This window comes from Paenibacillus sp. AK121 (genome assembly GCF_019042715.1).
Classification (GTDB): Bacteria; Bacillota; Bacilli; order Paenibacillales; family Paenibacillaceae; genus Paenibacillus; species Paenibacillus polymyxa_C.
In genome coordinates this window covers 57,672-115,342 of record NZ_JAHPJM010000003.1, presented here as the reverse complement: position 1 = coordinate 115,342, position 57,671 = coordinate 57,672, and the positions used below count along the sequence as shown (strand labels likewise).

Genomic DNA, 57,671 nt, shown 5'->3' with positions numbered 1-57,671 from the left:
GGACGTCTTAGCAAAAATCATGGCTCCGCCTACAGGCCGATCCAGCCTGTGAACTAAACCTAAAAAGACGTTACCAGGCTTATTGTGTCTGATTTTCAAATCTTCCTTGAGTAAAGACAGCAGATCGGGATCACCGCTGGCATCCTCCTGTGTCGGAACATTGACAGGCTTTACAACCGCCAGGACATGGTTGTCCTCATATAGTACGGGAATATTCGGCTGTGCATGCTCTTGCCGAGTAAGTTCATCTTGATTCATAAGAGGAATTAAGCCTCCCAGCGTCCGAGAATACCACAAGGCAAATTCAATCCTGAGCGTGTGATCGGCAATCCGATTTCACCAGCGCTAATTTGGCCCCCATACTTTTGTTGCATCGTCATGCTCAGCATGTTACGCAATACAGTAGGTGAAATACCCGTCGTGTAGGAGTTGATCAGCATAAACAAGGGTTGATCTGAAATGATGCTCATGCAGGATTCAAGGAACGGATATAAGCTTTCTTCAAGCTTCCAGGTTTCTCCATTAGGTCCACGTCCGTAAGAAGGAGGGTCCATAATAATGGCATCATAACGGTTGCCTCGACGTTGTTCCCGTTGCACGAACTTGAACACGTCGTCTGTAATGAAGCGCACCGGACGGTCAGCCAGACCGGACAATTGAACGTTTTCCTTTGCCCACTGCACCATACCTTTGGCGGCATCCACGTGAACTACACTAGCTCCGGCATACGCTGCGGCAGTCGTGGCCCCTCCTGTGTATGCAAACAGGTTCAGTACGGAAATAGGTCTGCCCGCGCCTTTAATTTTATCCATCATCCAGCTCCAGTTGGCTGCTTGCTCTGGGAAAAGGCCAGTATGCTTGAAGCTGGTCGGTTTAATGTGGAATTTAAGCGGTCCATAGCTAATCGTCCAGCGCTCGGGAATAGGCTTTTTCATATCCCATTGGCCTCCCCCGGAAGAGCTGCGGTGATAATGCCCATGAACATTCCGCCATTCCGCTGTTTCCTGGGTCAAAGGCCATATAATTTGCGGATCGGGACGACGCAGGACAATATTGCCCCAACGTTCCAGCTTTTCACCACCGCCTGTATCCATTACTTCATAGTCTTTCCACTCTTGTGCTACATACATGTACAATCCATCCTTCAGCAGTCAATTCAGGATTTAGGCAGTAAGCTGCGTAAAATCCCCATATGGAGTCTATTGTACAACAAACCTTAGCAACAATCGAATGATTCCATGAATAAGTAAGTAGTTAGACAGAGCAAAAATATTTTTTTCGGATGTACTTGTAATTAGAGCGCTTCCATATTAAAATGAAATCAATCCCACTTGTACGTACAACTATCCGATTTTCATTCTATTTGTGAAGAGGGGATTCAGTTGTACGTACATAATATTTTTACATCTATCCATAGATTCTAATTGTGAAAAGTCGCATATAATGCGACTTTTTTGCGTATATGTTTACCAAAATACAGTTGATAATTGAAATTTGTATTTGACAATGAGAATCATTATCAAATATTATTTGAGTAATAGGGAATGAAAGCATCCCATATTTCAAATAAAGGTGAGGGATGAACTTGGGTAAAATCATGATTGCTTATGCTAGCATGACCGGTAATACAGAGGAAATCGCGGAATTGATCGCCGAGGGTGTTCGTCAGGCAGGGCATGAGGCGGAGTTGAAGGCTTCGTATGATTGCAGCGCGCAAGAATTACTTGCATATGATGGATTCCTTTTGGGTGTATATACATGGGGAGATGGTGAGCTTCCTGATGAATTTTTAGATTTTTATGAGGAACTAGACGAGCTTGATCTGTCTGGTAAAAAGACTGCTGTATTTGGCAGTGGAGATACATCTTATACACAATTCTGTGGCGCAGTGGACTTAGTAGAGGAAAAAGTCAAAGAACGCGGCGCATCGGTCATTCAGGAGAGTCTGAAGATTGAATTCAATCCACTCGATGATGAGAAGGAGAATTGCCGGGCTTACGGAAGACAATTTGCGCAGGCTGGTATTGGAGTGTCCTGAGAAGAGAGTGAGGGATAGGTATGCGCAATAGCGATAGCTTAAGCGGCTTTCCTCTTCTGCACGACTATCAGCTTGAGGAGATGTGGAGAACTCCGCAGCCAATCCGTCAATCACAGAGAAAACGAGGGCGTGAGCGTTGGAATTGGCGGCAACGGGTTCAATATGCGATAGGGCATGCGCTGAACGAATACTTTGGAATGGAAGTAGAGGTACGGCGAGAAGTCCCTGTCCAGTATGTGCTGGAGAAGTGGTGGCCTAAGCAGTCGAACAGTTTTGAATCCTTGTTCCATTACTGGGATGTCAAAAATAAAGTGTCAGGCGAGTTGTCAAAAATATGTGCCTTAAATAATGACTTATTGGTGCCTGTGATGTTGTATGAACAATTTTGTACAGCGGTGCCTGAGTTGGAGGTCGACATTTCGCTGATTATTCAGGCAGCCTGGCAACAATCAGAACAAGCAGATTCATTACTGATTCAAAAGTATATGGTGGACTACAACCCTAACGTTATTAGTACTTTTCAACATTTAACAAATGTATTTTGTTACTATGCATTTGGAGCTCTTCCTCAGCTTATCGAAGTATACTGTCTGCTAGAAGGCAAGAAGGTTCGTTTTCTTCCTGGCTCGGCTTCTTTACAGCAATCTTTGGATTACGTACGACTATTAAAAGACTCCAGAGAGGATATGCATGGGATGGCAGAACGCTGTCGTTGTAGGGGATGTATGGGGCAGCAAGGTTCTCAGCAGAACAGAGCGAATAAGGACAAAAAGGAAGAGCGAGAGGCGAAAAACTGTAGGGATCGGTCATTTGGACCTACGCTTTTCTCTTAGGTTTATTGTGTGAACCTTTAAATGTAAACTATCCCTTTTCATGAAAGAGCCTTGGAAACAAGGTTCTTTTTTGTGAAAAAAAATTCTGAAAAAACTGAAAATTTATATTGCCTGAATAGATAAATATATCTATAATATTTCAATGTACAATAGTTATATGAAAATATTTAAATATAATAAAGACGGTTTGTGGACTATGGATCAGCTTGTCCTACGTACATAAATAAGTCCTGTCTTGTGCATGGCTTGCTGCCATGTGTTTATTTATGCTCTAGATTTGGTTTAATGCCCTAATATTTCAATTTTAAAATATTAGCGTTGAATAATAAAAATTTTTTGGACAACAGGGGTGGAACAAGTGAGTAAGAAAACTGTATTGCCGATTCTCATCGTGCTGCTCATTCTGAGTGGTGGAGCTATTGGCTACTATTATTGGTATCAGGCAACACACTTTGTTAAAAGTGACGATGCGCGCATTCAAGCCGATCAGTATAAGGTGATGCCGCAAATTTCCGGTGAGATTAGCCACATTGATGTTGAAGAAGGCGATGTGCTGCAACGCAATGAACCGATTGCCGAACAGGATGTATCAGGACTGGATGCAAGCATGATTAGCAAGTCTGTGCTGCGTGCGCCGATTAACGGAACTGTTATTAAGATTTATTCGAAAGAACATGAAATTGGAACACCGGGTAGTGCTGTAGCGACTATGGTTGATATGAACAACCTGTATGTATCCACGAATATTGAAGAAACCGATATTAACCGTATTAAACCAGGACAGCTTGTTGACATTACGCTTGATGCAGCAGGCGATCAGGTCATTCAGGGTAAGGTTCGTAAAGTGGGCGAAGCTTCCAATGCAGTGTTTTCGCTCGTTCCTGCTGTGAACACAAGTGGTAACTTTAATAAGGTGACTCAACGTGTACCTGTAGAAATTGCTGTGAACAAGCCGAAGGACATGAAGCTTATCCCTGGAACGAACGTGGAAGTAAAAATTCATACATCTTAAAAAGGAGGGGTCCATGTGGCTGCCAATGAAACTGCTGCTGCTCCTTCGACAGATTCTTCCAAAGAACGCTGGCTTGCCTTTTTTGCTATCGTTTTAGGCGCCTTTGTCGCCATTCTGAACAACAGTCTGATCAATGTCGCCATTCCACGATTGACGACGGATTTAGGGTCAACGACGACACGTATTCAGTGGGTTATTACAGGTTACACGCTTGCATCCGGCGTAATCGTCCCGATTACCGGATATATGGAGCAGCGTATCGGATACAAAAAGTTTTTGATTCTTGCGCTCAGCGTGTTCTCGCTGGGGACAGGAATATGTATTTTTGCATGGAGTGATTCTTCCCTGATTGCAGCGCGTGTATTAGCTGGTCTGGGCGGCGGTGTCATTATGCCGCTGAGTATGACGATTATTTACAAAATTATGCCGCGTGAACAAATCGGGATGTCCCTTGGTATATGGGGGATCGCTGCAATGGCCGCACCAGCTGTAGGGCCTACGCTGAGTGGCTACTTAATTGAATGGTTTAACTGGCGTTTCTTGTTTATTGTCAGTCTGCCGGTTGCTTTATTTGCCATTTTAATGGTCATCCTTCTCATCAAGGAGCCGCCTAAGGTTACGCCGAAACCGTTTGATCTGCCAGGATTTTTACTGGCGGCAACCTGTGCAGGAACACTCTTGTACGCACTGACAAACGGCCAGCGTGATGGCTGGACTTCTTTTGGGATTGTATCTCTGCTGTTTATTTCTTTCTGGGCACTTGTCTTTCTCATCTATGTAGAAAGTGGCAAGGATAATGCTGTAATTGAAATTTCATTATTCAAGAATTCAAAATATACGATTAGTGTTATCGCCTCCAGTCTGGTCATGATGGGGATGTACGGAGGAACGTTCCTAACACCGTTGTTTTTGCAAAATATTCAGCGCGTGTCACCGATTGATACTGGTATTATCCTCATTCCACAGGCCATTGCCATGGCGGCGATGATGCCTATTGCCGGGAAGCTGTTCGATAAGTTCGGCATTGTGCCTTTGGGACTTGTGGGCCTGACGTTAACCAGCTTTATGACCTATCATCTTCATCAGCTTACGCCAGATACTTCGCATGCCTGGTTGGAAACCGTAATGGCATTACGGGGTCTGGGAATTGGTATTTGCATGATGCCATTGTCCACGGTCGGCATGAATGCTGTTCATCCGAGCAAGGTAGCCAATGCGTCTACAGCGTCCAATCTGGTACGTACCGTGGCTGCATCTATGGCGATTGCGGTACTGACCGCCATTATGCAAAGCCGTTCAGCTGCCCATGCCCAGCAAATTTCGGAGTCCATTACACAAGACTCGGCTCATACGCTACAAGCGACATTGGGTAGCTCATGGATGTCATCCATAAGTAGTTTAATCACACTGGATGCTACATCGAGAGGAATTGGGGATACGTTCCTCATTTCATCTATACCGCTGTTTTGCACGATTCCACTCATCTTTTTGTTTATTCAGAGGAAGAAAGCAAAGACACAGCCGGAAGCTTAAAAAAGAGAAATACAAAAATATCGACTGGATGGCTTACATTATTTCCACGGACAGAAAGAAAGGGAATTATCATGAAAATATTGAGAGTAGAAAGTACATTAGCGGCTTTAGTCCTCGGCGGCGCAGTGCTGGCAGGCTGCTCCAGTAATAGCGGAGCGGCTCAGGACATGGTCGTACCGGTTAAAATTAGTCAAGCACAGCAGGGGATTATCGGACAGGGCAATATTTATACAGGTACGGTAACTCCTTCGGAAACAGTCAATATTGTGCCTAAAGTAGGCGGTAAAGTGGTTGAGCTGCCTGTGGATATTGGTTCTGAGGTTAAAAAGGGTCAAGTACTATTCAAGCTTGACGATAAGGATATGCGTAACAATGTTGCAAAAGCCCGTGCCGCCGCAGCAGCAGCAGCAGCAGGCGTAAGCACCGCTCAAGCATCCCATGAATCAACGATGGTTCAAGCAACTTCGGGCTTAGTGCAGTCCAAAAGCGGTGTGATTCAATCCCAAAGTGCAATCAATCAGGCTCAGGGAGCTATTAATCAAGCAACTACAGCCGTAGAACAAGCGACACATAGTGTCTCCTCGGCAGCCAATACGGTGAAACAAACACAGCAAGCATTGGCAGATGCACAAAAGAATGTAACCCGTACACAAAGTCTGTTTGATGCTGGTGCGAGCACCCAAGCACAATTAGAACAAGCAAAAACCGCAGTTGTGAATGCGGAAGCGGCTTATAATAATGCACAAAATGCGCAGGCTAATGCAAAAGATCAATTGATAGCGGCTCAAAAGGCCCTAACTACAGCCCGCAACAGCTATGATACAGCAAAAAATAGCTACAGTAATGCTAACAGCGGCTACAGCAATGCGCAAAATCAACTTAAAGTATCTCAAAATACGGCTGGCATCGAGTCTAGCCAACAATCTCTTAAGCAGGCACAACTGAATGTAAACATTGCTCAGGATGCATTGGATGACACCGTTGTTACATCACCGATCAACGGTATTGTGGGTACGAAAAATGCAGAAGTGGGCGAAATGGTATCCGCTCAGTCTCCTGCGCTTGTCATTGCTAACCTGAGTACGGTCAATACATTGATCTATGTCCCTGCGGAACAGATCAACAATGTAAAAGCAGGTGACAAGGTACAGGTTCGTGTTGCAGCTTCCAACATTGTAACAACAGGTACAGTCAAAAATGTAAGCCCGTTGGATGCAAGCGGAAAAGGCTATCCTGTAAAAATCTCAGTAGCCAATCCAGATATGAAACTGAAATCCGGCATGTTGGCTGATATCAGCTTTGTCGCTGCCAATGCGCAAGAAGGTATTGTTGTTCCTACTGCGGCAGTGCAAAAGGATCAAGGTAAAGAATATGTATATGTGGTAAACGGCGACCATGCGAAACGCAAGGAAGTGAAGACTGTTCAAACGACAGGTTCACAAACACTCATTACCAGTGGCTTGAGCAAGGAAGAGAATGTGATCGTGAATAATCTGGCATTGCTGTCCGATAACTCACCGATTACAATTACCCAATAACTTGGTTCTAAACTTGCGTTCTTTATAATAGTAGAAATTTATTATGGATACATCCCAAGACAGCCCGTAAGTGGGCTGTCTTGTTTTTATTTCATTTGCACATTTTACATAGGATTAATGTCGATCTGGGACTTTTTTTGACGAACATTGGTAGAATAGGATAGACTAAATTGGAAATAGATAGTTTACGAGATCTCAGACAAGCGATCGGAGGAATTGTGAGATGGAAGTGAAATTGGTTGTAGATTATGAAGCTTATGAGAATGGCCAAACGATGGCTAAATCTATTGAGGAACTGGCAGCCAAGCCGGAGAGTGCCCAAGTTACGGATCTGATCATCGGAGATTGGGGAGGCGCCTATGAAAACTCACCAGATGATTTTATACCGGTGTTAGTGAAGCTGAAAGATCAATTTCCTAAGGTGCGCAAGCTGTTTATTGGTGATATGGAATATGATGAGTGTGAGGTATCATGGATTAACCAAACGAATCTGTCGCCGCTGTTAGAAGCGTTTCCAAAGCTTGAATCCTTACATATTAAAGGAAGCCAGGATCTGAGCTTGGAACCACTTCGCCATAATCATCTTCAAGAATTGGTTATTATTTGTGGCGGTCTGCCTGTGAGCGTCCTTCAGCAAATCCGTAATGCCGAACTGCCTGAACTGCGTAAGCTGGAGCTGTATTTGGGTGTCGAGGATTATGGTTTTGACGGTAAACTGGAAGATATTTTACCGTTTTTGGACAGCAATCCTTTTCCCAAACTTACATACTTGGGACTCAAAGACAGTGAGATACAGGATGAAATTGCCATTGCTGCTGCTAATGCCCCTGTGATTGGACAACTGGAAGTGCTAGATCTCTCACAAGGTACATTGTCTGATCAAGGTGCAGAAGCGCTGCTGGCTAGTGAAAGTATAAAAGGGCTAAAACATCTGGATTTGAGCTATCATTATATGTCTAGTGAAATGATGGAACGCTGGAAAAACTCAGGTTTATCTGTGAACGTAGAAGATCAACAAGAAGCAGATGAAGAAGATGATTGGCGCTATCCATCACTGACAGAGTAATTTGCTCCAATGGATTTCTAAAACGGATTGAATTTAAAATTAAAAAGAATAAAAGTGAGGCGGCTCTATGATGAAGATGTGGGATAGTAATGTCAACGAGCCGTTTATCTTGTTCGGTAATTCGGGGAATCGTCGAACTACGGGGCTGCAGAAAGCACGAAGCAGATTAATGCTTCCGCCAGCTCTGGAGGTTTCCTATACAGATGTGTTGGGGGCCATTCGAGAGAAGCACAGTCTGAGTGAACTGATGGTCAGGATAGCTGCACAAGCTGCGCAAGATAGCGTGAATGGCAGTGTCCATGTGCAAGAGAGCATTGATCAATTACTGGCAGGGCGGGTAGACAGTGGCCCGTTGCTACGTCTGGATGCACCGGGCGAAAACTTTGAGGTAGAGCGGGAATTGATTGCTCTGGGCGCCCCGGATGCCGAGGGAGACGATTCTTTGTTGCCATGGCCGGAATGGGCACATGGCACAGGTATACTGGCGGCAGAAGCGCGCCGTTTGCAGGAGCAGCATGGTCGCATTTGGCACCCGGCACAATGGTTCCGGGGCTATTGCCGTCTGCTGGCTTGGCTGCGGCATGAAGTAGATCGGCTCTGGCCCTCGTCGCGCTGGATGAACGATCCTGCGGAAGTAGCCGTCATGTTTGACAAACGGCGTTGTAGCGCCGTATTAGACCAGGCAGACATCAGGGTCCCGCCTGTGCTTACAGCTTCAGGCGGTGCTTTTCGTGATGCTGTCGATCTCCATACAGCTATGAAAAAGAGTGGGTTTCACCGCGTATTTGTGAAAATATTTTGCGGGTCAGGTGCTTCTGGTGTCATGGCATATCAGGTACATCCCCAGACACATGCAGAGCTGGCGGTAACTACGATTGGAACAGAGATCATACACGGACAGCGTGTGTATTATAATGCCGGACGATTGCGTCGTTATACAGACAAGCAGGACATTCATGCCATCCTTAACTGGCTATGTTTGGAAGGGGTACATGTGGAACGCTGGATTCCCAAAGCGACCCTGAACGGACGTGTTTATGATGTGCGTCAACTCGTGTGTGAATCAGAAGCTTGTCATGCGGTTTTACGTTTGAGTCACAGCCCCATTACAAATCTACATTTGCGTAATGAGCGACTCTCGCTAGAGGAAGCCGGACTACCACAGAATACGGTAGAATCGGTCCAGCATACTGCAAAAGCCGCCATGAGGGTTTTTCCGTCATCTATGGTTGCTGGACTGGATGTGCTCGTTCCAGCTCACGGTGGTCGTCCCTATGTATTGGATGTTAATCCGTTCGGTGATTTACTGTATCGGGTTGAGTATCAGGGTTGGAATCCATATGAATGGGAAATGCTGCACCTTGCTAATAGGAGCGTAGTTTTGGAAAGGAAAGACAGATAATGACTGATATGAATCAAATTGTCGGCTCTCATGATATTGTCATGATTACACTGGATACCCTGCGTTATGACGTAGCCAAGCTGGAGGAAGAAAACTGCCCGAATTTATGCGGCTCCGGGTCGTGGGAAAAGCGCCATACACCAGGGAGCTTTACATATGCTGCACACCATGCTTTTTTTGGCGGATTTTTACCGACTCCGGCCAATACAGATAAGGCTTCACATATCAGGCTGTTTCACACAAAGGATACGGGATTGCGAACGCATCCACATACCTGGCTGTTCGATGCTCCGGACATTGTGTCCGGGCTGGAGAACGAGGGCTATCGGACGATCTGTATCGGTGGCGTTATTTTTTTCACGAAGAAGAACAAGCTGGCCAAGGTGCTGCCCGGATATTTTCAAGAGAGCTACTGGCGCATGAACTTTGGCGTTACCAACCCTCGTTCAACAGAGCATCAGGTGAATCATGCCTTGAAGCTGTTGGAAAAGGCAGACCCTGCACAGCGCTTGTTTTTGTTTCTGAATGTATCAGCAATCCATGGGCCTAATCATTATTTTGTAAAGGGCTCTTCAAAAGATTCAGTAGAGTCTCAACGAGCAGCTTTGCGGTATGTGGATGGTGAACTTGGACGCTTGTTTGATGCTTTGCGTAAGCGTGGCAAGACGTTTTGCATGGCTTTTTCCGATCATGGTACAGCTTATGGCGAAGACGGCTACGAAGGGCATCGTCTGGCGCATGAGGTAGTGTGGAATGTGCCTTACCGCGATTTTATACTGTAGGACAAAAAGAAAAGTAGTTTGCACTGATAAATGATCAAGAATCCAATCCAGCGCGAGGAAGGAGCAGAAATGAAAGCCATGAATCTGAATCACCTACATCCGATGGGCACAGCAACCCAAACTTCTCCAGGAATGGACACAAAATTAGTAACGACTAGATTTCAGTGGCCGGATACTCCTGTAGAATGGGCACGTACGATCCGAGAAGCTCCCTATCGCTCCTATCTGTACTCTTACCCGCATAAAACGGCCTATCGTTCGTTCGATACACCGCTCTCATTGCAGGAATTGTGGGAGAAAGAAGAGTTGGAAAGCTATTTTTTGTATATGCATATACCGTTTTGCGCAGCTCGCTGTGGATTTTGTAACCTGTTCACTTTACCGGATAAGCGCCAGGATGTGCACAAGGAGTATGTGGATGCGCTAGAAAGACAAGCTCGGCAATGGGCCCCAATTATGGGCGGTCGGCCTTTTTCGCGTTTTGCGATTGGCGGTGGTACGCCGACCTTATTGGAGGCTCCTTTGGTGGAGCGTTTATTTGACATTGCAGAAAATATTATGGGATTGGATCCCAAGCGAGCTTCTATTTCAGTCGAAACCTCTCCCGATACTGTAACTGAGGATAGGCTGGAGGTGCTCAAGCGCCGCGGTACAGATCGTGTCAGCATGGGAATCCAGAGCTTTGTGGAATCAGAAAGTGCCGCCATATACCGACCTCAGAAGCCCAAGCTTGTTAGAGAAGCACTTGAGCGGCTGGTAGAATACAATTTTCCTATGCTCAACGTGGATCTGATCTATGGTCTGCCTGGTCAAACGGTGGAAACCTGGCTGTATTCTCTCGAGGAAGCCCTGTCCTATTCGCCAGGAGAGATTTTTCTTTACCCGTTATACATTCGTGAAAATACGATTTTAAAGCCTGGCTATACTGGGCTGGATCATGATATTCGCCTCAGCTTGTATGAAGTAGCGCGCGAACGACTCAAACAGGCAGGATATGTACAATATTCCATGCGCCGTTTTGCTAAAAATGAGGGTACATCTAGCAAAGAGCTTTTACCCTACAGTTGCCAGGAGGAGGGCATGGCTGGATTGGGGTGTGGTGCACGCTCTTATACACGCGATGTACACTATGCCAGCCGGTATGGTGTCAGTACAGCAGCTACACGTAGTATTATCGCGGATTATGTGGCGGCGGAGCGTCATGATCTGGCTGACTACGGCTTTATTTTAAATGCGGATGAGCGTAAGCGGCGCTTTATCCTGAAGGCGCTTCTTCATCGGGAAGGTTTGGAGCTATGTGCCTATGCAGAGCGCTTTGGTGTATCCCTGGAAGACGATTTTACAGGAATGTCGCTGCTACTGGAATCGGGTATGGCTGTGGTCGAGGAGGGCACGCTTCGACTTACGGAGGAAGGAATGGCCTATTCCGATGCGATTGGAGACTGGATGATCTCCACATCAGTACGCGAGCGTATGGAAGGATATGTAGGCGCATGAGAGCGACCTTATATTATCGTGGTTCGTTGACCTCGTGCAACTATGCTTGCCCGTACTGCCCATTCAGTAAAAACGTCGATAGTCGGGAAACGTTGAACAAGGATCGGGCGCAGTTGGAGCGTTTTGCTGATTGGGTACGGGAGCAGGGGGCTTTAGGGCACCAGCTCTCCATTTTTTTTAATCCGTACGGAGAAGCCTTGATTCATTCCTGGTATCGTAAGGCTATGATTGAGTTTTCTCACATGGCGCATGTGGAAAAAGTGGCGGTGCAGACGAATCTATCGGCTAAGCTGGATTGGACAAACGAATTAAATCCAGATACGGCTGCACTGTGGGCTACTTATCATCCTGGAGAAACCAAAGAGCAAGCTTTTATATCGCAGGCGATGAAGCTATATGAACTTGGCATTTCCTATAGTGTCGGTACAGTTGGATTGAGACAGGCGTTCCCGGCTATTCGTTCCTTGCGGGCGCAACTTCCAAAAGAAGTTTATATGTGGGTCAACGCCTACAAGGACCGACCACATTATTATACGGATGCGGAGGTTGCCGAATTAACTGCGATAGATCCCTATTTTCAATGGAATTTAAAGGATTATAGCAGCCAGGGACGAGCATGTCGCGCGGGAGCAGATGTATTCTACGTCCAAGGTGACGGGCGAGTAAAACACTGCTATCAGGATCGACGTGTGATTGGGCACCTGTACAGAGACGGTCTGGAGGGACTGAGCGCCCAGCGTCCGTGCCGGATGAAAGAATGCGGCTGTTATATCGGTTATATCCATATGGAAGAGCAGCCATTTCGGGAAATGTATGGTAGTGGTTTGCTTGAAAGGGTGCCGCGTACAACCATGACGATCTATTAGAGAGAAAAGAGCAGAAAAAGAACCGCCCTTGCCACCAGGCAAAGAGCGGTTCTTTTATTTTGAAACAAGTTTGTACGACGGTCCTATGCAATTTAATTAAGTTTGGACAATAGCGGTAATTTCTTCATCCAGATCCAATCTGACCTGCTCGCGATAGGCACGAATATTGTATTCGGAATGAAGATATCTCAGAATGGCTTCAATCATATTGGCTTCCACCAGATATTGACTGCGTCCCTGGACATGAACTTCGGCTGTATAGCCTGTATCCTCTTCCCAGCTTAGCTCCACAACCACATCGGTCGGTTGTACGCCCTTGCGTTCAGCCATATGCAGGCAAATGGCATTGACAATCTCATCCATGCTTAAAATCATAACTTAGTAACGTCCTCCACGCGAATCATCGGGTCTACGACGATTTTTGATAGCTCGGTAGATCCCTACACCAACCATAATCAGGACATAAATAGCTAGAACGTTAACGGCCAGGCCAAGTAAGCTGCCCAATGCACCCATGTTGCCGAACAATCCGCCGAAAAGCATACCTGCCAAGCCGCCCAGCATCATCCCTTTGAGGAACCCGCCACCGCCACCGAGGAACCCACCGGTTCTGCTTGTGTTGCCCGTAGCCGCACTAGATTTAGTTCCACTATCAGACTTATTGATGCCGCTGCTGTCATTCGCCTTGCTTGGTGTAGATTGGTATGATTTTGGTCCGGATTTAAATCCACCACCACGCCTTGCATCAGCTGTAGATGGTGCGATCATAGCAATGAGTAGGGTGAAAGCCATCATCAGCATCATCATATTTTTCAAAGTGAATGTCTTTTTCATGTAAATATAATCCCCCTAGTAATTTGTGTTATAGGTCAAACAACCGCTTACCCGTAATACGATATAGCATGGAAAAGGGTTTCAAAGAATTTTAAATTTTAAAAAATTAAACGATAACGTACATAAATCCCATGCATGGATTGATAAAAGCATTTTGCTTTAGGGTTTAAGTAAAAACGGATTAGTGTCCGCTCTGACATTACCGGCAAGCAGCATGCGCAGCACCATTTGGCACCATTCCAGGCCTGCTTTGGCATTCATAAGCCCTTTTTGTACTAGAATATAGTCACCGAAATTCTTACTGCCAAAGTGTAAATTTTCTGCGGGAATGTCGTTCAGTATATCCTCTAGATGACGGATTTTCTGAATAAAATAACGTTTGCGTTCCTCTAGCATACGATTGGCGCTAGTTTTGTCCGTCAACCAGAGACAGAATAGTCGAAGGCTTAATTCATCCCGTGTAACCGGAGCAGCTAACGTTTCCTGAGACCATTGCTGAAGCATATGGATTCCCTTGTCCGTAATGGTATACATCTTTTTATCAGGCTTGTCGGACTGCTGAATCCATCGGGAGGCTAGCAGTTCCTTGCTCTCCATACGGGCCAGTAGCGGATAGATCTGGCTGTGCTTGGCCTGCCAAAAAGGCTGAATACGCAGCATCAGATCATAGCCGGAGGATTCCTCTCTGGCGAGAAGTCCCAACAGACCATACGATAGTAAATTCATATATCTTATCTCCTTCATCCATCAAAGTAACGGTTGTAACAGCTGTGCGGCCGGTAATCTGCGGCTCCATAAAAAGTGTACACTGAAACTGTATGGTTTGACAACTTTCACACCAGTCGTTCACAGGTTAGCCAAAATTGGCTGGGGTCATTCGGTATGTATATGTGCTTTTTTTCATAGAAACAGGGTAGTTTAAGCACGTATATACGCGCCTGAACTACCCTGTTAACTTTTGAGGATAAGGATTCTGTTTACTGGTTATTCCCGTCAACAACAAGGGTTAACGCGCCTGTATCCGGATGTATTACCATACCATGAACGGGCGTATTGGGAGGGAGAAGGGGGTGGTTTTTAATAAGCTTCACTGTAGTCTGTACCCCTTCTTCAATGTTGTCAAAACCCTTCAACCATTTATTTAACTTAATACCTGAATTTTCTAATGTACTTAGCACTTCCTGCGAAATTCCACGTTCCAGCATCTCATTAACCATATGATCAGCGTTTAGTGCAGCCATGCCGCATTCATAATGACCTACAACGAGTACTTCGTCTGCTCCCAGCTCATATAAAGCGACTAGCACACTGCGCATTACACTTCCAAAAGGCTGTGAAATAATGGCACCCGCATTTTTAATAATTTTGACATCCCCGTTACGCAGGTTCATGGCTTTGGGGAGCAATTCCGTTAGCCGCGTATCCATACAGGTTATGATGACCATTTTTTTGTTAGGGAACTTGCCCGTTCTATAGGCCTCGTATTCTTTGTTTTCTACGAAAACACGATTGTACTCTAAAATTTCTTGGATGTGATCCACGATAGTTCCCTCCAGATTCTAATAAAGTGCAATATGTACTGCCCAACGTTGATCCAGGTATTAGGAGTTGGTCGTACATGTTGTGTGTTGATTATACTTTTTAATATAAGTATCATCAAGTATAGGTAGTTGTAAAGTTTTAACCATTTTAAGTTAAAGAGGTGACCCTAATTATGGAGCAACAGACGTTGGATCAATGGACGGCTTTAAAGGAAATCTCACACAAAATCAGCGGTTATGGCGAAGCAGTCGGCTTGCTGCACTGGGATTTACGGACAGGAGCTCCACGCAAGGGAGTTGACATTCGGTCCGAGACGTTGGGGATGCTGTCCACGGAAATGTTCAAGCTGATGATCTCAGATGAAATGGGGCAGTTGCTGCAATTTTTTGCCGCAAAAGACAAGCTGGAGCAACTGGAGGACAATGATCGCAGATTGGTAGAGGAATGTCGCAAAAATTATGACTTGAATCGTTCAGTCCCAGCAGACCGCTACCGGGAGTATAGCATTTTAGCGGCTCAGGCAGAAAGCAAGTGGGAGGAAGCAAAGGAACATAGCGACTTTGCCGGATTCGAACCGTACTTGTCTAAAATCGTAGACATGAAGCGTGAGTTTATCGGCTACTGGGGTGTTAAGGATACAGAGTACGACACACTTTTGGATCAATATGAGCCAGGGATGACGGTTGAAAAGCTGGATGCTGTCTTTGATCGACTCAAAAAGCGCCTTGTACCCCTTCTGTCTAAAATTCAGACTTCACCCAACCAGCCGGATAAGAGCTTTTTAGACGGTGTATTTGATGTGAAGCAGCAGGAAAAGTTCAGTCTGTTCATTTTAGGGCAGATGGGTTATGACTTTGATGCAGGTCGTTTGGATGAGAGTGTGCATCCTTTTGCGACAGGATTAAATCCAGGTGATGTGCGTATAACAACACACTACTTGCAAGATGATGTAACCAGTGCTATTTTCAGCTCACTGCATGAAGGAGGCCATGCACTGTACGAACAAAACATTGCTCCTGAGCTGGCAGGATCACTACTGTCCGGAGGAACCTCTATGGGGATTCATGAATCCCAGTCCCGCTTGTGGGAAAATAAAATCGGACGCAGTCGTGCTTTCTGGGATCGGTATTACGATGATCTGCAAAAGCATTTTCCTGATCGTTTGGCGAAGGTCACGGCAGAGCAATTTTACCGGGCAGTCAACCGCGTGGAAAATTCATTGATTCGTATTGAAGCGGATGAGCTGACATATAATTTACATATCATTGTCCGCTATGAAATTGAGAAAATGCTGTTTAATGAAAAGCTGGATGTAAAGCGTCTCCCCGAAGTGTGGAATGCAAAATATAAAGAATACCTGGGGCTTCTACCCCCGAACGACGGGCTGGGCGTACTTCAAGACGTTCACTGGTCCGGTGGTGATTTTGGCTATTTTGCTTCTTACTCACTTGGCAATATGTATGCAGCCCAAATTTTGGCGACTCTGCGTAAGGAGCTGCCGAACCTGGATGAGCTGATTGCTGCTGGTGAGCTGGAGCCGATCAAGCAATGGCTGACTGAACGGATTTACCGTTACGGCAAGAGCCGAACGCCGTCTGAGTTGATTGTAGCCATTACGGGTGAGGATCTGAATCCTGATTATCTCGCCGACTATCTGGAAGATAAATATACATCCATATACAAGCTCTGATTTAGAGTTCTTATACAATCGCACACAAAAACCTCGCATTCATAGGCAAATGCGGGGTTTTTGTATGCAGTTAACCATTATAATGTCAGCCGCATAACAATATATGAAGTCAACGATGTAAAGGTGGGGAGGGAACAAGGATGAAATACGGCGCTCGTTGCAAAGCAGTGGTGGCTGCGGCACTACTCGGATTACTGTTGCTCAGTGGGTGTGCCCCCAAGGGGGGGCAGACGATTGAGATCAGACTTGGCGAGGTAGCCCGTACGGTCTTTTATGCGCCGCAGTATGTAGCCTTGAGCCAGGGGATGTTTGCTCAGGAGGGACTGGATGTCCAACTGGCTACGATCCCTGGCGGAGACAAGGCGATGACGGCGTTGTTGTCCAATCAGGCAGATATCGCGCTGATCGGCGCGGAAACATCTATTTATGTGTATCAGCAAGGAGCAGAGGACCCTATCATTAATTTCGCTCAGCTGACACAGAAGGACGGAACCTTTTTGTTTGCTCGGCAAACAAAGGATAGCTTTGACTGGGAAAAGCTGAAACAACAAAATTTTTTGGGACAACGCAAGGGCGGAATGCCACAAATGTCACTTGAATTTACGCTTCGCAAACACGGCATTGATCCTCATAAGGATCTGAAGCTGATTCAAAATATTGATTTTGCCAATGTCGCCTCTGCTTTTGGTTCGGGTACAGGGGATTATGTGCAGCTGTTTGAGCCACAGGCGTCTATTTTTGAAAAGGAAGGTCGAGGTCGGGTAGTTGCCTCTATCGGCGTAGAGAGTGGCGAGTTGCCGTATACGGTATATATGGCGAAGCAAAGCTATCTAAACACCAATAGCGAAGCCGCTCAGAAATTTACAAATGCCATATATCGGGCACAGCAGTGGATTGCTGCGCATTCACCTGAACAGATCGCCGAAGCTATTACACCTTATTTTAAGGATACAGAATTAGCTGTTTTGACGAGTAGTATCAAGCGCTATAAGGAACAGGGTACCTATGCAATGAACCCGATGATTGAGGAAAATGAATGGAATAATTTACAGGATGTCATGGCTTCGGCAGGTGAGCTGAAAAGCCCGGTTGCACTAGATAAGCTGGTAAACCCAAGTTTTGCAAAACAGGCGATCTCCTCCAACTCTATCGGGAATACTGAAACAGATGTGAAAAAGAGCACAACCGAAGCTACGGATACAGCTGTGGATGCAGGAGGTTCACCATGACGGAGGAACAGAGTGGTCTCACTGCGGATGTGACGATCCCGATGGTGAGAATGGAGCAAGTGACCCATGTATACGTAACAGATCGGGAAGCTTCATTGGCGGTTGAGAATATCGATTTTTCCGTAAATACAGGGGAATTTGTCAGTTTAGTCGGTCCAAGCGGCTGCGGCAAAACGACGATCCTGTCTATGATCGCCGGGCTGCTGCGTCCAGCGGCAGGTCAAGTTATGTTGCAAGGTCAGCCGGTAAGTGGCCCGAGTCCTGAGGTCGGTTACATGTTGCAGCAGGATTATCTTTTCCCGTGGCGGACGATCATGGATAACGCATTGTTAGGTCTGGAACTAAGCAACAGAGTAGATGAAGCTGCGCGTGAGCGGACGCGATTATTGCTGGAAGGTATGGGTTTGGGAGGAAAGGAGCATTTGCATCCATCCCAGTTGTCTGGAGGAATGCGCCAGCGTGTGGCGCTGGTACGGACGCTGGCGACGAATCCGGGATTGCTGCTGCTGGATGAGCCGTTCTCCGCGCTGGATTATCAAACTAAGCTGCAACTGGAGGACCTCGTTGTGCAAACCTTGCGCGAACGAAAGAAAACGGCGATTTTAGTCACGCACGATTTGGCCGAGGCCATTGCAGTCAGTGATCGGGTTATAGTGATGGGGCGAAATCCTGGTCATATCCGGCGTACTTTCGAGATTCCGGATTCCATTCGGGAAGCGCAGCCTTTTTATGCGCGCGAACAGCCGGGCTTTAATGAGCTATTTCATGAAATATGGCGGGAACTGGAGGCTTCGGGAGCAAAGGAGTGAGTTAACGTATGAAGAACGAAGCTGATCAGCCTGAGCAACGTTGGATTCAAGGACTGCATCAGACGTATTTGCGTAACAGGCGTATGCAACAGTGGTTAGTAACAGGTGTGCAGATAGCTATTTTGCTGCTTTTATTTGTATTGTGGGAAATTGCAGGTCGTTTGAAGTGGATTGATGTATTGTTGTTTAGCTATCCTAGCAAAATTTTCACTCAGATTGGCAAGGATGCGGTCAGCGGGGAATTATGGGGACATGTAGGTGTCACTGTTGGAGAAACGATGGCAGGTTTTTTGCTCGGTACTCTGCTCGGCACATTGCTCGCGGTACTTATTTGGTGGTCGCCGTTTTTATCAAGGGTACTTGATCCATATATGGTTGTGTTTAACAGTATGCCCAAGGTAGCGCTAGGGCCAATATTTATCGTCATGTTTGGGGCTGGTTTTACCGCGATTCTGATGACAACCCTCTCCATTACGGTTATCATTACGACCCTTGTGGTATACAACAGTTTTCAGGAAGTCGATCCCAATTTGGTCAAAGTGGTTCGCACGTTTGGAGGAACACGCCGGGATACGTTTCAAAAGGTGATTTTGCCTGCCTCCTTTCCCGCAATTGTCTCTACGCTGAAAGTGAATGTCGGCATGGCATGGGTTGGCGTGATTGTTGGTGAATTTTTGGTTGCTAAAAATGGCTTAGGTTATTTGATCATTTATGGTTTTCAGGTGTTCAATTTCACACTGGTCATGTCCAGTCTGTTGATCATTGCTGTCGTAGCTACATTGATGTACCAGGCAGTTGTGTATGTGGAGCACCGCTTGCTTTCAGGTCGCCCTCATCGGTAATTATTAAATTTCTGAATATTTGTGCAAAACGTGAAAATAAAGTACCATGAAAATGAAATACTTAATATTTATGAAAATGAGAAAACAGATTTCATCTAGAGGGGACAGAATTTTTTCATGGGCTTTCGTACGATTAAAACGGCTATTGCCGCATTAATGGCCGTACTTATTGCGGAGGGAGTAGGCATTCACGGAGCCACCTCGGCAGGGCTTTTAGCAATTTTGGGGGTGGATGTCACACGCAAGAGAAGTCTCCGCACCATTTCGGCGAGATTTTTTGCATCCGTCGTGGGACTTCTTTTTGCTTGTGTTTTGTTTGTGGTATTCGGATTCCATGATTGGGTGCTTGCATTATATATTTTAACGGCGTTTCCGGTCATTGTACGGGTGGGCTTTAAGGAAGGCATTGTCACGGGTTCGGTCGTGGTTTTCCGAGTATTCAGCGGCGGTGTGATTGATATGGAGGTACTGCTGACCCAGCTGGCTCTGCTGGTGATTGGGCTGGGTTCTGCGATGGTTGTCAATCTAGCTTATATGCCGCGTTCTGATAATACAATGCAACAAATCCGGCAGGAGGTGGATCGGACATTTTCTGTTATATTCAGAAATATGGCCAACACGCTGCGTAGTCCGGCATACATATGGGATGGCAAGGAAGTTATTGAAGCGGACAGCGTGATCACCAAAGGGGTCACTGAGGCGGGTCGTTCATTGGAAAATCAAATGCTTCGTCCCCAAGAAGGCTGGAATGTGTATTTTTATATGCGCAAAGAACAGCTGGATTCGATTCAAAACATGATGCAGTTGATCGCACAAATGTATCAGCACATGCCGCAGGCCAAGCTTCTGGCCGAGCTGTTCGACCAGCTTAGCAACGACGTTTTGGCTGGACATTATACAGGACAGACCGAGAAGCTGTTGGAGCAGGTTCGTGAAGAATTTAAAGCCATGGAGCTTCCCGCAACTCGGGAGGAATTTGAGATTCGTTCAGCATTATTGCAGCTTACACATGAGCTTCACCAGTATTTGAAAATCGCTAAAAAGGACAAGGCCCCTACTCCGGTGAAAAATTAGAGTAAGGACCTTGAGCGGCTACTATCCATGACGGACAGTAGCCTTTTCTTGTTCAGTAACGGCAGAATTCGGATGAGTGAAAGTCCGTTTATGCCGAATTCGATCTGTGATCCACAAGACAACGGTGATCAGGCAAGGGTAAAGCATGGCCCACCCGACAAAGGGGAAAACAACTGCCGTGGAAATGAAGGAAATCCAACTAATGGAAACTCCCCAACGACTCCCACGTAGGAGCTTGATTCCTGCTGCACAACCCCCTAGATAGGTCAGAATGAAGGTAGCGTTCGGCAATTGGATCAGGTTGGTGAGTGAAACAGCACCGCTACTGTACAACACCATAATGATCACGAAGCAGACGCTAAGAAAAGCAATGCCCCCGATGGGGGTATGGAAGCGTTGGGATAACACGCCCATCCAGCGAAAGGCCTGTCCTTGTCGAGATAAAGCATAAGCGACTCGTGAAGCGGCACCCACGTAAGCAATAATAGTAGCGGTGCAAATAAAGATCCCCGTCAAGCCCGCAATGATCGCACCCCATGGCCCGATAGCCCGACTAATCACCCATATGAGCGAAGCATCCGAACCTCCTGCAAGGTAACTTTGTGTGCCTACCGTAGCAAGCGCAGTAAGGAAATAAAGCAAACCCACAATGATGGCTGCAATGGTCACACCTCTAACGGCAGACCGCTCGGGATTGGTAAATTCCTCTGACATATGGGACACAGCCTCCCAGCCGATAAAGCACCAGAACAGAATCGCAGCTGCTTGGCCGACAGAAAGCCAGCCATGTGGAACAAACGGCGTGAAGTGAACAGTTTTCATCTGAGGGAGTGCTGCGGCAATAGCGAATATCAGGACGGCAACGATGGCTATAACGACGGCAATCTGAATACGTCCGGCAACCTTCATACCAATCCAGTTGATGACCAGGCCCACCGCCAGCATGGCAGCGGCCAACATTATGCGGCTTTCCTCTCCCCAGCCCATAGCTGCGGTCATATAGCCGGCTCCGGTAAGTGCGGCAACAGGGGCCCCAATTGGAACCGACATGAGAAAAAACCATCCGATATAAGCACCAGCACGTGGGGAAAAGGCCAACGTCACAAAATGCGATACCCCTCCCGCATTTGGGAATTTCGCGGATAGAAGTCCCATGGAAAGCGCCATTGGCAGAATGAGCAGGGTCATGAATCCCCATGCCAGCAACGATGCTGGACCCGCCATTTGGGCGGCAAGACCAGGCACAATCAATACCCCCGAACCCAATACAGCTCCGATATAGAGCGCAATGGCCTGTGGAAGACCAATAGTGGATTGAAGCTTATTTTCATTCGTCATGCAGAAAGGCCTTCTTTCTCTTGTTATTTTCTCCAGCTTATCAGATAATCAATCTATCGGAAAAACGGAATATTACGATTGCTTGCATCGGAAAAATCGATTGAAGGAGCGGATTATGGAATCGCGGCATTTGTTTACCTTTATAAATGTAGTGGAGGCAGGCAGTTTTACGCGAGCAGCGCGTATACTGGATTATGCACAGTCAAGTATTACTGCTCAAATTCAAACACTGGAGACGGAATTGGGTACGCCGCTGTTTGATCGCATTGGCAAGAAAATTATGCTGACCGATGCCGGACGACGCCTGCTGCCCTATGCGCAGGAAATTTCCAAGATGCATGCTATGGCCAAGGATGCGCTTCGTTCAGAAACAGAATTAGCAGGAACGCTAAAAATAGGAGCACCAGAGTCTCTGGCTGCTTTTCGTTTGCCGAGTCTGATCCGTGAGTACAGGGAGCGGTACCCAAAGGTTAAAATTGTACTTAAACCCGGCGAATGCTGGGAATTACGTGATTTGATCCGTTCCGGTGAATTGGATTTGGCTTTTTTGCTTCAACCTGAGACGGAGGATAGGGAACTGAATATCACCACGCTTATTCATGAGCCGATGGCGCTGGTTGCTCCACTGAAGCATTCGCTGGTTGCCTATACTCAGGTAGAGCCTGCCGACTTGAAGGACGAAACCATTTTGCATACGGAGGCTGGATGTACGTACCGAATCCTTTTTGAGCAGTATTTGAACAAACACGGTATTTTTGCAGACCCTAGTCTGGAATTTTGGAGCATAGAAGCCATCAAACAATGCGTCATGGCTGGACTGGGTATTGCGCTGCTTCCGCTGGTTACGGTACAGAATGAGCTGCGAGAAGGGAAAATGGCACGTCTAGCCTGGGATGACAGTGAACAGCAGGTGGCTACTCAGGTCGCTTATCACACGAAAAAGTGGAAATCGCCAGCTCTCAGCGAATTTTTACAGATCGTTGAGCAGCATGTAACACATTGGCGTGCATGAGTTCAAGCCATGGCGGCATATGCTTATACAAATAATATTTTTTCCTTTTCGCCTATTCACTCAACATTCGCCCACAACCTGCATACATATGTATGGAATGATTGATTGTATGGAGGAGGTTCAAGAATGGCATTAAGTCATAAAAATCGTAGAGAGATTATTACCAAAGCGATCTGTGGTAAAGGTCGCAGATTCTCTACCGTAACCCATACCGTAACTCCGCCGAATAATCCGACCAGTATTTTGGGGGCATGGATTATTAACCACCAGTATGAAGCTGTGGCGGCTGGAGACGGCATTGAGGTCATCGGGACGTATGATATCAATATTTGGTACTCATACGATAAAAACTCGCAGACCGATGTGGCTAAGGAAACGGTGTCGTACGTAGAAAATGTGCCGCTCTCGTATCTTGATCCGAAGCACCGGGCGTCTACAGTGGAAGTATCCGCCGAAGCTACACAGGAGCCAAGTTGCGTCGAGGCCAGTGTGTCTTCTGGAGGTGGCAGCGTAATGATCCGGGTCGAGCGGGAATTTGCGGTGGAGCTGGTGGCGGAAACGAAGATTGTTGTAGAAGTATTCCCGTATGGCAGCAGTGACGATTTTGACAAGGACTTTGATTTTGGAGCGGAAGAGGGGGACTATGAGGAGCTCGACCCCGACCTCATTGACGACGAGCTCTGACAGGAGTGACCAAAAAGAGGGCCACTTTACTCTTTGCGCCGGCTGATATTGCGCAGGGGGCAAAGGCCCTCCTTTTTTGTCGTTTGGATTGTTTAAGTCCGTACGTAGATCGGTAAGGGGGAGTTATGATGCGGCAACCGGGACAGGCGCTCAGACGTTTCAGACAGATGACGGACGATGAAAAAATGCGCAGATTGGAGCGCTCAGGTATTTCGGTTCGTTGGCTGGATGAGAGTACAGCAGATTTTGCGATCGGCTACGCGGTGCAAATCCATCAACTACGGGTGCTGGAAATCCGTAGACGTGCCCTCGAAGGTTCTACTAAGGTTAGTGCATATGATCGGTCTGAACTAGATTATCAATCACCGCTCTATGTCCGGATGGAGCGGCTGGCTGTACGTGCGTTGTACACTCTCGGTTTGGACAGTGGTGAGGTAGTGCTGAGGCCGCTTGGAGAACGTAATTGTCAGGTTCGCCATGTCTTGGCACAGCCATGGCTGAACGATAGACGTTTGGCCACGCTATATGAAGCTGCTGCTCGTGAAGAGGATGCTCCGGGAGAGGAACTTTCAGCGGAACGGGGCAGAGCGCGACTATTAATCGGAATGGATCCCGAATTTGTGCTGGTTCGTATGCCAGAGGGGAGGGTTGTTCCGGCCTCTCGATATTTGGGCCGATTAGGCGTAGCCGGCTGCGATGCCGTTACCCGCCGAGGACGAACGCTATACCCAGTCGCTGAGCTTCGTCCTGCACCAAGTGAAGATCCGGCCCGTCTGCTGAGGCACCTGCGCCAAGCTTTTGCGATAGCAGCTCGGCAGATAGATGACCATACGCTCATCTGGCAGGCAGGCGGAATGCCGCAACCGGGTTTTCCCTTGGGCGGACATCTGCATTTCAGCGGGGTTCCGCTAAATGGTGCCCTGCTCAGGGCACTAGATAACTATTTGGCGTTGCCTCTGGCGCTGCTGGAAGACAAGCGCTCGGCTCGGCGCAGACCGCATTATGGCAATTTGGGCGATTTTCGCCGTCAGTCTTATGGAGGCTTTGAATATCGAACACTGCCCAGTTTTCTAATCTCGCCACAGCTGGCGAAAGGTGTGATTGGGATGGCGTTTCTGATTGCTTCCCAATACTCACGTTTGCAGCGTAGGCCGCTGGGAGAAGAAGAGGCTCACAGAGCTTTTTATGAAGGGAATCAGGTTGTACTTAGAGAGTATATGGAGCCACTTATTTTAGATATGATTTCACTAGATATCTTTTCTCAATATGAAGCTTATATAGCGCCACTTCTGGATAGCCTTCGCAAGGGAAAACAATGGGATGAAACACGGGATTTGCGCCCGTACTGGAAGCTTTCGTAAAATCAAGTGTCAACACCCGAGAGGGTTTCATGTTATCGACTGTCATTTTTGATATAATGAAAGGTAATTATGAGTTTAAACGGAACAAAGTGTGGGGGTTAGGTAACGGTATGTCTAAATATACACCGATGATCGAGCAATATTTATCTATAAAAGAGCAGGCTAAAGATGCGTTTTTGTTTTTCCGCCTAGGGGATTTTTACGAGATGTTTTTTGATGATGCGATTCTTGCATCCAAGGAGCTGGAAATTACACTGACTGGTCGTGAGGGTGGCGTCGCGGAGAAAATTCCGATGTGCGGCGTGCCTTATCATTCAGCAGAAAATTACATACAACGCCTCATTGAGAAGGGTTATAAGGTGGCCATCTGTGAACAAATGGAGGAAGCCTCAGCTACCAAGGGAATGGTACGGCGGGATATTGTCCGTGTTGTGACCCCGGGTACGGTCATGGAAGGCAAGGTGCTGGGTGATAAATCCAACAACTACATGGTATGTGTCACAGAGACGGACGGGATGCTGGCGCTGGCGGCATGCGACTTGTCGACAGGTGAACTCTATGTGACTTCCGTACCTGATTCGAAAGAATGGCTATTAGATGAAATTAACATTTATGAGCCGTCCGAAATGTTGGGAGATGGTCATTTGCTTGATTTTGTGACCTCCCGTATGTCTCCTGTTGGAAGGCGGGTTGTGTATACGGCTTGGGACAAATCCAAGGATGATCTGGTACGGGATCAATTTGGTGAAGCCACGTGGGCAAGGCTTACGGAGGAACGCAGACGGTGCGTATCGCGCCTGATTTCCTATTTAAATGAAACGCAAAAAAGATCGTTAGGTCAACTGACCCAAATCTCGGTCTATGAGCCTAATCATTTTATGATTCTGGATCCATTTACCCGCCGGAATCTGGAACTGGTGGAGACGGTGCGTGAACGCTCCAAGAAAGGCTCGTTGCTGTGGTTGCTGGATCGCACAGAGACATCCATGGGCGCACGTTTGTTGCGTCGTTGGATCGACAAGCCGCTGTTGAGTAGCAATTTAATTGAGGAACGGTTAGAAGCGGTAGACAAGCTATACCACCAGTTTATTTTCCGCGAGGATGTACGTGCTCAGCTTAAAGAGATTTACGACCTAGAGCGTTTGGTAGGACGGATCGCTTTTGGTAGTGCTAATGCACGAGATTTGATCGCCCTCAAGCTGTCTCTGGCCCAAATTCCGTCTTTACGCGAGCTGTGCGCTGAATCTCCGTCGAATACGCTGAGACGAATTGCACAAACATTGGACAGCTGTGCAGACCTGTGTACGCTGATTGAGGAAGCAGTGGCTGATGAACCCCCGATTTCCGTAAGAGATGGAGGGCTTATAAAGGAAGGCTACCATCAGCGTCTAGACGAACTGCGTGAGGCGAGTGTGAACGGTAAGCGTTGGATTGCTGAGCTGGAGGCCAAAGAACGAGTAGCAACCGGCATTCGGTCACTCAAAATCGGATACAACAAAGTATTTGGTTACTACATTGAGGTGACCAAATCCAATTTGGCTTCATTACCGGAAGGTCGATATGAACGCAAACAGACGTTGGCGAATGCTGAGCGGTATATCACACCAGAATTGAAGGAAAAGGAATCGCTAATTCTGGAAGCTGAGGATAAAATGGTGGATCTGGAGTACACGCTTTTCTCTGAGCTTCGCAGTAAACTGAACGCTGAAATTCCTCGCCTGCAAAAGCTGGCAGAGCAAGTTGCTGAAATTGACGTGTATCAGTCGCTGGCTACGGTTAGCGCGGAACGTGGATTCGTGAAACCTGAGCTGACAACAGGATATGATTTTGTAGTGGAACAGGGACGGCACCCCGTTGTGGAGGCCGTCATGAAAGATGGCGGCTTTATCGCCAACAACACAGTGTTGGAAGAAGCCGATGCGCATATTTTACTCATCACCGGTCCGAATATGGCAGGGAAAAGTACGTATATGCGTCAGGTTGCACTCATTGCGATTATGGCTCAAATTGGCTGCTTTGTCCCGGCTGCACGTGCTAAAGTGCCGATGCTGGATCGCATTTTCACACGGATCGGCGCAGCGGATGATCTCATTGGCGGACAGAGTACGTTTATGGTCGAAATGGCAGATATTCAAGTCATGACGGACAAGGCAACTCCACGAAGTCTGATTATAATTGATGAACTGGGACGAGGAACGTCCACCAGCGAAGGGATGGCAATTGCACAAGCGGTCATCGAATTTGTGCATGATACGATTGGTTGTAAGGCGCTGGTATCTACGCACTTCCATGAGCTGGCCCATTTGGAGCAAGGTCTGTCTTCGCTGCGAAATTATTCCATGGCCGTGCAGGAAAGCGGCGATAAGGTGAATTTTCTACGCAAGCTCATACCGGGCGCGGCTAGTAGTAGCTATGGTATTTATTGTGCACGGCTTGCAGGTTTGCCTAATAACATTATTGAGCGAGCAAATGGTCTGCTGTATGGTTTTGAACAGGCGGCAGCTCAAGTAACGGCAGGCACCGAGACAGCAAGAGGAACGAAGGAAGGGACTGATCTTCGTACAGTGCCAGGGACAGAAGAGATTTCTCCAATGTCCGCAAAATATGCAGACCAGACATTGCGAGCAAACGGAGAAACTGCACCACAAGTCCAGTCTGGATCACAGCAAGCTACCCTGGTAAAAGAAGATACTCTACAGATTGTGGAAGATTCAGGTGAGTTGGAGCATGCAGCTTCTGACGTGGTACAGCTGTCCATTTTCGGAGAGCAGGACCTTGCTCCTTCCAAGCCACACTCAGAGACGGTAGAAGCTAATCCGATCGTGCGCCAAATTTTGCGGAAGGTGAAAAATGCTGATGTCATGAATATGACACCCTTACAGGCGATGCAACTGTTAAATGAATTAAAGAATAAGGCCAATGGTCTGTAATTAAGAATATTAGACATTATTATTTTGCTTATTTTTCATCACACTTTGAAGTCAGGAGGAGGTTAAAAGGATGTCTAAAATTCGAGTGCTAGATGAGCATATTGCGAATCAGATTGCTGCCGGTGAGGTCGTGGAACGTCCAGCCTCCGTCGTGAAGGAGCTGGTGGAAAATGCGATTGATGCGGGCGGTACACGAGTGGACGTATGGGTAGAAGAGGGCGGCCTGCAAAGTATTCGGGTGACGGATAATGGCAGTGGGATAGAGCCTGAGGACGTGGAAACCGCATTTTATCGACATGCGACAAGCAAAATCGGACATGGCCGAGACTTGTTCCAGATCACAAGTCTCGGCTTCCGGGGAGAGGCATTGCCAAGTATAGCGGCTGTCTCAAAAGTAGAGCTACTCACAGCAGCAGGAGATGACGGCCGTGCCCGTAAATTGGTGATTGAGGGCGGTAAACTGATGCTTCACGAGGATGCTGCTGGAAGGCAGGGGACGGATTTTACCGTACGCGATCTGTTTTATAATACACCTGCACGGCTAAAATATATGAAAACGATCCAGACGGAATTGGGACACATTTCGGATGTATTGTATCGAATGGCGCTTTCGCACCCAGAAGTGGCCTTTACATTGCGGCATAATGGTAATACATTGTTGCAAACGCTGGGCAATGGTGATTTGCTCCAAGTGATTGCTGCTATTTACGGAACTTCTGCGGCGAAATCAATGTTGATGGTGGAAGGAGAGAGCCTTGATTACCGAATTAGCGGCTATGTCAGTCGCCCAGAGTGGACCAGATCGAATCGAAATGCAATCTCGACAGTAGTGAATGGACGATTTGTGCGGAGCTATGGGCTCAATCAGGCACTGCTCAAGGCGTATCATACTTTGTTGCCGATTAATCGTTATCCGCTGGCTGTGATCCAACTGGACATGCATCCTTCTTTGGTGGATGTTAATGTCCATCCAGCCAAGCTGGAGGTGAGGTTCAGTAAAGAAGCTGAACTGTTTCAGCTGGTTGAAGATTCGGTAAAAGCTGTTTTAGGGCAGCAAGTGCTGATTCCAAAGGCAGTCAAACGCGAAATTGGCGGCAAGGATAGCGGCTCATTTGTGCAGGAGCAGTTTCATTTCTCGAAAGGAAATAGTGCAAAAGTAGATACTTCTGCAGATAATATAAGCAGTAATGAAAGTAATGAAGAGAGTAAGAAGTTTAGCCATGAACATGAGCAACTTCCGAATAGGGGGAGCCATTCCGTCATTGGACAGGCCAACACTCTCGCTCGTCAAAGTATCAGTGATGATGAGCTGGATGCAGATTTTGTGGAAGAAAACAACGAGGGTGATGTTAGAGGAGGCGTGTCGCTTCCTGATGGGACGACTACACCGATATCCACAGGAGACCATGCCGAAACAGATGTCTCTTCCTCGTACAGCGAAGGTATACAGGAAACGGCTGCTTCTACTGCTTACCGTTCTGCTGTTTCACCAATTGCAGACAACACTACTAAATTTACGGATCAGAAGCCGCGCCAGGAGCATCTAAATACAGAGCAATTGACAGCGTTGTCGGGGGCAGCCTCTGAGGTGCCTACTTTTCCTGAGCTGAATTTAATCGGTCAGCACCATGGGACCTATCTGATTGCGCAGAATGACCAGGGCTTGTATTTAATTGATCAGCATGCCGCCCATGAGCGGGTCAATTACGAATTTTATTACGAAAAATTTGGCAACCCTGAATCAGTATCACAGGAGTTGTTACTGCCAATTACATTGGAATTTACGCCTTCCGAGACGGAAAAATTGAAAACGAGGTTGCACTGGTTTGAACAGGCGGGGGTGTATTTGGAGCATTTTGGCGGGCAAACCTTCCGTGTCAGCTCATATCCGTACTGGCTCCCTAAAGGAGAAGAAGCGGATGTCATTGAGGAAATGGCCGGATGGGTACTGGAGGAAAAAGCCATTGATCTTGCTAAACTGCGGGAAGCTGCCTCAATCATGTGCTCCTGCCGGGCTTCGATTAAAGCAAATCAGAAGCTGACTGACCGACAGGCTGCCGTGCTGCTAGAGCGTTTGGCAGCCTGCAAACAACCCTATACCTGCCCCCATGGGCGCCCCATCGTTGTTTCCTTTTCCACATATGATCTGGAGAAGCTGTTTAAAAGAGTAATGTAAGGGAGTATAAATATGTTGCAGGATTGGGAAAACCGTGAAGAAGAAAAGCAGATGATGCTTCGTGAGAAGCAAGCTGAATTACTGGTCACGACAGGAGATTCTCCCTCGGACGAGGTTGTGGAGCGCGCGAAGTTGCTTGCAGCCGAGCTTGGGGTGCTGTACGCTCCACGTCGCGGCATATCAGTAGCTAAGCTAATCGCTGCTCACAGAGTCCGTCAGGCTCTGGTGCTGGTGCAGGGCGGGGTGAGGCTGATTGGCCCGGAACAATCACCGATGATTTTTCATCCAAGCATGGGATTCATTCGAGCTAAAAGGGTATTAAAGGGCGAGGTTGATCCGATGTTGACGGCTGCCCGACTTGCCCCGGGTGATACCGTGCTTGATTGCACGGCAGGGCTCGGTACGGATTCTCTTCTATTCTCGATTGGAACGGGAAGCTCTGGACAAGTTACAGCTGTGGAGAGTTCCTTCCCTGTCTATGCATTAATCAAGGATGGGATGAGGCATTACCGTTCCGGTAACGCTGCAGTGGATAGAGCTTTTTCCGACATTGACGTTCGTTATGGTCATCATCTGGACTATTTGCGTAGCTTGCCGAATCGAAGTGTAGATATTATTTATTTTGACCCGATGTTCCGTGATCCGTTGCTTGATTCCAGTGCAATCGGTCCATTGAGAGGATTGGCTAATCCAGATGCATTGAATGAAGAAAGTATTGCTCATGCGAAAAGGGTTGCACGAAAAACAATTGTATTGAAAGAAAAAAGGGGTAGCGGAGAGTTTGCCCGCCTCGGCTTCCGTGTGGAGCAACGGGGCACAACGAAAACAGTGTACGGAGTGATTGATATTGACAGTGGCATCTAAGCCTAAACTACTTGTTCTTGTTGGCCCGACTGCGGTTGGCAAGACGAAACTAAGCATCGAAATGGCTCGACAATTTGACGCGGAAATTATTTCCGGGGATTCCATGCAGGTATACCGTCATATGGACATTGGAACTGCCAAAATTTCCGAACAGGAAATGAAAGGAATCAAGCACCATTTAATCGATATTCATGAGCCTGAATACCCATATTCAGTAGCCCAATTTCAGGAAGACTGTCGTCGTCTCATACCTGATATTCAATCTAGGGGAAAGCTACCTTTCATCGTAGGCGGAACGGGTTTGTATGTAGAATCGGTTTGCTATGAATACCAGTTTTCTGAGGTAGGGGCTGATGAAGCTTTTCGCCAGGAACAGCTTGACTATGCCGATCAGTTTGGGGCCGAAGCGCTTCATGCGCGACTAAAGGCAGTTGATCCCGAAAGTGCACTTCGTCTGCATCCTAATGATCGTCGTCGAGTCGTGAGAGCGCTGGAAATTTACCATGTTAGCGGAACAACACTGAGCTCTCAACTTGCCAGTCAAAAAAAGGAATCTCCCTACCAACTCTGCATCGTAGGTTTGACAATGGATAGGCAAATGCTATATAAACGTATTGAAGACCGAATTGACGGGATGCTCGATCAAGGGCTTGTTGCTGAGGTAACCTCCTTAATGGAACGGGGAGTGCGAAGCGATGCCATCTCCATGCAAGGTCTAGGCTATAAAGAGATATCCTCCTACCTGCGGGGAGAGGTGTCTTTGGAGGAGGCGGTGACTTGGCTAAAACGGGATACGCGTCATTTTGCGAAGCGACAGCTCTCGTGGTTTCGCCATATGAAGGATATCCAGTGGGTAGATGTCACTGATTTCGAAAATTTTTCTGCTCATGTAGCCCTAATACACGAAATTATAGCAGGAAAGTTCCGGACAGACCTTGAATATACTTCAAAACAATCCAAATGATTATTGGGGGTACGGCTAAAATGAACAAGTCTATTAATATCCAAGATACGTTTCTGAACCAATTGCGCAAGGATTCTATACCTGTAACGGTATACCTCATCAATGGATTCCAGGTGCGAGGAACGATTAAAGCATTTGACAATTTTACAATTGTTATCGATTCGGATGGAAAGCAACAGCTGATCTACAAGCATGCCATCTCCACCTTTACACCGCAACGCAACGTATCGCTTGTACAACAAGATAACGCTAGCGATAACTGATTACGGCTGGACGGCCGCCCGGATAATGAAACTTTTCAGGCGTCCGTCTCGTCTAACTGTATAGGAATGTGACCGGGAGCAACCTGATCAGGGTTGTTCTTTTCATTCCGTTTACTTTCATGCTGCCGACAGCTAGCTCTAAGCTTACGCTCGGTGACATAATGATTATTCGCGAAAGGGAGTCAGGGGAATGCCAAACGATTCATTGTCCAGATCCGGCAATCGCAATAGAAACACATCTAAAGAGAAGCCGAAGGGCAAGAAAAAGAAAATAACAGGTAAGCGAGTTGGGTGGACGCTGTTTATTACAGCAGCATTAGCCATATTTTGCGCACTTGGTGGTTATTTATTTGTCATGGTTAATGGCGAAAAAATCTACAAAGCCAACAAGGACAAAATTACAGTGAACGAGACATCAAAGGTTTATGACCGCAACGGTGTGCTCATGGGTGAGCTGTCTGTGCAAAAAAGTGACCCAGTGAAGAGTGAAGAAATTCCACCGTTGCTCAAAAAAGCTTTTATCGCAACTGAGGATAAGCGTTTTATGGAGCATCAAGGAGTTGATATTTGGTCTATCGGTCGGGCGGCAGTGAAGGATATCGTTGCTCGTTCTGCGGTGGAGGGCGGCAGTACGCTGACTCAGCAGTTGGCCAAAAACTTGTTTTTGACACGTGACAAAACCTTTTTCCGTAAAGCGACAGAGGTATCCATCGCAATGGCGCTAGAGCGGAATTTGACTAAAGATGAAATTATTACGCTATACCTGAATCGGATTTGGTTTGGACGCTCGTATTCCGGTATTAAAGCAGCCTCGGAAGGCTATTTTGGGCAATCGAACTTAAAAGAACTAAAATTGTGGCAGATTGCTACACTGGCAGCTATTCCAAAAGGGCCTTCCAAGTATAACCCGATCAGTAACCCGGAAAACTCAAAGGCCCGGCGTGCTGTGGTTCTCCAGCTGATGTTTGAGCAGGGAATGATTGGCAAGCAGGAAATGGAAGAAGCCAAGGCTATAAATTACGATTACAAACAACCGGAAAAAGTGCAAAAGTATCAAAATTTTATGGAATATGTCATGGATGAGGCAGAGGATGCCTTGCCAGGAGTCAGCGGCAATGATCTGATTATTGGTGGTTATAAAATTCATACGACAATGGATGCTCAGGCTCAAAATGCGCTGGACCAAGCGATGGCAGATGATGATATGTTCGAAAAGAGTCCAGACGATCAGCCTGTTCAAGCCTCTATGGTTATTATTAACAACCAAACAGGTGGTATTGCCGCGATGGCACCCGGACGGGATTATAAAAAGGGAACCTTCAATCGTGCGACACAGAGCCGCAGACAGCCAGGATCGGCCTTTAAGCCGATTGTAGCCTATGCGCCAGCTCTTGAATCCGGTAAATTTACGATAGATACTCCTTTGAGTAACGAACGGCAGAGCTTTAACGGATACAGTCCGAAAAACTTGCATGGTTACTCTTCGACCATCAGCATGATCGATGCCATTACGAAGTCTGAAAATATACCACCTGTATGGTTGTTGAACCAAATCGGTGTGGAAAAAGGGGTTCAATTCGCCGAGAGCGTAGGCATACCGATGGACAAAAATGATCACTCGCTTGCTATCGCATTAGGGGGATTAAGCAAAGGAACAAATACCCTCGAAATGGCGCAGGCCTATAGCGCTTTTGCCAATAAGGGACAATTCCAAAAAGCTTACTCCATTAAGCAAATTAACAATAGTGATGATCAAGTGGTTTATACTCATAATGAGGAATCCAAATCTGTTATGAGTGAGAAAACGGCTTATGAAATGACAAAAATGATGCAAAATGTGGTCAATAGCGGTACAGGTCGCAAAGCACGTATTGACTGGCCTGTAGCTGGTAAAACGGGTACGACCCAAAGTGGTATTAGCGGCAACAGTGGTAACCGGGACATTTGGTTTGTCGGTTATACGCCGGAATATACCGGAGCGGTATGGATGGGGTATGACAAGCCGGACAGTAAGCATATGTTGAGAAACTACAGTGGACAGTCGGCTGCCTTTTTCGGAAGGGTCATGGGTGAAGCTCTCAAGGGGCATCCAGTTACGCAATTTAGCGAGCCGAAGGGATATGAACCACCGGTTGAAGAGAAGCCAGAAGAGCCGGTTCAGGCCACCGCTCCTAGCGGACTGAACGGGTCTTATAGTCAGGATACCCAAATTGTATCGTTGTCTTGGAATGCGGCAGAGGGAGACAATGTACAATACCGTGTTTATCGTAAAGAGTCTTCCGAAGGAAGCTTCCGGACGATTATGGAGGCGATGAGAGGCACGAGTGGTGAAGATACGTCTCCTGTAGCTGGAAAAACGTATCAATACTATGTCGTAGCTTATGGAGCGGATGGTAAAGAATCCGCAGCTTCCAATACGATTAGTGTAGAAATTCCGGCAGAGACTACTCCGATAGATCCGCAGCCAGGAAACGATCCTAATCAGGATGGAACCGTACCGGATAATGGCGAGAATATAGACGGTCAGAACGGCACAGACCAGGGGAATACGATTCCTGGAGGTACTGATAACGGTACTGGTACTGACCAAGTTCCAACGTCTCCTGGAGGTAACAATGGAAATGGTACTGGAGGCACAGGCAACAGTAACGACAATTTTGGGAACGGAAACGATACAAATACGGGGAATGGTCAGACGACTACACCGGATTCAGGTATAACTGATGAAAATACTATGACCAATCCAGAAAATACAGATGCATCTACCACAGGTGCTATTATGGATGGAAGTCATGAAAACACATCCAACGGTCATTCAAACTCCAATCGTGGACGTCACAACCGGGATTAGCAAATATGTTTTATGTAAGATGATAGTGGCTTCAAATCAAAGGTATTTTCGGACTGTTTTGACAGTCTGAAAATACCTTTTTTGCTGTAATACAGGGGTTATTTTTGAGTGTACAGTTTAAATATGGTAAGCTGGTTTTACCAATGTTGGAGAGGAACATCATTTATGAAGCGCAAATTCGGAGACCGGGCCAACTGGCGCAGAATCACCAATCGCAAGTTTGCTTGCCGGTATGTAGAAAGTGATGCGTTTACAGGATATGTGACCCTGTATACTATTTTGAGTCTCAAGGAGCCATTATGGAAAAGTTATGGTGGTCATACGTTTTGCATAGCCGATAAAGGTTATTCCTGGTTACAATATTATCCCAAAGGTAAGCATTATGTGGTGACTGCTATGTTTGACAATCGAGAGCAAATCGTTGAATGGTACATTGACACCTGCCGAAATCAAGGAGTAACCGATCAAGGAGTTCCTTGGTTTGATGATTTGTATTTGGATGTGGTCGTGCTTAAAAACGGTGAAATCTTTCTGGTGGATGAGGATGAACTGGAGGAGGCGCTACAACGGGGACATATTTCTACGCAAGAAGCAGAATTGGCTAACCGAACGGCGGCTGACTTGTTACATCAGATCGATGCTCATATGTTCCCCTATTTTAAAATGTCGCTGAAACACCGGGCTGAATGGTTTCACAACGGTGATTTTAAGAGAGAACGGTGAAATTTTTGCAGTGGATTAAAAGCACTGGGCCCCAACGCCATGAGCCAAAAAGCAGGCAAAGTCGCAATGGGAAAATATTTATGGTATCGAAGCGTTTCATACTTGGTTTGATGATTTTTATTTTGGTCGGATTCGTATGGGCAGGTATCCTAGTATGGAATATGAATACAGCTGCCTCTACCAATCCACTCCAGCATGCACAAATTGGTATCGTACTAGGTGCCTCAATGTGGGGAGCTGAACCCAGTCCTGGTTTAAAAGAAAGGTTAGAAGAAGCCTTGCGGTTATATCGCAACGGGACGGTGCAGCGGCTAATTGTAAGTGGAGGACTGGATCAACCTGATTTTCCGTACACGGAGGCCGAGGGGATGCAACACTACTTGGTAGATAGGGGAGTCCCTGTACAGCATATTCTATTAGAAAACCAGGCGACCAGTACTTACGAAAATCTGCTCTACAGCCAGCGTATCATGAAGGAATATGACTGGAACTCCACCGTAATCATCACACATAGCTATCATGGACCTCGGGCGATGGAGATTGCTCAATTTTTGAATTTTGATCATCCTCAGATGGCTCTGACCGAATCCAAAGTGCTGAATATGCCAATCCATCAATCAAGAGAAGTGTTGGCTTACGCTAAATGGACGCTGCAACGGTGGTGGATCAGTGCTCAAACTTGGATTGCCTGAATTGAGGGAAGGCTTAGTGCACGTTCTCGTTGCTTTTATGCTAATAAGGACATGCTGGACCGAATACATTAATAGGGTAAGCTGTGCCTGAAGAAATGTTGAGGTGATGGATGCATGAACGGACGGGGAATCGCCGCGGGCAAGCGGTCGGAGGAGAGACCTTCCAGACAAATCAATGTCGTGCTGCGTAGCCCGGAGCCGATCGCTTCGGTGACTGTGGACGAGACGGAAGCAGTGGCTTCGACCAAGTCGCAGGCGCTACCGCAGTATCTCAGTCTTTATCAGGAAATTCAGAAAGAACTCGATCATCTCGTCGGCTTGGATAACATCAAAGAGCTGGTATTTGAGGTATATGCCTTTTTACAAATCGCCCACATGCGCACTGATGCAGGTCTGTTGAGCAACGCACACGTATATCACATGATTTTCAAAGGAAATCCAGGTACGGGGAAAACGACAGTAGCCCGCATTATCGCTAAAATGCTGCAAAAAATGGGGGTGCTGAGTAAGGGCCATCTGATTGAGGTGGAAAGGGCTGATTTGGTAGGTGAGTATATCGGCCACACCGCACAAAAAACGCGGGACCTGGTAAAGAAATCTCTTGGCGGCGTGCTGTTCATTGATGAGGCTTACAGTTTAGCACGCGGAGGGGAAAAGGATTTTGGAAAAGAAGCGATTGATACCCTGGTAAAGGCCATGGAAGACCAAAAAAATCAATTTATTTTGATCCTCGCAGGGTATTCGGGAGAAATGGACTTTTTTTTACGGACAAATCCTGGTCTTCCTTCTCGTTTTCCAATCCAGTTGGATTTTCCTGACTACACTGTGGATCAGCTCATTCAAATTTCGGAGATGATGGCTAAGGAAAGGGATTATATTCTCATGCCTCAGTCTATACTCAAAATGAAGGAGCATTTGCTAAATGAGCGAAATGACAGTCTCCATGCATTTAGTAATGCACGTTATGTTCGTAATGTGATTGAAAAAGCGATTCGACACCAAGCTGTCAGGCTGCTTAATCAGTACAGGAGCGGGCAACCCGGTAAGCAGGAGTTGATGACGTTGCGACCAGAGGATTTGAAAATGGACAAAAGATAGGCGATAATAGGAATCTGAATCATATCGAATTGTATGACATCGAACGAGGGCCGGCCTGACATCAGGTCGGTTTCTGTTCGAGAGTTGACATGAAAATAAAGGAGCAAACAATATGGCGAACTCCACTCATGATACACAAACCGAAATGCAGGATAAGGCGGTACTGGTCAGTTTAATTACGGATGAAGTCAAACGATCTGGCATCAATACGGAATATTCGCTGGAAGAACTGGTGAAGCTGGCTGAAACAGCGGGAGTTGAAGTCCTGAGCGTCCTCACACAAAATAGGGAATCCAAAGACTCGAAATGGTTTATTGGCAAAGGAAAAGTAGATGAATTGCGTGCAGTTGCTGAAGAATTGGGAGCGAATACAGCTATTTTTGATCAGGAGCTCTCGGGAGCTCAAGTACGAAATCTGGAAGAGAGCCTGGATCTCAAAATAATTGACCGAACACAGTTAATTCTGGACATATTTGCTCAGCGTGCAAAAACACGGGAAGGTATTATCCAGGTTGAACTGGCGCAGTTGTCATACTTACTGCCTCGACTGTCTGGACACGGTAAAAACCTTTCACGGCTCGGTGGCGGAATCGGAACACGTGGTCCTGGTGAAAGCAAGCTCGAGACGGACCGTCGTCACATTCGTGACCGAATTAGTGATCTGAAACGCCAACTTGAGGAAGTGACGCGTCATCGGTATTTACACAGGGAGCGCAGACAAAAGGCTGGCATCGTTCAGGTGGCACTTGTTGGCTATACGAATGCCGGGAAATCAACACTGTTGAAGCAACTGACAGCTGCCGATGTATATATTGAGAACCAACTGTTTGCAACGCTCGATCCTACCTCCAGAACAATGGAATTGCCGAGTGGCAAAGAAGTTATTCTCACAGATACAGTAGGATTTATTCAAAATCTGCCTCATGATTTGGTAGCCTCTTTCCGGGCCACTTTGGAAGAGGCCAATGAGGCCCATCTCATTTTACATGTCGTGGACGCCTCTTCAGACATGCGTGACGAACAAATGAAAGTTGTAGAGTCAATTCTGCAACAGCTTGGGGCTGCGGACAAGCCTCAGATTGTATTGTTTAACAAAAAAGATGCTTGCACCCCTGAACAATTGGAAATGCTTCCTTCCGGGGAAGGCTATTTGAAAATCAGTGCATTTGATGAAGCGGATTTGCTACGCATTCGCGAACTGGTTCAGGAGCATCTGAGCGGTGACACACTGAGATTCCGTATTCCTGCGGAACGTGGGGATTTAACATCTGTGCTTTATCGAATTGGAGATGTACTGCTGACAGAGTATGATGGCAATGATGTCATTTATGAGGTAGAAATTCAAAGAGGCGAATACGAAAAGTATGGTCATGCTCTCAGTGAGTTCACAGAAAGTTAACATCTAATGACGTTTTTGGGTCAATAAGATGATAATGCTTATCGTTCAAAATTGAACAACAATATAACATGATTAGCCTAAGGCTGCGGAAGAGAGAGGGTCAAGAAGGTAAATGGTAGTTTTTAGTCCGGAAATTCAGCAAATTCAGGAAACGGTAGAACATAAAATACAAGAACGTATACAGCACATAGATCATATTGTAGATGCAAATCAGTGGAAGGTCATTCAGGCCTTCCAGCGCAAGCAAGTGAGCGATTTTCATTTTGCAGGTTCAACGGGATATGCTTACAATGACCGGGGGCGTGAAGTGCTGGAAGAAGTCTATGCAGATGTGTTCGGTGCGGAGGCAGCGTTGGTGCGTCCGCATTTTGCCTCGGGAACGCATACCATCGCCACGGCTTTATTTGGTGTGCTGCGACCAGGGGATGAGTTGTTATACATTACAGGGCGACCATATGATACCTTGCACAAAGTGATTGGTAAGCCCGGCGACGGAACAGGATCATTGCAGGACTTTGGTGTTACTTATGAAGAGACAGCGCTGACAGCAGAAGGTAAAGTGGACTGGAAAGCGGTGGAGTCCGCAATCCATGACAATACCAAAGTGATTGGTATCCAGCGCTCACGCGGCTATGATTGGAGAGCTTCCTTTAGTGTGGCAGATATTGAAGAAATGACGGCACGAGTGAAAAAGATAAAGCCTGACGTTATTGTCTTTGTAGACAATTGCTACGGGGAATTTACTGAGAAGCTGGAACCTACTCAGGTCGGTGTTGATTTGATGGCAGGTTCGTTGATTAAAAATCCCGGTGGTGGCATTGCAGAAACGGGTGGATATATCTGCGGCAAACATCAATATGTAGAGCTGGCATCCTACCGATTAACAGCACCCGGTATCGGGGGAGAAGTAGGAGCGATGCTAGGTACTACACGGGGCATATACCAGGGACTATTCCTTGCTCCTACATTGGTGGGGCAAGCGGTTAAAGGAAGTATATTCGCAGCTGCAGTCTTTGAGGAAATGGGTTTTGAGACCAAACCGGCCTGGCATGAAGAGCGTACGGATTTGATTCAGGCCATTTCTTTTAGCGGAGCAGAACATCTAATTGCTTTTGTACAGGGCATTCAGCGCGCAGCCGCCGTGGATAGCCATGTGGTGCCAGAGCCGTGGGATATGCCGGGTTATGAGCATCCGGTTATTATGGCAGCAGGTACATTCATACAAGGTGGAAGTTTGGAATTATCCGCAGATGCTCCGATTCGAGAGCCTTATATTGGTTACATGCAAGGGGGTTTAACCTACTCTCATGTCAAATATGGAGTACTTATGGCTCTGCAAACGATGAAAGAACGTAAATTATTGTGAGTTTTTCTAACATATCATTGACACTTTGCATCAGCTAAATGTACAATAAGGTGAATAATAGATCACTGGAAGGTTGATGACAAATGGGCGACGAAATTCGCAGAAATATGGCCTTGTTTCCAATAGGTATTGTCATGAAGCTAACGGACTTGTCAGCACGTCAGATTCGTTATTATGAGCAGCATAATTTGATAGTTCCTGCCCGTACATCAGGTAACCAACGACTTTTTTCATTTAATGATGTAGAGCGTCTGCTCGAAATTAAGGCGTTGATCGAGAAGGGTGTAAACATTGCAGGAATTAAACAAGTCATGAATCCGGTTACCAAGGAATCGGAGGAAGCTACAGTTATTACTGCAGATACGGAAGTCAAACGCCGTGAAATGTCCGACACTCAGCTTCATCGTTTGTTGAAGCAACAACTTGTTGCAGGCAAAAGACCAGGACAGGTATCTTTGATCCAAGGCGAATTATCACGGTTTTTCAACAAAAGATAATGCTGTGGCTTACCTTTTGGCATAAGTTTATTCTACTTAAAAACGGTCTCATCATTTAAGTCATTTATGATACAGCCGATTTGCATATAGTCGTTACAGAAAGGGAGAGGTTAGTGTGAGTTATACCAGAGAAGATATCATTAGGATTGCGAAAGAAGAAAATGTTCGTTTTATTCGTTTGCAGTTTACAGATTTGCTGGGCACCATTAAGAACGTTGAAATTCCTGTTAGCCAGCTGGAAAAAGCTTTGGATAACAAAATGATGTTTGACGGTTCTTCCATAGAAGGCTATGTACGTATCGAAGAATCTGACATGTACTTATATCCAGATTTGGACACTTGGGTTGTATTCCCATGGGTAACCTCAGATCGTGTAGCTCGTTTGATCTGCGATATTTACAAGCCAGACGGCTCTCCATTTGCAGGTGACCCGCGGGGGATCTTGAAACGTGTACTTAAGGAAGCTGAAGAAATGGGATACACTTCGATGAATGTCGGACCAGAACCTGAATTCTTCTTGTTCAAAACCGATGAAAAAGGCGATCCAACCACAGAACTGAATGACCAAGGCGGATATTTTGACCTGGCTCCAATGGATCTGGGTGAGAACTGCCGTCGTGAAATTGTTCTTAAGCTTGAAGAGATGGGCTTCGAAATTGAAGCATCCCACCATGAGGTCGCACCTGGTCAGCATGAGATTGACTTTAAATATGCAGATGCAGTTAAAGCTGCCGATCAGATTCAAACGTTCAAGCTCGTTGTTAAGACCATTGCTCGTCAGCATGGTTTGCATGCAACCTTTATGCCAAAACCTTTGTTCGGCGTGAATGGTTCCGGTATGCACTGCAACCAATCGTTGTTTAAGGACAATGAAAACGTATTTTATGATGAGACGGATGAACTCGGATTAAGCCAGACAGCTCGCCACTATATGGCAGGTATTCTTAAACATGCACGTGCAATGGCAGCGATCACGAATCCAACAGTAAATTCCTACAAACGTCTCGTACCAGGTTATGAAGCGCCTTGTTATGTTGCTTGGTCTGCAAGCAATCGCAGTCCGATGATTCGGATCCCCGCATCTCGTGGCCTGAGCACTCGCGTCGAAGTTCGGAACCCTGACCCGGCAGCGAATCCTTATCTAGCCTTGGCTGTAATGCTGAGAGCAGGTTTGGATGGTATCAAACGTCAGATGGCTTTGCCAGCCCCAATCGATCGCAACATCTACGTGATGTCCGAGGAAGAGCGAATTGAAGAAGGCATTCCTAGTCTGCCTGCAGACCTGAAAGAAGCTCTGTCTGAGCTTATTCGGAGCGAGGTGATCTCTGACGCACTGGGTGATCATGCTCTGGCTTACTTCTATGAACTTAAGGAAATTGAATGGGATATGTACAGAACCCAAGTACATCAATGGGAACGTGATCAATATCTGACGCTTTACTAAAATGTGGAATCCCTTGGCGCTCTAAGCGTTGAGGGATTTTTTTGTTTGAGGGTGATGACTAATAACAGATCGCAGAGCTTACAGAAAGATAATCAAAAGTCCACACGCTAAGAAAAAGAAACCAAAGAGAATAGATACAGAGCCCCTAAATTTCATGTCATCAATGTAAGCGTCGCTTGGTTCTGAGTCACCTTTGATTTTCCAGGCTTCGTTTGCACGCCATCCCCAAGTGGGTTTCCGTTTACTTAAAATACCAAGCGCGAAAAAAATAATAGCAATAAGAATAAGCATAATTCCCATTGGATCACCCCCTTTAAGTAAATTATACCAAAAAATGAACGACAGATAGAAATTATTGTCTCCAAGAGCAGATGAAACAAAAATATGAGGGCTTTGCCCTCCATGTTACGGTGAATTTTAATCCGAGTAGGCAACAGCATTAAAACTTTCTATTCCTATTCGGGTAGCATCTGCTGTGCAAAATATATATAAGGTATATACCAATTCATTTGATGGTGGTAGAGGGATATTGTAATCAGAAGCATTGATGGTGACGACTTGTACAGCGTTTGGGTTTGTTTCGGAGACACTCACAGAGTAAAGGGCATTCCGTTACATCTAAACCAAGCTCCGCGATGGCACCAGCAGTATTGGCTGGCAAGGGAATTGAGATCGTATTACCGTAACTTGCGTTTTGAGATGTTCGAGCATCTAACAATCTAGTCATGTTCTCATCTCCTTTTTGATAGTTTATGCAGAACATATTCATTGTTGAGGGCAGTAAGGATATATCATATTTTAGCTCATAGGGAATAAAGAAAGAGAAAACAGCCTTATACAATGTCTGTCGAAGCATCGTTGTAATGATGCCAGATGCAGAGGTTTCTTCCTCATTGAAAATGTTGATTTCGATTTAAAAAAATACTCCTACGGATGAAAGAAGAGGCGTGTACGCATTCGGACAGTGTACTTACAGTAATGCGGAAAGGGATTTTTAATTGTATATGACTGTAAAATGCCTTTTGATGCTGCAAAGAGTGGATGGAGCCGAGACGGCGGATGAGTGTGGAAAAACATATAAATGAGATGTGGAGCAACAACCATTCAATAGTGGAAGGATTGATCCAGACCCACCACAGCAGCCAGATATAGAAAGGGGGTATAGAGATTTCAACAGGTGGCTAAGGGCTAGAACGATGATTTAATCGCCGTTGAAACCCTTATGCAACAAAAGGATAACGAGATAGCCAGGCTCAAGAAGTCTGTTGAAGGTCTACGGTTATCACGACAATAAAAGGTCAAAGTGTGTGCAACCTGAACATGAGCTCAGCTATTACAGCCTAAAAGAATAGAAGAGTATAAGCGATTCCGTGGAGCGTGGCCGCTCATGACCATAAGCTGATTGGATGATGGCTCACCCTTGGGTGGCATTCTGGATGTGGATAGCTCTAAAGGGTAACAGGTCATTACAAGTTCTATCTCCTCATTACAAACAATATCCGTTTTGCAATCTCTAACATTAGAGATGTGCATGAAAGGCTTGCTGCAAAGCTTTTGTATCTAAAAGCTCAACAGTATATGAGTAGAGAGTATAAGAAAGGTATTCATGGTATATTGGCCACAACATTCGCTGACAAAGACGCAAGGTCATAGAAAAATTTAGCAAAAAGTCTGTCAACCGAACATTGGATTTTGTGATGATCGACTATGGTCGGGGGCGAAACCAAGAAGGAGAAATTGGACTTAGAATGCCAGAAGCAAAGAGCTTAAGCCTTTGCGGTCTTTATTATAGGCGTCAGGGGAAGATAAAGTTCTAGACTGAAAAATAAAGTAATATTCTGACGATGCTCTATTTAGCTAATGGGCAGGATAGTTAAATAACATATCGAATTTTTTAAGAGTAGAAGGTATACGAGGTGAGGCGTTGCTTACTGAAGCGTGAAGTAGAGGTAATCAAAAGGAGATACTCAGATGCAAACAAATAAAAATATTCGTTTAGCAATCGAAGAATCTATACAGTTCCTTGAATCTACTCCGCATTTAGGGTTGACTCACGGCGAGTGCAGCCGTCGAAAATGGGATGGAGCTTGGTGGCATATGGCTGCTCTTTATGAAATGGGAGAGGTGAAACTAATTCCCGAGTCTGCTATTACTGGAGCAAAATATTTACTCGAAACTCAGGTTTGGCCGACCTTCATAATATCCCCCGATGACCATCCAACAAGTGAAAGCGACAAGATGCAGATGGATTGCTGCCATTGTGAACTTGCCGTATACTATATGATTCTAATGGCGTATGGCTGTGATTTGGACAAGGAACTGCCTTGGATTCGTGAATGGCTCTTAAAGCATCAGTTACCTGATGGCGGGCTGAACTGCGACCCTGAAGCTTATATTCATTCAAAAAAGAGCTCTATTGTTTCAACACTTCCTCCGCTTGAAGCTATCTTATGGCATACTGACCGTGAATTTACTGAACAGGAAGCCGTTTTCTTAGATGAAGGCGCACGTTATTTAATTGAGCATCGTCTTGTATGTTCTAAACAAAATAGAAGCGTCATCGATATGGAATGGCTGAAGCCTTGTTTTCCGAGGTTTTTTGAATATGATATATTACGTGGCATGTCCTTCTTGGCAGAATGGTCCCGACGTAGGAACAAAACGCTGCCGGTCGGGCTGCTTATTGAAGGATTGGAACGATTGAACATCTTCAGGGAAACAGAAGGCTTGCGAATCGGTAGACAAGTCTTTGATCCACAAGGCCCGTGGGGTGGGCAATCCTTTCCCTTGTTAGAAGCAGTGTCTGGCATTGGTGACGTTTCGCCTTATCTAACCAGACAGTTAGATCGAGTTATCGAACGATTGGGACCGGAGTATACCTATGCATAAAGACTTCCTTTAGAAGGGAGCTCATGGTGGAAGAGGAAGGGACCAGGATGAGGAAGGTTTAGAGGGAAAAATTGTAAATTTCAAATATGTAAAATGATTGTCTAAACACTGATTGAAGCCGTAAAACGGGAAGCAAAAGAAGAGGTCTTTGTTAAGGTAGCTCAATAAACTAAACCATGAGGCTGCCGTGGATTCAATGGCAGGTTTGTTACGCTAACGGGCAGGTTAGTTTAACTCCGGAAACGAGAACGAGAACAAGTGTTCTTTACATATATTATATATGCGTATATAATCAAAACGAAACGGAAAGGAGATCTGGTTTGCTTGATAAAACATGTAGATTCTTCTTTAGTGTAAGAATATTATAATAATAACTCAATTTTGGAGGAGTCTGTATGCCATATTGTAAAGTCAAGAATGCCAATATATATTACGAGGAAATTGGTAAAGGCAAACCAATTATAATGATCCATGGTTTTACACCAGACCATCGGTTAATGAGTGGGTGCATGGAACCGATATTTGAAGATAATTCCAATTGGCGTCGTATCTATCTTGACCTGCCTGGAATGGGACAAACAAAGGATTACGATCAAATATGTAATTCAGATGATATGCTAGAAACAGTTATAAATTTTATTGAAACTCTTGTCCCAAACCAAGATTATCTCATAGCAGGCGAATCATACGGTGGATATATTACAAGAGGAATAATTAATAGACATAAAGATCGTATTGGTGGGGCTGCACTGATTTGTCCATTAATTATTCCTGAACACAAAAGAAGAATACTTCCCGAGCATTTTGTTGTTCATTGTGATCGCGAGTTTATGGACACCTTAAGTGAAGAGCAAATAAGCGATTTTAGCGCAAATCAAGTCGTCCTCAATGAATATAATTGGAAAAGGTATTCAGAAGAGATCGTGTCAGGTTGTAAGATCGCTGACTTTGATTTTCTTAACAAGATTCAAAGAAACTATGGATTTTCCACCAATATAGATGAATTAGTTTTCGATAAACCAACAGTATTTACTCTTGGGCGACAAGATGCAGTTGTTGGTTACATAGATGCTTTTAGAATTTTAGACAATTATCCTAGAGCAACCTTTGCCGTTCTAGATCGAGCAGGCCATAATCTTCAGATTGAACAGACTCTATTATTTGAGTCACTTATGCGTGAGTGGCTTGAAAGAGTAACAGAGTTTGGATTTTAGTTGTATATTAATCCATTGAACTAACGGGATACGTTAGTTCAGTGCAATAGCGACAGTCTAGGACTTTATTTCGTATTATTAGGTCAACCAGAGATTTCTGGTTGGCCTTTTTTCTTAGGCGTCATATGATGGCGGTAGCCGAGAGAACGTGGACTTTATTGGGGCGGGCCCCGTCGTGAAAACAGTTCTCTCACTGCCCCCAATGACCATGTTTGAGCTGGTTGAGACAGGGATCTCGTATCATATCACAAGCGAAGCTATGGGGTTGGAACATCGTGGGAGTGACGGCAACTTTAAAATTAGGGAGTGTGTTATGGAGCCGGTTGTAGGATTAGATGTGGCTAAAGGAGCCAGCGTCGTTCAGGCTTTTCTAGGAAGAAATGAACCTTACGGAATATTGGAGAGTATTACGCACGAGGGGAGCGGTTTTGAACGATTAGGAGAATTACTTGATGAATTGAAGGTACTCTCGGGCAGGAGCCTGTTATTATTTTGGAAGCAACCGGCCATTACCATCGAGGATTAGTTTCCTATTTAATACGTAAGGAGTACAGGCATTTTATAATCAATCCACTTCAATCTAAACGTGCGAGAAACACGCAACTGCGAAAAGTAAAAACCGACGCTGCAGATGCATGGCACTTGGCCGACATGTACTATCGGGGTGATGTAACGCCACATCGTACATGGGACGAGTTGTACACCGAGCTACAGCATGTGACGAGACAACATGTGTTTATAACCTCGATGTATGTTCAGGCAAAGCTAAACTCGAGAGCTTTACTGGATTAGGTATTTCCTGCGTTTGAGAAGGTGTTCGGAAATCTCTTCTCAGCTACTGCCCTTAGAGTGCTGCAGAGTTGTCTGAACAACGAGTTTGAAAAGGTAGAATCTATCATTGAGGAACAAACAGGAAAGTCTCATTCGAAAGATTGGGTAGGAGAGAAGGCAAATCAGTTGAAACAAACATTACTTGATTGGGCCAATAATAAAAAAAAGGAGCATAACACAAAGCATAGTCCTTGTAGGGATGGTATCCCTCCTATTTGAGTCCAGAAGCAATTAAGTAGGCTGGAAGAAACCATGGAGGGACTTGCGTGGAAACAACAATTAGTGGCTGTAGCATTGGGTGGCGCACTCGTAATAGGTGCATTTGTTTATAGTTCATATGCTGCCGAATCGGAAGCTCCATCACAGATATCGGCTAAGGCGAAAGCAGAAGATATCCATATTCTCAACCTAGTGCAGGGAGACTCGCATAAACAGCAGCGGCTGAAGAGCACAGCTTGAAACCATTAAATACAACCGCTATAAAAGGTAAGTATGGTCTGATTATTAGAAAATCATATCGCGGAACTGACGGCGCTGAAGTTATGCTCATTCAAACTGAATCCAAAATGGATGAAGAGGCTACTATTGAGAGCATGACCGGAAGCCCATAAATAACCAGCCTCATAGATTACGTTCGCATAAATAGATATGAATAAATTTTTCTCCATATCTGTATATAAGTTTTCTACACTCTTAAGCAAATACAAATTCAACTCACTCAATATTTTTTCTTTCAATTGGGGGATTACCAAACTTATATTACTTTGGCGACATTGTAATCTCGGTTGCTGGTAAAAGTCACAAACAGCTAAAACAAGTTGGCTTATACTTTCTTGATCAAATTTTATTGATCCAATTGTCTGTTTTGCAATAGCATTTGAAGCGGAATTTCCCAAAATGGACAGTGAGAGTAGAGTAGAAGAAGCAAAACCCACTGTAAAATAATATAAGCTTCTTAGTCTTAGTAAGATAACTATTAAACTGTCTTCAATAAAAACATCGGCAGCAATGGACGAAAAAATAAAATCCTAGACTGCCGATGTTCGATTGAACTATCGTGTGCCTTTAGTTCAATCTTTTTCCTTTTCATAAAAGTTGTTGAACAAAGCTTTCTATCGTTGAAATCATGTCTTAATCCAATTCAATTTGTAAAATTCTAATCCCCACCGAGTTCAATCGTTTTCGTGGCGACCCGGTCATGAAATTCCCGATCATGCTCTACGAATACAATGGTGGGCGTGTATTCAAGCAGCAGCTCCTCAATTTGCATCCGGGAAATCACATCGACAAAGTTGAGCGGTTCGTCCCAAATATGCAGATGAGCCTCCTCACATAGGCTTCTCGCGATCAGAACTTTCTTCTTCTGCCCGCCGCTAAACGCCGATATATCCTTCTCAAACTGGATGCGAGCGAAATCTAGCTTACGCAACACGGCTTTAAATAAGCTTTCGTCAATTCTGTGCTCTGCTGCATAATCGGAAAGCGTACCTCGCAAATGAGAAGTATTCTGGGATACATAGGAAACGCGAAGCTGCGGATCTCGTTGAAACGTACCTGTATAGTACAGCTCCTCAGCGTTGAGCAGGTGAAGCAAGCTAGACTTACCTGAACCATTTGGACCTGAAATTGCAATCCGATCTCCTGGTTCAATCGTCAGACTAACGTTCTTGCATACTGCTCTTTCCCCGTAGTAAATCGTAACGTGATCCAGTATCGCCAATTCCGATTTGGGATACACGAGCTGAGAGATCGCAAGGCTTTCTGACTGTTCGATATTTCGGAGCAGTTTCGATTTTTCCTCTAAAGCAGTGTGTTGCCGCTGTTCGATGGATTTTGAGCGTTTCATCATTTTGGCTGCCTTATGTCCGACGTACCCCTTGTCAAGTTTGGAACCGGAATTTCGTGTGCCGTTTTTCGATTTTTCGGTCTCGAAAGACCAGCTACTAGTACGTTTAGCGGATGCTGATAAACGCTGTATGTCTTTGTACAGCTTTTCGTTTTGTGCCATTTCGAATGTATCCTGGCGAGTTTTGTTCGTCCACCAGCTGGAGAAGTTGCCTTTTTGGATTTCAATATTCGTTTTGTTGATCGACAGAATATGATCCACGCAGCGGTCGAGAAAAGCACGGTCGTGTGAAACAAGAATAAAACCACGCTTCGTATTCAGATAATCGGCGACAAGCTTGCGTGCGTGCAAATCGAGATGATTGGTCGGCTCGTCGATGAGCAGAAATCGATTGTCTTGGATGAATAGCACAGCCAGCAATACCTTCGTCTGTTCTCCTTGGGACAGCGATTCGAATGGTCGGTACAACACGTCTTCTGAAACCTTAAGCAGGTTCAGTTCACGCATCAGCTTCCAGTTCTCATAGCTTGGCACGATCTCTTCGACGACATCTAAAGTCAAATACTCCGGATGTTCGACGGGAAACGGAAAATAATCAAAGGCGACTGGTGTGGAGATCGTACCGCTGTATTCGTACTTCCCCTGCAGCAGGTTTAAGAACGTCGTTTTACCCCGACCGTTTCGTCCTGTAAAGCCCAACTTCCAGTCTGTATCAATTTGAAAATGAACATTTTCGAATATAGGGTCATAGCTGCCTGGATAGGCAAAAGTAAGATTGGTTACCTGAATGGCGGGCATGGCAATCATCCTTTCGTTTGGAAATAAAAAAGAGCCGCAAGAAAGGTGCTTTCTTGCGGCTCTAATCCATACGAGGAAATAAGACCCCATTACAAGGGGGCCATATGACTGTCCGGAGAGGGAGCGCAAACGAAACGCAGACCTTTCTTGCAGAGACGAAATAAAACGACCCTAGCCAATCGCTGAGTCCGTTCTTTTCGTGATCTCGAAGCAAGAAAGTTCTACATGTATCCGTTCAACTCCCATCATCAAATTACATCCAGTTTATCACAATAGTAATTTAACTACAACCTGCGTTAGTTTCATTTAGGATGAAGCCTCGCGTAGGTCGACATGCTCCTTAGATTGATTACTGTTTTTCAACTATCTTCTGCTATCATTGCTTCGCAACCAGCACGCCGGAAAGAAATACTTAAGGTTTGGATATAGGATAGGAAATGCATTAGCAGCGATACGGGCCCAAGATGATTATTAGAGCCAGTAAGTTAATTGGTAATGAGATAGAGGGCGGTATTATTACAGGTGCCTTATTCTGTACAGCAAAAGAGGGTAGGCGTATTTTTGGGGACTTGAATTCATTTCATGTAGATAATATGGGTGGGGGATATATTAAAATCTACGGATAATATGGTTTATTTTCAAAATGAGGTTAATTTTACTGAAGCTACTGTAAGTGGGCTTAAGCTCGGAGTTGAAGATTTTATTGAAAATCTCGGGGAAACAATCAGAGAGTTGAGAAACGATGTTGCTTCACTAAGAGGTGATATGTACGATGATGTAATTGTGAACGCTACATTTGATCCATCACCAAGAAATTTCCACTAGTTGGAAAGATGGTTTTAGGGGAATAAAATGTGAGCGTAAATGGAACAACATTGTTTGAAAACGCTATTGCCGTCGATGGTACAGCGTATGTACCTTTGCGCCCGATTTCAGAATCTTTGGGGACGAACCTAGCGGTGAAGGGGAAAACTATTGAAATTACAACAGGAACCCCTTCTTCATATGTGGTTGTTGAAGAGCAGTCACAAGCAATGGCTTTGAAGAATAACCCACATACCAATTGGTCCAAGGAACTAATTGTAAAGCACTCTGGGACTGTGGAGGAATTGATCGAAATACTTAATAATGATATTACAAAATCTGAAAAGTCATTGACTGACATCGATAGAAGAATAGGTGCGGCAGGCGACGATCAAAAACTTATTGAGCGCATTGAAAAAACCGTCACCGTGACAAAAAGCCCTCTTAAACAGAGGGCTTTTACTTTTATGAGAGGGATTAGTATTAGACTACCTTTAATAATAGGTATCTTAACACGTTTATTGAATCGGAACGCAAATTTCGCAACGATGATTATTAATAAGTTCAATTGTATAGCGCTCCAAGATAGGTTTGGTTTCATCTAATCTGAACTTTTGGTTTTTCAACTCTAGAAATATTTCGCCCCAAGCCTTTTGAACAGCTTCTGCTGTATGATTTATCTTAAAAACAGCGTATCTTCCTCCACTAATATTGCTTAGACTTACTTCATCAGTATTAACACAGTAACCATCAGGAATAACCAAACATGCATCGTAGCGACAATTTTCCGGCTTCACAAATGCAGGATTATCTTGGGCAATGCCGAGGATAATAGACTTATTATTAAATAATTTATTCGATTCAACCCAGTATTTAAATTTCTCCATTAGTTGTGAATTTGCAATTCCATACGGACCAATCTGTCTCATGTATGCAATTCTACAAGACGGTATTTTTTCAATTTCAGCCTTCATATTTTCTTCTCTTTCTTTTTAAAGTACATCGATGTCTGAAACCATCTTATAATGCTTTAAAATGATAAACAACTCCATTTTAAAAATAATCAAATTAGTGTCTAATACCCAAAGAGCAGACTTATGTGCCTGCTCAACGATGTGTGATATTAAACTGCTGTGTCACGATAGCTTAAACAAGTCTTACTTATAGAGACTCGATTCCCCATTCTTTATATAAGTCGTTAAGTTCATGCGATGTCTTTGTAACAAAACTCTTAACCACATCTACCTTTAAATAAATTGGGGTTATCTGGGGTTCATTGTTCTTATTACGTAGCCATTGTAGTTTTATATCTCGGTACTGATTTACTTCAATTTGTGTTAACAATGGTTCAATACTATAGGCATTTCCTACATAGAGCTTGTTGAGAACATCTTCTGCCCATTCTTCTCTTTTGATTAAATTAAATTCTACTTGGTTTGCTTCCATATTATAGATTTTTCTTATTTCATCTTTTTCTCCTTGATACTCACGTTCAAAATTCGAATAGACTGTTTCCGTCCATCTTATGTCCGCATAGATATGGGCAAAATACCCTAGTATGTAATCTGTCCAGTTAGTCTCAACATTAAGGTTTAAATAATACTGGCATCTTTCCTTAAGTACCTCACTACTAGGGAATCTATCTTCACAAACAAAATGTGTAATACCCTTTTCGCTTCTTGTCACATCTCCCCTTACATGGACAGCATCTGGAGCAATACTCCCAATTAAGAAACTAGAAGATGGAGTACGCGAGCAAAGTTCTAAAGCTATAGCAAAATGGACCATTGGATAAGGCATTCTTTAGAACCTCCTAAGTTAAGACAGTCGAATAGTTATAATGTAGCTATACGCCAATATATTACAAAATATTGAAACTGGGCATATTTGAAAATAGCTAGTCATTTTCTTTACCTTTATATTCTATAATTCGTTGAAGAGAAATATGAATTGCCCTGAGATAACTTACTATGGTTATAAAACCGATCACTAAAATAATTATGAGTAGATCCATAGGTAACTCGCTCCTAACTCAAACAGAAGATTTGGTCATCCTCCATATTACCATAATTGGAACTTTACTTCCTGTTAGCTTAAAGATGTATAGTCACTCTACAACCTTATTTTTGCTGAGCAATATTTCTGTTTAAAATCCGCACCGTTATAGTAATAAAACCAATTTAAGATATAGGTATGAAAGCCTCTGATAAATCAGGGGCTTATTTTGCGTCTTGAGGGGGTGACGAAACCCATGGCAAAGATAAAATCCACATTGGACATACAACTGGATCTAACCAGACCTGTTGAGGATTTAACTGAGATCATTTCTGCTGTAATTGCTTCACAGCCACATAAACGTAAAGAAATACTTGAGGGGTTGGATATAGCAGTAGGAAATGCATTAGCAGAGATACAGGCCCAGGAAGAAAAGGAACAGAAAGTAGACGATGATAGCTCAGGAAAAGTTTCCTGAACGGAGAGACGGGGGAAGCAAGGTGGATAAGTGGGAGGTTTTTAAGTTCAGTACTGCTTTAGGAAGCAGCGCTGTGACGTATTTTTACGGTGGGTGGTCGGGAGTATTGGGGGTGTTACTTGCTCTGGTCATTATTGATTATGTGACTGGATTATTTACCGCTGGCGTAGAAGGTAAGAAGGGAACCGGGCCCGGTTTAAAAAGCAAGATTGGTCTTATCGGTATCGCTCGAAAGGTATTTATTTTTGCAATGGTATCAGTATCCCATCTGATTGATGGAGTCTTAGGCGATTCGCACCTATTCCGGGATGCGGTCGCCTATTTTTATATGGCAAATGAGCTGCTTTCGATTCTGGAAAACGGGGGCAGGCTTGGAGCGCCAATACCACCAGTGATCCGACAAGCGGTTGAGGTTCTAAAAAGTAAAAGCGGAAGTCAGGAAGGGGACAGGGAAGATGCAAGCAAGGAAAAAAGGTAATGCCTAAGGAATAGACGTATCCCGTTATCAAGGAAAGATTGTTTGGAAGGCGGTCAAGGCAAGCGGCATTTCCTTTGCCTTTCTTAAGGCCAGTCAGGGTAAGTCATACCGCGACAAAACATTCATCGGTAATCACAGGCTGCACGAGCTGTCGGAGTCCTGATAGGGGTCTATCACTATTTAGACGATTCTGCGAAAACGCCAGAGGATGCCCGAAAGGAAGCTGCAAACTTTGTGAGCGCCATTAATTCAGTCGGAGGCATCGCGGCTTTCGATCTGCCGCCGGTTATGGATTATGAGTCCAACAAGTCCGGATTAAGCAAAGCGGAGCTTACAGCCGTAGCTAGGACATTTAGGTTTCACGCCAACGATGTACTTTTTTTGTAAAACAGAGGTGTTAGTTTCGTGAATAATCCAGTCACTATGGGCGGCGTACATACCAGCAAGGATGATGATCTTTGATGCTGGTTTAATCTGATTGTCTAATATTTCTTGAAGTTTTTTCTTCCCGACTGTAGTATTAGGGTCGATTGCTGGGTCATGTTCGAGAACAGAATAGTTTTTCCAAGTCAATTGCCCATCAGCTTGGGCCTCGTTGATCCACTGAACTACTTTATTATTAAATAGACTAAACTAATGCCAATATTATATTGATTTCTCAAAGATACCTACTACCATTCGTGAGCAAGTCAAAAAGTATTTTAAGCAACGATTACTTAGTAAAAATAAATTCGCATGGGGTACGGCATTAAATTATATAACGTTTTTACCATCTTTTTTTACATTTGTATTTACACTAGAACCAAAATGGAAAGATTTAAAAGCTTTAAAGCGAAAGCACATAGAAAAATACATCGAATTTCTACATGAATATTCAAATTCAACTGAAACAAAAGAATGCACATCCTGAAGCATATATATCAATAGCATTAGGTACTATACAAAAATTTCTTGAAGATATTCAACGATATGAGTATGAAATAGCTCCTGAAAAACATGTAAGATTGTTGATTTTTCCTGAAGATAAGCCTAAACCGAGAGAGAAATCCGTTGACCAATCTATTCCATTCCGGATTTTGTCTTAGAGCAGCTTTTTTCTCACCTAGATGAATTACATAAAGATATTGTTCCGATAGTTTGGGCGGCATTTAAAACAGGGCTTAGAATATCCGATGCATTAGAACTAACCTTTGACTGCTTAGTTCAACTAAACGGGCAATACTCTATAGTAACAGATATAAGAAAAACCTATGTGAAAGAACATCGTATTCCAATTGATGAAGAGTTAGCAGGAATCCTTGCCGTTCTAATCGATAAATCAAAAAAATATAGTAATCAAGATAATAATCCAAAGGATTATATTTTTGTGCGATATCGTGGAAAACGAAAAGGACAACCATATGGGCAAAATTAGGTTAATAGCGCACTAAATATATTAGCAAAAAAAGTGAATATCACTGACGAAAACGGCAATCTTTTTCATTTCGCGATGCTTCAGTTTCGACATACTTATGGAGTGAAAATGATAAATAGTGGTGCAGATATTCTAACTGTTCAAGAGCTTTTAGCTCATGCTTCTCCAGAAATGACAATGCGATACGCTAAACTATTAGATGAAACCAAAAGAGAAGCCTTTGAATCCGCTGTGAAGCAAGGAGTATTCAGTTTCGATTTAAATGGTGAAATTCAAGAAATTAAGGAAGGAGAAGATATACCAACAGATATTTTGGATGCTTTATGGCAAGACCATAAACTAAATGCGATGGATAACCCCTATGGAACGTGCCACGCTCGTTTGAACGGTAATTGCTCCCATATGGAAGCTCCCCCATGCCTCACTTGTGGTGACAATCAAACCCCATGTAAGACTTAGCTGTTGGTTTTTCGGAGTTAGATAAGCAAAAATATGAGCTTCATATTAAAACAACCACGAAGGCAATGCCGAATATGACCGTTCTGCCCACTTGAAAGCCATTCATACTAATCGTAAGGCTACTACTTCTCAAAAGGTAGAAGAAGCCATTAAAAGGCTCATAAGAGCCAATGAGAAAATAAACTTTAACAGTGTAGCAAGTGAAGCTGATGTTTCAAAAGCAATCTTATATAACAATAAGGACTTCCGTTTTATTCTCCCTCATAACTTCTTATTCAACTAACGGGGCAGTTTAGCGGAAGTAGGATTTTTATATTTTATGGAGAATTTACTGAATATAAATAAAAGAATCGTAAGGAAAAAATGGTGTATGAATATAATTACTATGGGAGTGAAAAAATATGCTATAATTCATTTAAATATTAATCGATGATACAAAATTTGTGATAAATCTATATCCCCAGATTTGTCCCATATATGACAGGAGTCAAATTTTAATGAATAGTCCAATCTAATATACCCCTATTAAGCCAAATTCGAATGAAATAATAGGGGATATATAATGAAATTGAATAAAAATTTTTCTTTATTACTTTTGGGTCAATCACTCGCTAATATAGGCGATGTATTATATATAGTCGGTGTTATAAGTACAATTTTTGTATTAACAGGTTCTGCAATTGCAGCATCGTTTGTTCCATTTACGATTGCTTCTTCTATGTTTATATCCAGTCTGCTGACTCCTCTTTTGGTTGAGAAATTAAATCTTAAATGGTTACTTGCTGGGTCACAAATTGTAAAGACGATTTTACTCTTTATTCTAGGGTTTATGTTAATTGGTTTAACAGCAGCTAATTATTATTTTATCTTTTTAATAATAGGATTGATTGCTTTTTTTGACGGATGTGCAAATCCAATAAGACAGACATTAACTCCATACTATGTTAAACCTGAATGTCTAATTCAAGCTAATGGAATTGCAGAAACAATTACGCAGACCATACAAGCAGGTATGTGGTTCGTAGGAAGTTCATTGCTAATTATTATGAGTTCTCAACAACTTATTTGGTTAGTTGGATGTTTATTTGTAATTGCAAGCATATTACTTTGCCTTTTAGAAAGTGTAAACCATAAAACAACCGAGCAAAAAGGGAAACTAGAAAAAATTAAAGAAGGTTGGAAAACTTTATCTAACACTCCAGTATTAAGAAGGATTGCTTGGATAGAATTTTTGGAAACAATTGCTGCAACGGTTTGGATAGCTGCTATTTTATATGTGTTTGTCAACGAGGCTTTGAACGTTGATGAAAAATGGTGGGGATTTATCAATGGAGCTAACTTTTTAGGTCTGATTTTAGGAAGTGCTTATTGTATTAAATTTTCTTCTTTTGTTGAAAAGAAAATAGGAACCTTTATTTTTGTCGGTTCATTTGCAAGTTTCTTATTCACAATATTATTTAGCATAAACAGCATTCCAATGATTTCCTTACTTTTATCGCTCTGTGTAGGGCTTTTTGGACAAATTAAAAAAATTCCTCAACAAACGGTTATACAAACTAGTGTGTCAAAAGAACAGTTATCAACTGTTTATACCTCGTTAGGTGCTATCGGAACTGGGATTTTTGGCGTTGGCTCTCTTGTTATGGGAGTATTAGCAGATTTGTTAGGAATTAGAATTGTATTCGTTATTTCGGGGCTATTACTTGCGATAGTAAGTACAATTGCTCATAAAAACAAGCAATTATTTGTTAGAAATGTTATGGAACAATAAAATTAAAGTTGAAGGATTTTATTAGCTTTAATGTCTTTGTTTTTTAATGACTATGTAATAGTTTGTGAAGTAGGGCCATCATTTTTGATGGTCTTTTTTTATGAACTTATTGTACTAACGGGTGCTTTAGTAAAAGAAGAAAGGGTTCTACATATTAGTCATATCTAATATGTAGAACCCTTTAAATTTTCTATCTTTTTTAAAATTAGGTCTTGATAATCCTCATAATGTCCAGTATATTTCCAAGCGTGGCTGATGAAAATATTGTATAATGCCATATAAATGAAGCTCCTTTTCCATATGATAATATAATGCAGAGGTGAGATTGTATGAATAAATTCAGAAAAAAGCCCGTTGTGGTAGAAGCCTACCAAACTCATGAAGAGTTAATTATTCAGACGCTTGAAGGTCCATTAAAAGCCTCGCCCAGAGATTGGGTTATTAC

Annotated in this window: 56 protein-coding genes and 2 pseudogenes (2 of these 58 cut by a window edge); 45 read left to right on the top strand and 13 right to left on the bottom strand. The window is 44.6% G+C overall.

Annotation, left to right across the window (positions count from 1 at the left end; genetic code table 11):
- Window positions 1–258: the 5' portion of an RluA family pseudouridine synthase gene (locus KSP24_RS06800; protein WP_013371575.1), read on the bottom strand. 489 nt of this gene lie to the left of the window's left edge; the window shows 258 of its 747 coding nt (coding positions 1–258); the start codon lies at window positions 256–258; the stop codon falls past the left edge of the window.
- A gap of 8 nt (window positions 259–266) precedes the next feature.
- Window positions 267–1,130, bottom strand: a complete 864-nt coding sequence (locus tag KSP24_RS06795; RefSeq protein ID WP_013371574.1) for a class I SAM-dependent methyltransferase — start codon at window positions 1,128–1,130, stop codon at window positions 267–269.
- A 449-nt stretch (window positions 1,131–1,579) separates the two neighbouring features.
- On the opposite strand from KSP24_RS06795, the gene KSP24_RS06790 reads away from it, so the two are divergent.
- The 10 genes from KSP24_RS06790 to KSP24_RS06745 all read left to right on the top strand — a co-directional run bounded on the left by KSP24_RS06790 (window position 1,580) and on the right by KSP24_RS06745 (window position 12,567).
- A complete protein-coding gene (locus KSP24_RS06790) occupies window positions 1,580–2,038 on the top strand; it encodes a flavodoxin (protein WP_016822119.1) in 459 nt (152 codons plus the stop codon).
- A gap of 20 nt (window positions 2,039–2,058) precedes the next feature.
- On the top strand, window positions 2,059–2,871 hold the full coding sequence (locus tag KSP24_RS06785; protein ID WP_040103531.1) for a hypothetical protein: 813 nt from the start codon (window positions 2,059–2,061) through the stop codon (window positions 2,869–2,871).
- Window positions 2,872–3,229: 358 nt separating this feature from the next.
- Window positions 3,230–3,883, top strand: a complete 654-nt coding sequence (locus KSP24_RS06780) for an HlyD family secretion protein (protein ID WP_013371571.1) — start codon at window positions 3,230–3,232, stop codon at window positions 3,881–3,883.
- A 15-nt stretch (window positions 3,884–3,898) separates the two neighbouring features.
- Window positions 3,899–5,416, top strand: coding sequence for a DHA2 family efflux MFS transporter permease subunit (locus KSP24_RS06775; protein ID WP_016822117.1), 1,518 nt, complete (start codon window positions 3,899–3,901; stop codon window positions 5,414–5,416).
- A gap of 71 nt (window positions 5,417–5,487) precedes the next feature.
- Window positions 5,488–6,954 (top strand): efflux RND transporter periplasmic adaptor subunit, encoded by a 1,467-nt coding sequence (locus tag KSP24_RS06770; RefSeq protein WP_216974775.1) that lies wholly within the window; start codon window positions 5,488–5,490, stop codon window positions 6,952–6,954.
- 223 nt (window positions 6,955–7,177) lie between these two features.
- On the top strand, window positions 7,178–8,020 hold the full coding sequence (locus tag KSP24_RS06765; RefSeq protein ID WP_013371568.1) for an STM4015 family protein: 843 nt from the start codon (window positions 7,178–7,180) through the stop codon (window positions 8,018–8,020).
- Between the two features lie 67 nt (window positions 8,021–8,087).
- Window positions 8,088–9,422 carry an STM4014 family protein gene (locus KSP24_RS06760; RefSeq protein ID WP_216974774.1) on the top strand — a complete coding sequence of 445 codons (1,335 nt, stop codon included), beginning with the start codon at window positions 8,088–8,090 and terminating at the stop codon, window positions 9,420–9,422.
- Complete coding sequence (locus KSP24_RS06755) at window positions 9,422–10,204, top strand: STM4013/SEN3800 family hydrolase (RefSeq protein WP_216974773.1); 783 nt, start codon at window positions 9,422–9,424, stop codon at window positions 10,202–10,204. The genes KSP24_RS06760 and KSP24_RS06755 overlap by 1 nt, the downstream gene beginning before the upstream one ends.
- A 69-nt stretch (window positions 10,205–10,273) precedes the next feature.
- Complete coding sequence (locus tag KSP24_RS06750; protein ID WP_216974772.1) at window positions 10,274–11,701, top strand: STM4012 family radical SAM protein; 1,428 nt, start codon at window positions 10,274–10,276, stop codon at window positions 11,699–11,701.
- Window positions 11,698–12,567: an STM4011 family radical SAM protein gene (locus KSP24_RS06745; protein ID WP_216974771.1), complete on the top strand. Its 870-nt coding sequence runs from the start codon at window positions 11,698–11,700 to the stop codon at window positions 12,565–12,567. The genes KSP24_RS06750 and KSP24_RS06745 overlap by 4 nt, the downstream gene beginning before the upstream one ends.
- 96 nt (window positions 12,568–12,663) lie before the next feature.
- On the opposite strand, the gene KSP24_RS06740 is transcribed toward KSP24_RS06745, so the two are convergent.
- The 4 genes from KSP24_RS06740 to KSP24_RS06725 form a co-directional block, all read right to left on the bottom strand.
- Window positions 12,664–12,942 (bottom strand): YxcD family protein, encoded by a 279-nt coding sequence (locus KSP24_RS06740; protein WP_216974770.1) that lies wholly within the window; start codon window positions 12,940–12,942, stop codon window positions 12,664–12,666.
- A 3-nt stretch (window positions 12,943–12,945) separates the two neighbouring features.
- On the bottom strand, window positions 12,946–13,401 hold the full coding sequence (locus tag KSP24_RS06735; RefSeq protein WP_013371562.1) for a hypothetical protein: 456 nt from the start codon (window positions 13,399–13,401) through the stop codon (window positions 12,946–12,948).
- Between the two features lie 159 nt (window positions 13,402–13,560).
- Window positions 13,561–14,127: a PadR family transcriptional regulator gene (locus KSP24_RS06730; RefSeq protein WP_216974769.1), complete on the bottom strand. Its 567-nt coding sequence runs from the start codon at window positions 14,125–14,127 to the stop codon at window positions 13,561–13,563.
- 251 nt (window positions 14,128–14,378) lie between these two features.
- Window positions 14,379–14,942 carry a beta-class carbonic anhydrase gene (locus KSP24_RS06725; RefSeq protein ID WP_013371560.1) on the bottom strand — a complete coding sequence of 188 codons (564 nt, stop codon included), beginning with the start codon at window positions 14,940–14,942 and terminating at the stop codon, window positions 14,379–14,381.
- Window positions 14,943–15,115: 173 nt separating this feature from the next.
- Here KSP24_RS06725 and KSP24_RS06720 point away from each other — a divergent pair, with 173 nt between their 5' ends.
- The 5 genes from KSP24_RS06720 to KSP24_RS06700 all read left to right on the top strand — a co-directional run bounded on the left by KSP24_RS06720 (window position 15,116) and on the right by KSP24_RS06700 (window position 20,587).
- The gene (locus tag KSP24_RS06720; protein WP_216974768.1) at window positions 15,116–16,633 is read left to right on the top strand and encodes a carboxypeptidase M32; all 1,518 of its coding nucleotides are present in this window, start codon (window positions 15,116–15,118) and stop codon (window positions 16,631–16,633) included.
- 140 nt (window positions 16,634–16,773) lie between these two features.
- Entirely contained in the window at window positions 16,774–17,862 is a 1,089-nt protein-coding gene (locus tag KSP24_RS06715; protein ID WP_216974767.1) for an ABC transporter substrate-binding protein, read from the top strand.
- The gene (locus KSP24_RS06710; protein WP_013371557.1) at window positions 17,859–18,671 is read left to right on the top strand and encodes an ABC transporter ATP-binding protein; all 813 of its coding nucleotides are present in this window, start codon (window positions 17,859–17,861) and stop codon (window positions 18,669–18,671) included. Before KSP24_RS06715 ends, KSP24_RS06710 begins: the two co-directional genes overlap by 4 nt.
- Window positions 18,672–18,679: 8 nt before the next feature.
- Window positions 18,680–19,513 carry an ABC transporter permease gene (locus tag KSP24_RS06705; RefSeq protein ID WP_013371556.1) on the top strand — a complete coding sequence of 278 codons (834 nt, stop codon included), beginning with the start codon at window positions 18,680–18,682 and terminating at the stop codon, window positions 19,511–19,513.
- A 117-nt stretch (window positions 19,514–19,630) separates the two neighbouring features.
- Entirely contained in the window at window positions 19,631–20,587 is a 957-nt protein-coding gene (locus tag KSP24_RS06700) for an aromatic acid exporter family protein (RefSeq protein WP_013371555.1), read from the top strand.
- A 21-nt stretch (window positions 20,588–20,608) separates the two neighbouring features.
- On the opposite strand, the gene KSP24_RS06695 is transcribed toward KSP24_RS06700, so the two are convergent.
- Entirely contained in the window at window positions 20,609–21,925 is a 1,317-nt protein-coding gene (locus KSP24_RS06695; RefSeq protein WP_058829678.1) for an amino acid permease, read from the bottom strand.
- Between the two features lie 115 nt (window positions 21,926–22,040).
- On the opposite strand from KSP24_RS06695, the gene KSP24_RS06690 reads away from it, so the two are divergent.
- The 16 genes from KSP24_RS06690 to glnA all read left to right on the top strand — a co-directional run bounded on the left by KSP24_RS06690 (window position 22,041) and on the right by glnA (window position 42,249).
- On the top strand, window positions 22,041–22,937 hold the full coding sequence (locus KSP24_RS06690; RefSeq protein ID WP_025675099.1) for a LysR family transcriptional regulator: 897 nt from the start codon (window positions 22,041–22,043) through the stop codon (window positions 22,935–22,937).
- Window positions 22,938–23,063: 126 nt separating this feature from the next.
- Window positions 23,064–23,621 (top strand): outer spore coat protein CotE, encoded by a 558-nt coding sequence (locus tag KSP24_RS06685; RefSeq protein WP_013371552.1) that lies wholly within the window; start codon window positions 23,064–23,066, stop codon window positions 23,619–23,621.
- A 125-nt stretch (window positions 23,622–23,746) separates the two neighbouring features.
- Entirely contained in the window at window positions 23,747–24,982 is a 1,236-nt protein-coding gene (locus tag KSP24_RS06680) for a putative amidoligase domain-containing protein (RefSeq protein WP_129549477.1), read from the top strand.
- Between the two features lie 110 nt (window positions 24,983–25,092).
- The gene (gene mutS, locus KSP24_RS06675) at window positions 25,093–27,912 is read left to right on the top strand and encodes a DNA mismatch repair protein MutS (RefSeq protein WP_216974766.1); all 2,820 of its coding nucleotides are present in this window, start codon (window positions 25,093–25,095) and stop codon (window positions 27,910–27,912) included.
- A gap of 70 nt (window positions 27,913–27,982) precedes the next feature.
- A complete protein-coding gene (mutL, locus tag KSP24_RS06670; RefSeq protein WP_216974765.1) occupies window positions 27,983–30,088 on the top strand; it encodes a DNA mismatch repair endonuclease MutL in 2,106 nt (701 codons plus the stop codon).
- A 12-nt stretch (window positions 30,089–30,100) separates the two neighbouring features.
- The gene (locus KSP24_RS06665) at window positions 30,101–30,952 is read left to right on the top strand and encodes a class I SAM-dependent methyltransferase (RefSeq protein ID WP_216974764.1); all 852 of its coding nucleotides are present in this window, start codon (window positions 30,101–30,103) and stop codon (window positions 30,950–30,952) included.
- The gene (gene miaA / locus KSP24_RS06660; protein ID WP_216974763.1) at window positions 30,936–31,916 is read left to right on the top strand and encodes a tRNA (adenosine(37)-N6)-dimethylallyltransferase MiaA; all 981 of its coding nucleotides are present in this window, start codon (window positions 30,936–30,938) and stop codon (window positions 31,914–31,916) included. Before KSP24_RS06665 ends, miaA begins: the two co-directional genes overlap by 17 nt.
- 20 nt (window positions 31,917–31,936) lie before the next feature.
- Entirely contained in the window at window positions 31,937–32,179 is a 243-nt protein-coding gene (gene hfq, locus KSP24_RS06655; RefSeq protein ID WP_013371546.1) for an RNA chaperone Hfq, read from the top strand.
- Window positions 32,180–32,369: 190 nt separating this feature from the next.
- Complete coding sequence (locus KSP24_RS06650) at window positions 32,370–35,030, top strand: PBP1A family penicillin-binding protein (RefSeq protein WP_025675109.1); 2,661 nt, start codon at window positions 32,370–32,372, stop codon at window positions 35,028–35,030.
- Between the two features lie 165 nt (window positions 35,031–35,195).
- Window positions 35,196–35,753, top strand: coding sequence for a ribonuclease FAU-1 family protein (locus KSP24_RS06645; protein WP_013371544.1), 558 nt, complete (start codon window positions 35,196–35,198; stop codon window positions 35,751–35,753).
- Entirely contained in the window at window positions 35,750–36,445 is a 696-nt protein-coding gene (locus tag KSP24_RS06640; RefSeq protein ID WP_216974762.1) for a YdcF family protein, read from the top strand. Before KSP24_RS06645 ends, KSP24_RS06640 begins: the two co-directional genes overlap by 4 nt.
- Window positions 36,446–36,559: 114 nt before the next feature.
- Window positions 36,560–37,543: an AAA family ATPase gene (locus KSP24_RS06635; RefSeq protein WP_016822094.1), complete on the top strand. Its 984-nt coding sequence runs from the start codon at window positions 36,560–36,562 to the stop codon at window positions 37,541–37,543.
- 112 nt (window positions 37,544–37,655) lie between these two features.
- A complete protein-coding gene (hflX, locus tag KSP24_RS06630) occupies window positions 37,656–38,942 on the top strand; it encodes a GTPase HflX (RefSeq protein WP_013371541.1) in 1,287 nt (428 codons plus the stop codon).
- A gap of 112 nt (window positions 38,943–39,054) precedes the next feature.
- Complete coding sequence (locus KSP24_RS06625; RefSeq protein WP_216974761.1) at window positions 39,055–40,308, top strand: methionine gamma-lyase family protein; 1,254 nt, start codon at window positions 39,055–39,057, stop codon at window positions 40,306–40,308.
- An 83-nt stretch (window positions 40,309–40,391) separates the two neighbouring features.
- Entirely contained in the window at window positions 40,392–40,805 is a 414-nt protein-coding gene (locus KSP24_RS06620) for a MerR family transcriptional regulator (protein ID WP_007430683.1), read from the top strand.
- A gap of 115 nt (window positions 40,806–40,920) precedes the next feature.
- Window positions 40,921–42,249 carry a type I glutamate--ammonia ligase gene (gene glnA, locus KSP24_RS06615; RefSeq protein ID WP_013371539.1) on the top strand — a complete coding sequence of 443 codons (1,329 nt, stop codon included), beginning with the start codon at window positions 40,921–40,923 and terminating at the stop codon, window positions 42,247–42,249.
- A 78-nt stretch (window positions 42,250–42,327) separates the two neighbouring features.
- On the opposite strand, the gene KSP24_RS06610 is transcribed toward glnA, so the two are convergent.
- Window positions 42,328–42,549: a DUF6199 family natural product biosynthesis protein gene (locus KSP24_RS06610; RefSeq protein ID WP_216974760.1), complete on the bottom strand. Its 222-nt coding sequence runs from the start codon at window positions 42,547–42,549 to the stop codon at window positions 42,328–42,330.
- A gap of 235 nt (window positions 42,550–42,784) precedes the next feature.
- Window positions 42,785–42,976, bottom strand: coding sequence for a hypothetical protein (locus tag KSP24_RS25210; protein WP_228392861.1), 192 nt, complete (start codon window positions 42,974–42,976; stop codon window positions 42,785–42,787).
- A 1,244-nt stretch (window positions 42,977–44,220) separates the two neighbouring features.
- Between KSP24_RS25210 and KSP24_RS06600 the strand changes: the two genes are divergently transcribed.
- From KSP24_RS06600 to KSP24_RS06580, 5 genes are all read left to right on the top strand, one after another.
- A complete protein-coding gene (locus tag KSP24_RS06600) occupies window positions 44,221–45,138 on the top strand; it encodes a prenyltransferase/squalene oxidase repeat-containing protein (RefSeq protein ID WP_216974759.1) in 918 nt (305 codons plus the stop codon).
- A gap of 395 nt (window positions 45,139–45,533) precedes the next feature.
- Window positions 45,534–46,352 carry an alpha/beta fold hydrolase gene (locus KSP24_RS06595; RefSeq protein WP_058829666.1) on the top strand — a complete coding sequence of 273 codons (819 nt, stop codon included), beginning with the start codon at window positions 45,534–45,536 and terminating at the stop codon, window positions 46,350–46,352.
- A 175-nt stretch (window positions 46,353–46,527) separates the two neighbouring features.
- Window positions 46,528–46,878 (top strand): hypothetical protein, encoded by a 351-nt coding sequence (locus tag KSP24_RS06590; RefSeq protein WP_216974758.1) that lies wholly within the window; start codon window positions 46,528–46,530, stop codon window positions 46,876–46,878.
- The gene (locus tag KSP24_RS06585) at window positions 46,845–47,144 is read left to right on the top strand and encodes an IS110 family transposase (protein WP_216974757.1); all 300 of its coding nucleotides are present in this window, start codon (window positions 46,845–46,847) and stop codon (window positions 47,142–47,144) included. The genes KSP24_RS06590 and KSP24_RS06585 overlap by 34 nt, the downstream gene beginning before the upstream one ends.
- A 291-nt stretch (window positions 47,145–47,435) precedes the next feature.
- Window positions 47,436–47,642 (top strand): hypothetical protein, encoded by a 207-nt coding sequence (locus KSP24_RS06580; RefSeq protein ID WP_216974756.1) that lies wholly within the window; start codon window positions 47,436–47,438, stop codon window positions 47,640–47,642.
- Window positions 47,643–48,339: 697 nt separating this feature from the next.
- Here the strand turns inward: KSP24_RS06580 and abc-f are convergent.
- The gene (gene abc-f / locus KSP24_RS06575; RefSeq protein ID WP_216974755.1) at window positions 48,340–49,827 is read right to left on the bottom strand and encodes a ribosomal protection-like ABC-F family protein; all 1,488 of its coding nucleotides are present in this window, start codon (window positions 49,825–49,827) and stop codon (window positions 48,340–48,342) included.
- 854 nt (window positions 49,828–50,681) lie between these two features.
- Between abc-f and KSP24_RS06570 the strand changes: the two genes are divergently transcribed.
- Window positions 50,682–51,236 (top strand): stalk domain-containing protein, encoded by a 555-nt coding sequence (locus KSP24_RS06570; RefSeq protein ID WP_014599891.1) that lies wholly within the window; start codon window positions 50,682–50,684, stop codon window positions 51,234–51,236.
- Here the strand turns inward: KSP24_RS06570 and KSP24_RS06565 are convergent.
- Both KSP24_RS06565 and KSP24_RS06560 read right to left on the bottom strand, forming a co-directional pair.
- A complete protein-coding gene (locus tag KSP24_RS06565) occupies window positions 51,150–51,605 on the bottom strand; it encodes an AraC family transcriptional regulator (protein WP_081317847.1) in 456 nt (151 codons plus the stop codon). The genes KSP24_RS06570 and KSP24_RS06565 overlap by 87 nt on opposite strands.
- A gap of 187 nt (window positions 51,606–51,792) precedes the next feature.
- On the bottom strand, window positions 51,793–52,431 hold the full coding sequence (locus tag KSP24_RS06560; RefSeq protein WP_013371527.1) for a hypothetical protein: 639 nt from the start codon (window positions 52,429–52,431) through the stop codon (window positions 51,793–51,795).
- Window positions 52,432–52,882: 451 nt separating this feature from the next.
- Between KSP24_RS06560 and KSP24_RS06555 the strand changes: the two genes are divergently transcribed.
- From KSP24_RS06555 to KSP24_RS25205, 4 genes are read left to right on the top strand one after another with little or no spacing between them, the layout of a single operon-like run.
- The gene (locus tag KSP24_RS06555) at window positions 52,883–53,104 is read left to right on the top strand and encodes a hypothetical protein (RefSeq protein WP_013371526.1); all 222 of its coding nucleotides are present in this window, start codon (window positions 52,883–52,885) and stop codon (window positions 53,102–53,104) included.
- Window positions 53,079–53,582, top strand: a complete 504-nt coding sequence (locus KSP24_RS06550) for a phage holin family protein (RefSeq protein WP_216974754.1) — start codon at window positions 53,079–53,081, stop codon at window positions 53,580–53,582. Before KSP24_RS06555 ends, KSP24_RS06550 begins: the two co-directional genes overlap by 26 nt.
- 10 nt (window positions 53,583–53,592) lie before the next feature.
- Window positions 53,593–53,745 carry a GH25 family lysozyme gene (locus KSP24_RS25600; protein WP_367949303.1) on the top strand — a complete coding sequence of 51 codons (153 nt, stop codon included), beginning with the start codon at window positions 53,593–53,595 and terminating at the stop codon, window positions 53,743–53,745.
- On the top strand, window positions 53,742–53,969 hold the full coding sequence (locus KSP24_RS25205) for a GH25 family lysozyme (RefSeq protein ID WP_254207678.1): 228 nt from the start codon (window positions 53,742–53,744) through the stop codon (window positions 53,967–53,969). The genes KSP24_RS25600 and KSP24_RS25205 overlap by 4 nt, the downstream gene beginning before the upstream one ends.
- Here KSP24_RS25205 and KSP24_RS25595 read toward each other — a convergent pair.
- On the bottom strand, window positions 53,898–54,155 hold the full coding sequence (locus tag KSP24_RS25595; protein ID WP_048481108.1) for a TIR domain-containing protein: 258 nt from the start codon (window positions 54,153–54,155) through the stop codon (window positions 53,898–53,900). The genes KSP24_RS25205 and KSP24_RS25595 overlap by 72 nt on opposite strands.
- Window positions 54,156–54,225: 70 nt before the next feature.
- Here KSP24_RS25595 and KSP24_RS06535 point away from each other — a divergent pair.
- The 4 genes and pseudogenes from KSP24_RS06535 to KSP24_RS06525 form a co-directional block, all read left to right on the top strand.
- Window positions 54,226–55,523, top strand: a pseudogene (locus KSP24_RS06535) (tyrosine-type recombinase/integrase); the annotation flags it as partial.
- Window positions 55,524–55,546: 23 nt separating this feature from the next.
- A pseudogene (locus tag KSP24_RS25200) lies at window positions 55,547–55,705 on the top strand (DUF6262 family protein); the annotation flags it as partial.
- 312 nt (window positions 55,706–56,017) lie between these two features.
- The gene (locus KSP24_RS06530; protein ID WP_013371521.1) at window positions 56,018–57,226 is read left to right on the top strand and encodes an MFS transporter; all 1,209 of its coding nucleotides are present in this window, start codon (window positions 56,018–56,020) and stop codon (window positions 57,224–57,226) included.
- Between the two features lie 329 nt (window positions 57,227–57,555).
- Window positions 57,556–57,671, top strand: partial view of a hypothetical protein gene (locus tag KSP24_RS06525; RefSeq protein WP_216974925.1) — the start only. Its footprint extends 187 nt past the window's final position; the window shows 116 of its 303 coding nt (coding positions 1–116); its start codon is at window positions 57,556–57,558; the stop codon falls past the right edge of the window.

What these genes read in the sequence shown, in the direction of transcription:
- KSP24_RS06565 (WP_081317847.1), bottom strand. Translation starts at nt 51,605, where the DNA reads ATGAAGGCTGAAATTGAAAAAATACCGTCTTGTAGAATTGCATACATG.
- KSP24_RS06555 (WP_013371526.1), top strand. Translation starts at nt 52,883, where the DNA reads ATGGCAAAGATAAAATCCACATTGGACATACAACTGGATCTAACCAGA.
- KSP24_RS06705 (WP_013371556.1), top strand. Translation starts at nt 18,680, where the DNA reads ATGAAGAACGAAGCTGATCAGCCTGAGCAACGTTGGATTCAAGGACTG.
- KSP24_RS06715 (WP_216974767.1), top strand. Translation starts at nt 16,774, where the DNA reads ATGAAATACGGCGCTCGTTGCAAAGCAGTGGTGGCTGCGGCACTACTC.
- KSP24_RS06760 (WP_216974774.1), top strand. Translation starts at nt 8,088, where the DNA reads ATGATGAAGATGTGGGATAGTAATGTCAACGAGCCGTTTATCTTGTTC.
- KSP24_RS06600 (WP_216974759.1), top strand. Translation starts at nt 44,221, where the DNA reads ATGCAAACAAATAAAAATATTCGTTTAGCAATCGAAGAATCTATACAG.
- KSP24_RS06795 (WP_013371574.1), bottom strand. Translation starts at nt 1,130, where the DNA reads ATGTATGTAGCACAAGAGTGGAAAGACTATGAAGTAATGGATACAGGC.
- KSP24_RS06635 (WP_016822094.1), top strand. Translation starts at nt 36,560, where the DNA reads ATGAACGGACGGGGAATCGCCGCGGGCAAGCGGTCGGAGGAGAGACCT.
- KSP24_RS06595 (WP_058829666.1), top strand. Translation starts at nt 45,534, where the DNA reads ATGCCATATTGTAAAGTCAAGAATGCCAATATATATTACGAGGAAATT.
- KSP24_RS06720 (WP_216974768.1), top strand. Translation starts at nt 15,116, where the DNA reads ATGGAGCAACAGACGTTGGATCAATGGACGGCTTTAAAGGAAATCTCA.
- KSP24_RS06735 (WP_013371562.1), bottom strand. Translation starts at nt 13,401, where the DNA reads ATGAAAAAGACATTCACTTTGAAAAATATGATGATGCTGATGATGGCT.
- KSP24_RS06685 (WP_013371552.1), top strand. Translation starts at nt 23,064, where the DNA reads ATGGCATTAAGTCATAAAAATCGTAGAGAGATTATTACCAAAGCGATC.
- KSP24_RS06785 (WP_040103531.1), top strand. Translation starts at nt 2,059, where the DNA reads ATGCGCAATAGCGATAGCTTAAGCGGCTTTCCTCTTCTGCACGACTAT.
- KSP24_RS06710 (WP_013371557.1), top strand. Translation starts at nt 17,859, where the DNA reads ATGACGGAGGAACAGAGTGGTCTCACTGCGGATGTGACGATCCCGATG.
- mutS (WP_216974766.1), top strand. Translation starts at nt 25,093, where the DNA reads ATGTCTAAATATACACCGATGATCGAGCAATATTTATCTATAAAAGAG.
- abc-f (WP_216974755.1), bottom strand. Translation starts at nt 49,827, where the DNA reads ATGCCCGCCATTCAGGTAACCAATCTTACTTTTGCCTATCCAGGCAGC.
- KSP24_RS06765 (WP_013371568.1), top strand. Translation starts at nt 7,178, where the DNA reads ATGGAAGTGAAATTGGTTGTAGATTATGAAGCTTATGAGAATGGCCAA.
- KSP24_RS06740 (WP_216974770.1), bottom strand. Translation starts at nt 12,942, where the DNA reads ATGATTTTAAGCATGGATGAGATTGTCAATGCCATTTGCCTGCATATG.
- KSP24_RS25210 (WP_228392861.1), bottom strand. Translation starts at nt 42,976, where the DNA reads ATGACTAGATTGTTAGATGCTCGAACATCTCAAAACGCAAGTTACGGT.
- mutL (WP_216974765.1), top strand. Translation starts at nt 27,983, where the DNA reads ATGTCTAAAATTCGAGTGCTAGATGAGCATATTGCGAATCAGATTGCT.
- KSP24_RS06560 (WP_013371527.1), bottom strand. Translation starts at nt 52,431, where the DNA reads ATGCCTTATCCAATGGTCCATTTTGCTATAGCTTTAGAACTTTGCTCG.
- KSP24_RS06625 (WP_216974761.1), top strand. Translation starts at nt 39,055, where the DNA reads ATGGTAGTTTTTAGTCCGGAAATTCAGCAAATTCAGGAAACGGTAGAA.
- KSP24_RS06550 (WP_216974754.1), top strand. Translation starts at nt 53,079, where the DNA reads ATGATAGCTCAGGAAAAGTTTCCTGAACGGAGAGACGGGGGAAGCAAG.
- hflX (WP_013371541.1), top strand. Translation starts at nt 37,656, where the DNA reads ATGGCGAACTCCACTCATGATACACAAACCGAAATGCAGGATAAGGCG.
- KSP24_RS06755 (WP_216974773.1), top strand. Translation starts at nt 9,422, where the DNA reads ATGACTGATATGAATCAAATTGTCGGCTCTCATGATATTGTCATGATT.
- KSP24_RS06665 (WP_216974764.1), top strand. Translation starts at nt 30,101, where the DNA reads ATGTTGCAGGATTGGGAAAACCGTGAAGAAGAAAAGCAGATGATGCTT.
- KSP24_RS06790 (WP_016822119.1), top strand. Translation starts at nt 1,580, where the DNA reads ATGAACTTGGGTAAAATCATGATTGCTTATGCTAGCATGACCGGTAAT.
- hfq (WP_013371546.1), top strand. Translation starts at nt 31,937, where the DNA reads ATGAACAAGTCTATTAATATCCAAGATACGTTTCTGAACCAATTGCGC.
- KSP24_RS06680 (WP_129549477.1), top strand. Translation starts at nt 23,747, where the DNA reads ATGATGCGGCAACCGGGACAGGCGCTCAGACGTTTCAGACAGATGACG.
- KSP24_RS06645 (WP_013371544.1), top strand. Translation starts at nt 35,196, where the DNA reads ATGAAGCGCAAATTCGGAGACCGGGCCAACTGGCGCAGAATCACCAAT.
- KSP24_RS06750 (WP_216974772.1), top strand. Translation starts at nt 10,274, where the DNA reads ATGAAAGCCATGAATCTGAATCACCTACATCCGATGGGCACAGCAACC.
- KSP24_RS06580 (WP_216974756.1), top strand. Translation starts at nt 47,436, where the DNA reads ATGGAGGGACTTGCGTGGAAACAACAATTAGTGGCTGTAGCATTGGGT.
- KSP24_RS06695 (WP_058829678.1), bottom strand. Translation starts at nt 21,925, where the DNA reads ATGACGAATGAAAATAAGCTTCAATCCACTATTGGTCTTCCACAGGCC.
- KSP24_RS06650 (WP_025675109.1), top strand. Translation starts at nt 32,370, where the DNA reads ATGCCAAACGATTCATTGTCCAGATCCGGCAATCGCAATAGAAACACA.
- KSP24_RS06530 (WP_013371521.1), top strand. Translation starts at nt 56,018, where the DNA reads ATGAAATTGAATAAAAATTTTTCTTTATTACTTTTGGGTCAATCACTC.
- KSP24_RS06690 (WP_025675099.1), top strand. Translation starts at nt 22,041, where the DNA reads ATGGAATCGCGGCATTTGTTTACCTTTATAAATGTAGTGGAGGCAGGC.
- KSP24_RS06770 (WP_216974775.1), top strand. Translation starts at nt 5,488, where the DNA reads ATGAAAATATTGAGAGTAGAAAGTACATTAGCGGCTTTAGTCCTCGGC.
- KSP24_RS06610 (WP_216974760.1), bottom strand. Translation starts at nt 42,549, where the DNA reads ATGGGAATTATGCTTATTCTTATTGCTATTATTTTTTTCGCGCTTGGT.
- KSP24_RS06745 (WP_216974771.1), top strand. Translation starts at nt 11,698, where the DNA reads ATGAGAGCGACCTTATATTATCGTGGTTCGTTGACCTCGTGCAACTAT.
- KSP24_RS06730 (WP_216974769.1), bottom strand. Translation starts at nt 14,127, where the DNA reads ATGAATTTACTATCGTATGGTCTGTTGGGACTTCTCGCCAGAGAGGAA.
- KSP24_RS06620 (WP_007430683.1), top strand. Translation starts at nt 40,392, where the DNA reads ATGGGCGACGAAATTCGCAGAAATATGGCCTTGTTTCCAATAGGTATT.
- KSP24_RS06700 (WP_013371555.1), top strand. Translation starts at nt 19,631, where the DNA reads ATGGGCTTTCGTACGATTAAAACGGCTATTGCCGCATTAATGGCCGTA.